Origin of the sequence: Luteolibacter arcticus, assembly GCF_025950235.1 — a bacterium.
GTDB lineage: Bacteria > Verrucomicrobiota > Verrucomicrobiia > Verrucomicrobiales > Akkermansiaceae > Haloferula > Haloferula arctica.
The window spans coordinates 1-57,671 of record NZ_JAPDDT010000003.1 but is presented as its reverse complement, the minus strand read 5'-3'; the positions used below and the strand labels follow the sequence as shown (position 1 = coordinate 57,671).

Genomic DNA, 57,671 nt, shown 5'->3' with positions numbered 1-57,671 from the left:
TTCACTCATGATCCATTTTGAAAACTTCCATCCTCACGGTTGCCGGTATCGGCGGCTCGCTCGTTTCCCTTCTTCACGCCCAATCCCAGTCGCCTGATCAACTCGATGCCATGGTCGTCGAGGCCACGGTGGCGAATAAGCCCTCGCTCACCGTCCCGACGCCCGAGATCAGCCGAGCTGACCTTGAGAAAACTCCCGGCGGCGTCGAGGTCGTCGATGCCGAGCGCTATCTCACCGGCCGCGCCAGCACGGTGGCCGATACGTTCGCCCTGTCTGCCGGGGTGTTCGCCCAGCCGCGTTTCGGCTCGGATGAGGCGCGGCTTTCGATCCGTGGCTCTGGTCTACAACGGACCTTTCACGGTCGCGGCATCCGCGTCTTGCAAGACGGCGTGCCGCTGAATCTGGCCGACGGCGGCTTCGACTTCCAGGCGCTCGATCCACTATCCGCATCGTACATCAATGTCTGGCGCGGCGGGAATGCGCTGGCCTACGGCTCATCGACGCTGGGTGGCGCGATCGACTACGTTTCCCACACCGGCCTGACCTCGCCGGGTTATTCCGCGCGCTTGGAGGCGGGCTCCTTCGGCTACCTGCGGGCACGCTTTGCGAGCGGCTTCAGCGAGGGCTCGAAGGATCTGTACTTCAGCCTTTCGCAGCAGTCGCAGGAGGGCTTCCGCCATCATGCCGACCAGGACAACCAGCGGCTCTTCGCCAACTTCGGCTGGCAGATCGCCGATCATGTGGAAACCCGCGTCTATCTCACCTCCGTGGTCACCGATTCAGAGCTGCCGGGCAATCTGACGAAAGCCGAGCTGGAACTCGATCCGCGAAAGGCCGCACCGGCGAACATTACCCAGGATCAGAAGCGCGACTTCGAGCTGTTCCGGCTCGCGAGCAAGACCACGGTGGAGAATGGCAACAGCGCCGTCGATTTCATCGCGGCGTGGACCTACAAGGATCTCGATCATCCGATTTTCCAGGTGATCGACCAGAAGTCGAACGACGGGCTGTTAGGCGTCGTCTTCACCAACACCGACGATCTGTTCGAGCGCGAGCAACGATTCCGTGCGGGCCTGCTTTTCCTGCGCGGCGAGACGAACGCAGCGAACTACACGAACGTAGGCGGTCATCGCACGGCGCTGCTCCAAAAGGACGAACAGACCGCGACCAACCTCGAGGCGTTTTTCGAAAGCCAGCTCGAGCTCGGTGCCGGCTTCACCGGTGTGCTGGGTGCCGCCGCCTCGCGCAATGAGCGCGAAACCCGTCGCGTCTTCGGCCCCACGCTTGCCAACAGCAGCCATGATCGTACCTACGACAACCTCTCGCCGAAGATCGGCGTGCGCTGGGATGCCGACGAAGAGAAGACGACGCAGGTCTATGCCAATGTGAGCGGCAGCTACGAGCCGCCGTCTTTCAGCGAATCCGGCACCGCCGTGGTCGCGAACGAAGCGCAGGGAGCGACCACCTTCGAACTCGGCACGCGTGGTGCCGTGGGCTTCGCGCGTTGGGACCTCTCCGTCTATCGCGCCGAGATCGATGACGAGTTGCTGACCGTCCAGCTCCCGCCGCCCGCCGCCATCGGCGCGACCGGCACGATCAATGCCGACCAGACCATCCACCAGGGAGTGGAGCTGGCGGGCGAGGTCGATCTGTTAGGTTGCGCGTGGGAGGACAACCCGGCGCAGCGCCTGGTCTTCCGCACTGCGTGGACCTACGGCGACTACCATTTCGACAAGGACCCGACCTACGGTGACAACCAGATCGCCGGTCTGCCGGAGCACCTGATCCGCGGCGAGTTGATGTGGGAGAACGAGTCGGGCTGGTACGCCGGCCCGACCTTCGAGTGGGTGCCGGTGGAGTCATGGATCGACCACCGCAACACCTTCTCCGCCGACCCCTATGCCCTCCTCGGCTTCAAATTCGGCCGCCGCGTGGAAGAGGGGATCTCATGGTTCATCGAGGGCAAGAACCTCACCGACGAAGGCTACGCCGCCACCACCGGCGTGATCGAAAACGCGAATGGCACCGACCAACGCCAGTTCCTGCCCGGCGACGGCCGCGGAGTCTTTGCAGGTATCGAGTGCCGCTGGTGAGCCGATCCGGCCAAAGAAAAAGGACCGTGGCATGTGCCGCGGTCCTTTCTTTCTGTAGGGGAAGTGGCTCAGGACGGAATCGAACCGCCGACACGCGGATTTTCAATCCGCTGCTCTACCGACTGAGCTACTGAGCCTTGTTTCCCCTGCGAGGTGGGGCGGGATTAAGGGTGGCCGACCGGGTTTTGACAACCGGAAAATTACAGGAAAATCACGCCGCCCGCCATCAGTCCTCCGCCCGGGAAAGACGGGGCAGACCGCGTTGGAGGAGTTGCTTGTCCACCGTGTCGGAAACGCTCTCGTCGAGGTAAACGTGGAACTTTTCCTCGTCGAATTCGATCGAGTGCAAGCCATCGGCGGCCGGGGTCTTGAAGGCCTCGACGAGGGTCTTCATGTCCTTGATGTCCTTGCCGTTGACCTTGGTTACGATCATGCTCTGGAGAGGCTCGTAGCCGACTGTGGCGGGGGTGGGGATCACATTGGAGAGGAAGACAATGCGACGGCCGCGGGATTCGTATTTCTCGGGATTTTCGAAGACGTCCAGCAGGTTGAGCGGGGCGCGGGACTGCCATTCGTTGCCGAAGGACTCGAGCAGCGGGCGGGTGAGCTCCTGGAAGATGAGGCCGCCCTTGACGAGGAAGGACGGGGCCTTGCCAAAGGAATACCCGGGCACGAGTTGGTCGGCTTCGTCGCGGCGGTCGAGCACGGCGGCGATTTCGAGCGGCTTGCCATCGCGTTGGACTGTGAGGCCGACCTTGTCGCCACTGGCCTTCGCCCCGCGGACGAGGTGGCTCCAGTAGAGGCGACCATAATGCGGGTCCTTGAAGTAGCCGAGGCGATCGATGTCGTGGCCGTCGATGGTAAGGATCACGTCGCCCTTCTTGAGGCCGGCTTTATCGGCGGCACCACCGGCGCGGACCTTCGAAACGTAGAGTCCGCCGCCGTCATCGGGGAGCTTCAGGAAGAGGCGGAAGTTCGGGTCCTCCGTGCGGCTGATGGAAATGCCGAGCGAGGGGAAGCCGGCGTAGTCGCCGTCCGCTCCTTCTTTCACGAAGCGGGCGACGAGATCGGTGGCGGTGACGTCGCTGATCTGGTCCTTGGCGTCGTAGCTGCTCAGGATGCCGGCGAGCTTGCCGTCGCGCAGCACGGGCAGCGAGAAGCTGCTGGCGGCGCTTTGCATCGAGGCCTTCACCTCGTAGGTGAGGAAGAATTGGCCGGGCAGGAAATTCGAGACGACGTCGATGCTCTGGATGCCGCCGCTGGTGATGAGCGGGGTGCCATTCTCCTCGACCTGCAGGATATCGACCAGGTCGCCGGGCTTCGGCGGTGCGGCAATTTCGAGGGGCTTGGTGCCTTCGAAGAACTTGGCGTCGCTTTCCGAGGCGAGACCTAACAGAGCGAGGTTCGCTTCGTAGTCGACAGCCATGGTCTTCGCGGTGGCCAGCCGTTTGCCATCGGGGGACTCGAGTTCGATCAACGTGGCATCGACCGCCATTTCCGCGGTGGTGAGCACGAGACTGTTGCCGACGATGGCCCCGAGCGCGCGGCGCTTGCCCGGGGTGTTCTTTTGCCACGGCTCGGCTTGGTCCCACGACTGTTGGGTCGTGTTGATGCGGATGACCGAGGACAAAATCTCGTCGGGGTTCGGAGCCGGGACCGGACCGGGAAGCACCGGGGCGGGCGCAGGAGCAGCGGATGCGACCGGAGCCTGCGGGCGATCGCAGGCGGAAAGGAGCAAGAGCGGGAGCAACAGGTGAGGACGCATGGCGGGATTCACTCTTCGAGATTGGAAAGTTGATCGATGGCGTAGGTTTCGCTCACCCGCTTGTTGGCGGCGGCGATGGCATTGCCGGGGAGAACGACGGGCCGCGGCGAGCCGAACAGCTCGATGACGAAGAACTCAGGCGGCGTGGCGGGATTGAGGAGCTCGTGGGCGTGCTTGAGGCTCTTGACCACGGTGCCGTTGATCTTGTCCACAGCCTTGCCGGTGAAGCCGCCGAGCTGGCTATTCACGGGATCGCTCTCGATGCGCGTGAGAAGCACGACGTCCTGGCGCTCGGTGAAGATGCCCTTTGGCACGTAGTCGCTGTAGAGGCGGCGGACGTTGACGTCGTCGAGCTTGGTGGTGGCGAAGAGATTGGTGTCGAGCGGTTGGAAAACGAGTCCGGCGAAGACGGTGTAGCGCGGCTTCTTTTCATACTGGATGGCATACATGCGCGCCGGTGGCAGCGGCTTGAGCTCGACGTCCTTGTCATTCCAGGTGCCTTCGCTGAGCCAGCGCAGGGCGACCTTGTCACCGGCGAACTTGCGCTCGACGACTTCGTTGAGGTCGACCTTCTCGCCATCGAGCAGGATCTGGCCGGCGCTGTCGACTTCGTGGCCGTCGATGGAGACGAGCACGTCGCCGGGTTTGAGCACGCCGTCGCAGGAGCCGGTGGGGGTGACGTCGGTGACTAGCACGCCATTGCCATCGTCCTTCAGCTTCAGCGCCTGGCGCATGGCGGGATTGTAGAGCGGGAAGGTGGAGACGCCGAGGTCCACGTAGTGGTCGTAGTGGCCGTCCTCGATGTCCTTGAGGAAGCGGCGGATGACGGGCGTGGGAATGATGTAGCCGGTATTGTCCGCCTGGCGCAGGCCTTGGAAGGCGACGCCGACGACTTTGCCCTCCTGCACCACCGGGCCGCCGGAGTTGCCGGGATTGATGGCGGCATCGATCTGCACGATGAGGTGCTGGTCGGCGCGCGAGTGGGAGTAGGAGGAGAAGTCGATGCGCGAGACGACGCCGCGGGTGACCGACAGGCGCTCGCCGCCGATGGGGTAGCCGATCACGCGGACCTGGCTTTCGAGCTGGGGCACCTCGCCGAGGGAGAATACCGGAAACTTCGCGAAATCGGAGAAGTCCTCCACTTCAAGAAGGGCGAGGTCGCAGTCATGGGCGATGTGCTTCACCTTCGCCGGGTATTTCCGCGGGCTGCCGTGGATGGTGATCAGCAGGCGGCGGGCATTGGAAACGACGTGGGCATTGGTGAGGAACTGGTTCTTCCCGATGACGAAGCCGGTGCCGATGCCGCCGCCGAAGCGGCCGCTATTCCACGGCGTCTGGTAGTCCGGGACCTGGGCCGCGGCCTCGATCCGGACGACCGAGCGGTAGATGTCCGAGGGAGCCCCGGGCGGGGTCATCGGGATCGGGGCTGCCGTTTGGGCGAGGACTGGACCTGCCACAAGCAAGGCGAGCGGGAAAACGAGACGCGCGAGCATGGTGCCGCGAGGCTACGGGGCACACGCCGCGGCGCAAGGGGAATGGGACGGCACCGAAAGGGAAATGCGGGAGGGGGGTAAATGCTTGTGATGGGGCAAATGAAGGAATAGGGTACTTCATATGAGACGGAAGGTCAGCTATCGTGATGCGCTGAAAAAGGGCAAGGGGGCGCCAGCACCGCCGCCCCCGCCGGAGCAAATCGCCTACGCGGAGGAGATAGATGAGCGCTCCAAGGGCTCCGTGCTCCGCGAACCGGAAGCCGCCTACATGATCGACAAGGTGCGGGACGGGCTGCCCATGACCGAGTTCCACACGCTGCGCGAAATGCTCGGGCTCACCGAGGAACGGCTGGCCGGACTGCTCGGGATGTCGCGGGCCACGCTGCACCGGCGCAAGACGGGTGGCACGCTGGATCGCGCGGCCTCGGACCGGCTGGTGCGCTATGCGCGGCTGCTGAACCGGGCGGAGGCGGTTTTCGATAGTGCGGACTCGGCGCGGAGGTGGCTGTCTGCCCCGGCGATTGCTTTCCACGGGGAGAGCCCGCTGGATTTTGCGGACACCGAGGTCGGGGCCCGGGAAGTGGAGGCGCTACTTGGACGCATTGAACACGGCGTGTTTTCTTAACTGAGATGGCGCTCTGGTTCCGGATCGTGCAGGAGCGTTGGGCGGCCACGGCGATGGACGGCGAAGGCGCGCGTCTTTACGGGGGGCGGTGGAATCCACCCGGTATCGCGGCGATCTATCTGGCGGAGTCGCGGGCCTTGGCGGCACTGGAGATCCTCGTGCATGCCCCAAGGGAGGCGCTTGCCTTGGAGTGGCGGGTCATTCCGGTGGACGTGCCGGACGAGTGGGTCGAGCCGGCACGTGCCTTGCCGGATGGCTGGCGTGACCAACCTTCGTCCGTGACGGCGAGGCGCTATGGGGCCGCGTGGCTGGCCAAGGAGCGTGCGGTCGGGCTTGTGCTGCCAAGCGTGGTTGTTCCGCGGGAGAGGAATCTGTTGTTCAATCCTCGTCATCCGCAGGCTACGAAGCTGAAGGTGAGCAAGGCGGAGCGCTTTGTCTTCGATCCGCGGTTGTGAGCCGGTGGGCTACTTGCCGTAGAGCTTGGCCATCCGGCGCATCAGCGGTTCCAACTCGGCGTAGTAGTCATCTTCCGCCACGTCCTTCTTCCGCTGGCGCAGCGCTTCGATCTCGGATTCCAGCTTGGTTCGTTCTTCGCGGGCCTCGGGCGTGAGCGGGTCGGCGCTGTCGCCGAGGAAATAAATCTCGCGGGACAGGGCTCCATCGGGCGCGGCTCCATCGGCGCGCAGACCCTTGAACTTGTCGGTGCCGGTGCCGCGGCCATCGCCATTGTCATCGATCACGGCGTGCTCGGCGACGACGCGCTGGGCATCGTCGTAGAAGGCCTTGGCCGCGGCGGAGGCGTGGAGGATGGCTTCTAACAGGGAGAGCGAGCCATCGAGATCGAGGTCGGCATCCGCGGAGCCGAGGGAGTTCGCGAGCTTTTCGCCGAGGCGGGAGTAGTTCTTTTCGCCGCCGCGGCTGGCGCTGACGACCACTCGGTTCTTGCCGGAGAGCGGGGCGACGAAGGGGCCACTGGCGGAGAAGAGATTCAGGACGATGAGCCGCTGCTGGAAGGGTTTGAGAAGCTCGGCGACTGCCGTGGCTTCGATGTCCGGGCCGCGCAGGTTGAACTTCGCGGCGCGGCCGTCGAAGGTGCCGTGGCCGATCCACACGAGCCACAGGTCACCGTCGTTTTTCGGCATGTCGGCGATGGCTTTCTCAAGGCCGGGCCGGTCGCCGTCGGAGGGCTCGTCACCGAGGCCGATGGTATCGGCATCCATCTTCGCCTTCGCCGCGAGATCCTGCCAGACCTTGGCCTGCCGCTGGAATTCTTCCTGATAGAGTGCATTGCCAGGCTCGCCGATCACGATGAGCAGGGCGCGTTTCTCCTCCGCCCGCAGCAGCGGGGCCGTGGCGATCAGCAGGTACAGCAGCAACAAGGTCTTCATGGGAGTTTCTTCCAGCGGCGCAGCGACCACTCGCCGATGAAGCAGGCGAGCGCGGCTGCGAGCCACCATGGCGAATGCCACAGCGGCTCGGAGCGGGTCTCGGTGATTGGCACCGGCAGGTCGGCGAGCGATCTAACAAATTCATCCAAGCCGCCCGTCGAAAGCACGCGTCCGCCGGTGGTAGTGGCGAGGCGATTCATCGCTTCCATATCCGGCTTGAGGGCGAGGTATTCGTCCTGCAGGGCATTCACCACCCAGCCGGTGCGGGCGGTCTGGGCGGGCTTGGTCGCGGTGGCGCGGGTGGTGGCTTCGGCAAGGTAGGGGCCGGGCGCGGTGTCGGTGTGAAGCACTTCGAGGAGGCCGGTCGTCTCGGCATTCGGTCGTGGGGAAAGACTGGTCCAGGTGTCGTCAGGCCGACGCACGCGCAGCGAGACGCCGCCGGACTCCACCGGCAGGAAGTCCTCGCCTAACAGACGGGTCGTGACGAGCTGGCCATTGGCCGCGGCTTCCACTTTCACGGCGAGCGGGCGGGGCACATCGGACAGCAGCCAGCGGGTCAGCTGCCGCCATGTCTTGTCCATGTCGGCATGCGAGGCGGGATCGCGAAGGCCCCAGCGCCAGAGATCGGTGGCGGCGATCATCGCGGTATGCCCGCGCCCATAGCGGCGCACGACCAGCGCGGCACTGCTCGCATCGGCGGAGTCGAACTTGCCGACCTCCATCGCGCCGGGACGGATCGCGGGCAGGCGGTGGATGTTCTGGAACTCCGGCATGTCGCGCAGGCGGCGCTCTTCCTCGGCCTCGGTCTTCCGCAGGCGCGCCCATGGCTCTAACAGACCCTCGCGGGTCAGCCCGAAGCGCCCGGAAATCGGCTCTTCGCCGGGCGTCGCGGGATCGAGGTAAACCGGCAGCATCTCGCCGATCGCGGTGTCGTGGTAGCCGCCGGCATCGAGCGACTCCATGCCGCCGAGCATGAGCACGCTGCCGCCGCGCTCGGAGACATAGCGCTGGAGCAGGCGCTGCTGGTCGCGGGTGAAGAACTCCGCTTCGACGTCATCGAGGATCACCGCATCGAAGGGAAACAAACCGCCGGTCGTCTTCGGGAAGCCGCCGTCGAGCTCGTCGCCTTCCTTCGTGTTGAGGCGGATGAAGACGACCTCGTCGAAACGCTCGGCTTCTTCCTGATCCTCGAAGCCACGATAGAGCGGATTGCTGGTCTCGCCCTCACGGCTCTTCATCTGGAACTTCGGCTCGCGCCGCGCGATGCGGATGAGGCTGGTCAGGCTGACATCCGGGTCTTCCTCTAGCGCGCGCTGCAGAAACTTGTGCTCGAAATTCGGACGGCCGCCGAGATAGAGCACGCGATACGGGCCGCTGTCGCGGTTGGCGGCGACCATGCGGCGGTTATTCTCAAGCGTGGCTTCCTGGAGTGGATCAACGGGCTTCACCTCGACCTCGAGGAATGCGGTGCCGGTGGCCTCCGGGCGAACCTGGAAGCGTGGATTCCATGTGCCCTGGTCTTCGGCGAAATCGTGGCGCATTTCTTCCAGCACCTCGCCGCCATGTTCCTTCACGGTGGCGATCACGGTCTTGCCCGCGAGGCCGAGCGCGGAGATCGAGGCATCGACGATGACCGGTGCGTCTTCGAACAAGGTGGCGCGGGCGGTGGCGCTGGCGACGGACAGATCTAACAGCGGCTTATCCGGTGCGATGACGAGCGGGAAGACCGGCGGCAGGCCTGCATGCATCCCCTCGAGTGCGGCGGTATCGGTGGGGCTGCCATCGGTGACGACGAGGATGCCGGCGAGCGGCCGGCCCTGATATCGGTCGCGCACTTCGCCAAGCGAGCGTGCGAGGGCCGAGGCATTGCCCCCGAAGTCCAGCGGTGCACGGTGGTGAAGGCGTTGGTCGAAGGAGAAGCGGTCGAGGATAAAATCCTTGCCGAGCTTTTCCTGCCAGCCTTCCGGCTCGGGCTCTAACAGGGCCTTCACCCGGTCGGCGCGGGACTTGCCATCATCCTGATCCTGCAACGTCATGCTGCGGCTGTTGTCTAACAGAACCGCCCAATGGTTGGTGCCGGGACGATTGTGGGTGCGGACGATCTCCGGGCGCAGCAGGAAGAACAGCAGCAGCGCGAAGCCGAGCCACTTCAGGCTGCCGGCCAGCCAGCGAATGCGCACGGGAATCCACGGCTTGCCGCGATAGCTGATGAACAACGCGGCGGCGATGACGGCGAGCGCGATGATGCCGGGCAAGATCCACCCGCTCTCGGGCCAGACGATCCTGGTGTCTGCGATGATGGGGATGCCGGTCATTTCCCCAGTTCTTCAAAATAGCGGCGGACGAGGTCGTCGTAGCGCTCCGGCACGGGATCGCGGCCGACCGGAGCAAGCGGGTCCTTGCGATCGAGTTCGCGCAAGCGGGCATCAATCTTGCGGGCTGCCTCGGCGAGCGGGCGGACGACTTCCTTGTCGAGCTTGTCCTGTCCGGGCTCGACCGAGTGGCGGGTGAAATCGCGCCTCATCTCGCGGCTCGCCTGGCGGGCTCGGGCGACGGCTGCCTGAGCCTCGGGATCCTCGACCAGCGTTTCTAGATCGGCGAGGCGCTCGCTCCACTCCTGGAATTCTTCGCCGGTGATCGGGGAATTGCGGGAACCGCCGCGGCCATTGCCGCCGCCGGAGGTGTTAGAGCCGCGGCCCGGGCGATTGCCTTGGGCTTGTCGCGGATCGTCGGGCTGGTTTCCTTGCCCCGGTTGGTTGCCCGCTTGTTCGCCGGGTTGTTCTCCGGCTTGTTCACCGGGCTGGCCTTGTCCGGGTCGTTGTCCGGGCTGGTTGCCCTGTCCCGGTTGGTTGCCGGCTTGTTCACCAGGCTGGTTTCCTTGTCCCGGTTGGTTACCAGTCTGTTCGCCGGGCTGACCTTCGCCCGGTTGCTGTCCGGGTTGGTTACCTTGACCCGGTTGGTTGCCAGCTTGCTCGCCGGGCTGACCTTCACCGGGTTGTTGTCCGGGCTGATTGCCTTGTCCCGGTTGGTTGCCTGCTCGCTCACCGGGCTGGCCTTCACCGGGTTGTTGTCCGGGCTGATTGCCTTGTCCCGGTTGGTTGCCTTCTTGCTCGCCGGGCTGGCCTTCGCCGGGTTGTTGTCCGGGCTGATTGCCTTGTCCCGGTTGGTTGCCTGCTTGCTCACCGGGCTGGCCTTCACCGGGTGGTTGTCCGGGCTGGTTTCCTTGGCCCGGTTGGTTACCTGCTTGTTCACTGGGCTGGTCTTCACCGGGTTGTTGCCCGGGTTGTTGCCCGGGTTGGTTTTCTTGTCCCGGTTGGGTGCCCGCTTGTTCACCGGGTTGACCTTCGCCCGCGGCTTGTTCGGCAAGCTGCTGAAGCTGATCACGCGCATAGCGGAGTGCCTGCGCCTCGTCGCCAAGGACGCGCTCGGCGGCTCCCTCGATCTCTCGTGTTAGATCGGCGATTCCTTCGGCCGCGCGTTCGGCGGCGGGGCTGTTGCCACCGGCTTGCTCCATCTGTTCAAGCGAGCGGGCGATCTGGTTTTGCTCGGCGCCGCGGAGCGCTTCGGAAAGATCCTTTGAAACCAACGGCTCGGCACGCTCGGCGGATTCCGCGGTCTCGCGGACGGAATCCATCAGCTTCTGTAGATCCTCGCGCTGCTGGGCGATCTCGGGCGTGGCGGCGTCCGACTCGCGCAAACGAGGCGCACGCGGCGCCTCCTCCTGAGTGCCGGACTCGGCGAGCTGTTGCTGCCGCTCTTCCAAGGCGCGGGCATCCTGCCGGAGATCCCGGAGTTCTTCAGCCAACTGCGCGGAGCTGTTCTCGCGGAAATCATCGTGGACTTCCTCCAAGGATTCCTGCGTCCGACGACCCGCGGCCAAGGCCTCGCCTAGCTTGTTCTCCGAAAGCTGCTCGTTCGCCTGTTGCGCGCGTTCGCGGGCTTCGTCGAGCATCTCGCTCCGCGGCTGTTGAGCCGCATCGCGGGCAGGGTCGTTGGTCTCCTCGCGAAGCTGGTCCACATCGGCTAACAGCTCGCGCTGTTGTTCGCGTAGCTGCTTGAGCTGGCGCTCGACCTCGGCGCGTTCCTCGGGCGTGTTCGCTTCGGCGAGCGCGTTTTGAAGCGCCTGGATTTCCTCGTTGAGATCGCGCTGGCGCTTCGCGAGTTCCTCGAGCTTGCGCAGCGTGTCCATCGCCTGCGCCGCTTCGCCCGCAGGCGTTTCGGGACGGGCCTGCCGCTCGGCCTGATAGGGTGTCTCCTTTTGCTCGATTTCGAGTTCATCCCGCGGCATCTCCTCGGAGGACGATGACGATTGCTGGCCGGCGTTCTGGCCGGTCATGATCATTGTCTCGGAACTCATGAGCTGATAGAGATGCCGCAGCGCGACTTGCTCGTGGCGGATGGCATCCTCCAGAGGAGCGGCGGAAGTTTTCTCCCGCGCTGTGGTGAGTTCGCCGAGCGCCTCCTTCATCGCGAGGCGCGCGTCGGTGAGATGCTGGCGGACGGAGGGATTGGTCTGCTCCGCCTCCATCGCGGTGGCGGTCTCGATGGCGATCTCCTGCGAACGCCGCAGGGTTTCAAGTTCATCCGACTCCGGCGGCGTGTCGCTGATCTCGGCGTGATCGCGACGAATGGCCCACGTCGCATTGAGGATCTGGGTCTGGGTCTTGATCAGGTCGGCGGCACCACCGCCTTGCGCGCCTTCCGCTCCGGCTGGTTGCTGCTGCTCCTGCTCGCCTCCCGGTGGCGCGGCTTGCTGGCGGTAGATCTCGTCGAAATCGCGGACGCGGACGATGTGGATGTCTCCATTCACGCGGCGCTTCTCGCCATGCGAGCCCATGTCCTCGGCCCATGCATTCCACATCAGGATGTCCTTGGGCTTTGCCCCCGCGGCTTCGAGGTCGATCAGTTGGGAAAGCGGCGGCAGCTTTTCGCCGGTAGCGAGAGGGGTCTCGATCTCGTGCCACTTCTCGCCATCGAGCGTGTAGCGCAGCCCTTGCGCGAGCAGCCCGGTATCATCGGTGATCTTTGCTTCGAGGCGGACCTCCTGGATGGGCGTCGCCTTGTCGTTCCGCTGGGGCAGCACCACCTTCACGATGGGTGCCTTGTTAGGCAGCACCTTGATGTCGAGCAGGTCCTTGCGTGAGTTCCGGCGGCCGGCGCTGTCGGTGAGGACGAGCTCGTAGCGCACGCTTTCCTTCGGTGTTAGATCGATGAGATAGCGCGCGGGATTGGCGGAGTCGGCGGTAAGTTTCAACGGCTCCTTGTCCTTCGCGGCCAGGGTGGCGGTGAGGCCGGGCAGATTTGCAGTGAAGGAGAGCGCGATGCCGGTGCGCTCGGGCACCCGGATGGAACGCGGGTCCTTGATCGTCTCCGGCGGCTTTTCAAGATGCGCGGGGAAGGTCAGCACCGCCTGCGAGCTCACCAGCGCGGGCAGGTCAAACACGCGGACCTTGAAGCTCTGGCTGCTTCCGCCGGTGGTCACGATGCGGTAGTCCATTGGGCCGGGAACGGCGGAGAGGCGGGCCTGGAATACCGGCTCGGTGAAGGGCCGGGTCATCGGGATGGTGCGGACCTGGCCGGCCTCATCGGTCGTTTCGAGCGAGGCCTCGGCGGGGATATTCGCGCCGAAGCGGGCTTGGACGGTGAGAGGACTGCCGCGCTCGATCTCGACATCGCCCGGTTCGACGGCGATCTCCAGTGGCGAGACGGTCGCGGCCGATTCCTCCGCGGGCGGGGTGCTGGCGACATGACTCCCGACGGGGATCAGGAGCGACACGAAGGTCAACGCAAGCAGCGCGACGCCGGCGAGATTCAGCGCGCGCAGTCCTGTTAGGCGCGGCTGCGGCACCAGCTCGAGCCATTGGTCGCGCTCCGCTGCGGCGAGCGACTCGACGATGAGGCGAAGCTGGAGGTAGTTGAGCGGACCGTTCTCGGGATTCTGGTCGAGCGCGGCGAGGAGCGCGGTTTTCAACTCCGGGTGCTTCGTCTCGACGAGCTTCGCGACGCGGCGGGGATCACCCATGCCGCTGCGGCTCCACCACCAGATGGCGGCGGACGCGACGCCTAACAGCGGCAGCAAGGTCTTGGCCAAAGTGGTCACCGGGACCCCGGAGCGCCACAGGAGAATACCGGCGAAAAGGCCCAGCCACCAGGTGACGGCGAGGCCGCCGTGGAGGCGTTGCTGCTGTCGTCGCCGTGCGATCTCGGCTAGGATGGCGTGCAGTCGACGGATCATGTGGTGGCGGGGTTGGCGCGGCTGCCGGCGATGGCAGCCCAGGCGGTTTCAGCGAGGAAGAAGAGCGCGGCGGCGGCAAGCAGCCACCAGCCGACGCGTTGGCGGCTTTCCTGTTCGGCACTTGAAAGGGTGGCGGTCACGGTCTTGTCCGCCGCGATCACCGGCTCATCGAGCGGCAGGCCGAGCGCGCGGAGATCGGCCTCGGGCAGCGGCGTGAGTTCGGATTCGGAAGGGTCGATCTGGATCGCGACGCGGCGGTCACCCGCGGCATGGATGCCGGGAGTTTCGATGCCATCGTGACCGACGAAATACACGCCGCGTCCCTGGCCCGCGTTCGCGATCAGCGAATGAAGCAGCGGCGCGAATTTCGTTGTGAGAGCGAGCTGGCTATCGGAGGGACGCCAGGTGGTGGTCAGGACATGGAGCGTTCCCTCGCCGAGTTGGTAGCTCAGCCATGCCGGATCGCCGCTGTCGTAGCGGGCGAGCACCTTGCCCGGCGAAACGAGGGCTTCTGGAAGCGCGCGGTATTTCCAAATGCGAATGCCGCTGAAGTCCGAGTAGCGCGGATCGGCGAAGGGCGCGAAAACCGGGGACTTGAAATCGATCTCACCAAAGCGCGCATGATCCTTTATCACGGCCTCGGTGGCCTTGGCATCGGGCACGTTGAAAAGCTCCGAGAGCACTTTCGAGGATTCGGCATCGCGCAGGGTGAGCAGCGCGGTGCCACCGGCTTCGATCACCTTGCGCAAGACGGTGATGTCTCCCGGCTTGCCGTCGGTGATTGTTAGAGCGGGGGAATCGGCAGGCGGCGCAGTGACGATCTCGACCGTGTAGTCCGCGGTCGGCTGCATGGCGCGGTGGAGGAAGTAGGTGGTCTCCGTGGTGTCGGTGACCTCGCTTGGATTCGGGTGCCAGATCTTCACGACAGGCATTGTCGCCGTGGTCCACGCGGCTTCGTTGTCGAAGGCGAAGTCATCGCCGGTGAGGGTGACCTTGCCCTCGGCGGGTACTCCCTCGGGCGCATCGAAGATCGCGCTCTCGCCCGCCGGGACGGAGATGGTGGTCTTCGCCGTGCTGCCGCTCCATTCGAGCGTGAAGTCCGCCTTCGACGAGCCTTCGGCATTGCTGACGCGGGCGCGGCGGACTTGCTTTTCCGGGGGCAACATCTGCACGCCGGCATTGGTCCAGGCATCCGGCGGGGCGAGGGGATGAAGGATGAATCGCAGGGCATCCGGCCAAGATTCGCCGCGCAGGCGATCCAGCGTGGAGCCCTTTTGAAGATCGCCGAAGACGTGGACCTGGAGCGGTGCCTCGCTGGCGGCTGCGGCGACGGCGGACAGCAGCGCGGAGTCGAGGCGGGTCGCCTGCCAGCCGGCCTTCACTTCGCCGAGCAGGGAGAGCGCCGTGGACTTGCGCTCGCCGGGCACGAGGCCGCGGGCGCGCTCGGGATCTAACAAAATGTGGAGCTGGTGGGAAAAGGTGGCGAGCGCGATGGCGTCGTCTTCCGGCAGTTCCTTGATGGCCTCGCGGGCGGCGGTGACGGCCTTCTCCAAGGGCTCGCCGCGCATGCTCGCGCTGGTGTCGATGAGGATGAAGTGCGTCGTCGATCCGCCGGGCACGGCAGGGGTGTCTTCCTTCGCCGGGAAGAAGGGCCGCGCAAAGGCGAGGATCATGAGCGCGATCGCGAGGCAGCGCAGGATGAGCAAAAGAATGTCCTGCAAGCGCGAGCGGCGCTTGGTGATCGGGGGCTGGTCCTCGAAGAACATCAGCGAGGAAAACGCGACCGTTTCCTTCGGCCGGTTCTTTCGCAAATGCAGCAGGACCGGCAGCGCGAGGGCTGCCAGTCCGGCGAGGAACAATGGTGCGAGGAAGGCCACGATGCGATTTCAGGTGCTGCGACTGCGCGAGATGCGTTGGCCGAGCGACTGGCGGTCGGAGAGGAAGGAGTGGAGGGCGGTTTCCAGCGGCTGGTCGGTCGGCAGTTGGTGGTGCAGGATGCCGAGCGTATCGCAGAGCGACTTGAGACCCTGCTGGTGGGCTTCGAATTTCTTCAGGTATCCGGCGCGCAGGCGCTCGGGATCGGCAGGCAGGACGCGGCCGGATTCCATGTCCTCGAAGTTCACCGCGGAGTCGAAGGTGAAATGGATCTCCGCCGGATCGAGCGTCTGCATCAGGCTGATGTCGTGCCCGCACGCGGCGAGCGCGGACAGCGGGGCCTTCAGTTCTGTTAGAGGGGTGAGGAAATCGGAAATCACGAACACCAGCCCGCGCATCCGGCCGCGCGACAAGATCGCATCGACCGGGGAATGCAGCGCGGCACCCAGGCCGAGCGCGGGGCGGTCGAGCGCGGCGAGAATGGCGTGGAGGTGTCCGGTACGATGGCGCGGTGGCAGGTAATCGCGCGCCACTTCATCGAAGGTAAGCAGCCCGATTTCATCGCCCTGCTGGTGCAGGAACATCGCCAGAGTCGCGGCGAGCGTGCGGGCGTATTCGAGCTTGGTGTAGGTCTTCGAGCCGTAGCCCATTGACTTGCTCAGATCTAACAGAATGTGACAGCGCAGGTTCGTCTCCTCGCGGAATTTCCGGATGAAGCACTTGTCCCGCCGCGCGAGCACCTTCCAGTCGAGGTAGCGGATGTCATCGCCCGGCACATACTGCCGGTACTCCGCGAACTCCGCGGAGAAGCCGTGGCGAGGGCTGCGGTGGAGGCCCTTCCAGAACCCCTCCACCACCGTGCGTGCGCGCAACTCAAGGCTGCGGACACGCATCAACGCCACCGGATCGGCGAAGTTGGAAGGGCGGGGGGGTGAGGGGTTGGGGTTCATCAGGGAAGTGGCACATGCTTCAGCAGCCGGTCCACGATGCCCTCCGGCGTCACACCTTCGGCCTCGGCGCGGAAATTTGGCAGGATGCGGTGGCGCAGGACGGGGTGGGCGAGGGCTCGGATGTCGTCCGGCGTGACGTGCGAGCGGCCGGCGAGCAGGGCGCGCGCCTTGCCGCCGATGACCAGGCATTGCGCGGCGCGGAGGCCGGCACCCCAGTTCACCCATTCACTGATGAAGTCCGGCGAGCCCGGGCGGTGCGGCCGCGAGGCACCCACTAGGCGCACGGCGTAGCGGGCGGTCTCCTCGGCGATCGGCACTTTTCTAACAATTTCGTGGAAGGCCATCAGGTCCTCGCCGGTGAAGAGCGCCTGGATCGGCTCCGGCCGCTTCGAGGTGGTGCTGGTGACCACCGCCACCTCGTCATCCTCGCTTAGGTAGTCGATGCGGATGTCGAACATGAAGCGGTCGAGCTGCGCCTCAGGCAGCGGATAGGTGCCTTCCATTTCCACCGGGTTCTTGGTGGCCAGCACGAAGAAGGGCTCTTCCAAAGGGTAGCGGACGCCGGCCGCGGTGACCTGGTGCTCTTGCATCGCTTCTAACAACGCGGATTGGGTCTTCGGCGGCGTGCGGTTGATCTCGTCCGCGAGGATGAGGTTGGCGAACAGCGGCCCCTTCACGAATTCCAAGCGGCGTCCGCCATCCGGCGACTCGCCGAGGATCTCGGTGCCGGTGATGTCCGCGGGCATCAGGTCCGGCGTGAATTGGATGCGGTTGAAGGACAGGTGAAACAACCGCGCGGTCGATTGAATGAGCAGCGTCTTCGCCAAGCCGGGCGCGCCGGTGATCAGCGCATGTCCGCCGGAAAGCAGCGCGATGAGCAGCAGCTCGATGACGTCTTCCTGCCCGCGGATGACCTTCGCGAGTTCCTTGCGGATGCGGTCCCGTCCTTCCGCGATGCGGCGGACCAACTGTTCTTCCGTAGCTTGTGAATCGATGGCGGTGATCATGGAGTAAAGTCAGTGGGTCATCGAATAGACAACGATGTTGATGCCCATCGGGTAGGCCAGCTTCTCGCTGAATTCGGTGAAGTAGAAGGGGTCCTCACCCTCGCGTTCCCAGCCATCGCCGAGGTCGGTATTCTGGCAAATGATGACCATCAGGCGGCCCTTTGCGTCGGAGATGCCGTGGTAGTGCGCGCCCTCCGCGCCCTTTTCCCAAAAGACCCCGGTGCTGCGACCGCGGAGCGCTACCTCGATCGCCGGGACCTGCGGCTTCACCTTCAGTGGGAAGACCGTGCTGAAGATCGGGTGATCGAGCTCAAGCTCCTTGATCGGCAGGTCAGGGAAGACCTTCATCATCTGCTGGCGGGTATTCTCCCACTCGTATTCGCCCCAGAAGTCATCGATCATGAGGAAGCCGCCATTGAGCAAGTGCTCGCGCAGCACCTTGGCCTCCTCTTCCGTTAGCTCCAGCGAGCCGGTCTCGATGCTGTAGAGGAAGGGATACTTCTTCAGCTCCGGATCCAGGATCGGCAGGACGATCGGATCCGGATGCACGCGGATCGCCGTCATCTGTTGGAGGCGGAAGGAGAAATTCAGGTCGCTGTCCGGATAGTCGGTCGCCCACTGCGGATGATACTCCGGGCGCAGGCGGACGAAGCGGAAGGTATCGTCCGGGAAGCGCGGGTCATTCTGCCAGCGCTCCACGCCATTGCGGTCGCCGAGGCCCGCTTCGCCGCGGCGGTTGCGACCTCGCCAGCCCTGGCCGGAAGAATCCGCGACGAAGGCGAAGAGCAACATGCTGGCGATGGCGAGTGCGGGCTTCATTGAGTCGGGGCAGGGGGGAAAGTGTTGAGAAGCTCGAGGGCAGCCTGGAAGCGCGGGTTCTCCTCCAGCGCTTTCAAGAGCTGCCGACGCGATTCCTTCGGGTCGGATTTCTGCAACAGCGTTGCGAGATCGTAATGAAGCCGCCCGGCATCGCGCGGCCCTAGCGCCAGCAGCGACTCCAGCGCCCCCCGGGTCCGCCGCGAGTCGCCGGACTCCTTCGCCGCAGCGGCCAGCGTGCGGTAGGCTTTTTCCTGGAAGGGATTGGTCTGGAGCATTTGATCGCCGTGGGCGGCTCGTTCCGCGGCAGAAAGCGTGCCGACGAGCTCAAGCAAACGCGCCGCGGCATCGGAGACATTCGAGTCGATGGACAGGAGCTTCACCAAGGCGGCGCGTTCGCCCGCTTCGTCATCGAGTCCGCGGCAGGCGAGCGCGAGCGACCAGTAGGGATTGAAGGCCTCGCGATTGGCGGGTTCGGCGGCGATGACTTTTTCCAATAGCTCCTTGGATGCCTTCCACTCGCGCTCCTCGGTGAGCGCGGAGACGCGCATCATGATGGCGGCGTAGCGCTTCGGATTCGCGGTGACCCATGCGGCGGGGTCATCGCGATAGGCGACGTATTCCTCATCGCTGAGCGGCGACCAATCGAGATCCGGGCCATAGGCGGAGGCGATCTTCTTCGCGTAGTCGAGAAAGGCCTTTTCCAGCTCCTCGATCGGCTTGGTGTGCTTGGCGATGGCCTCGCTCACCGGCTTGCCGGTGGAGAGATCGGTTAGGATCGATCGCATCGCCCCGATACCATGTTCGCGGACGAGGAACTCCACGACGAGCGAGGCGTGGTAGTAGCCGAGCATGATGTCCTCGCCGGCGAAGGACTCGTCGAGCCGGGTGATCGGTGGGACCTCGCCCTTGAGAAAGCGCTCGCGGTAGGTCGAGTTCATGCCCTGGCCCCAGCCGGCGTGGACCTCTCGTTCCTCGAAGACACTGATGCCTTCCGAAAGCCAACGGGGGATGCGGTGGCGGCTGGCATCGAGCGTAATCGTGTGGGCCATCTCATGCCACAGGACGGCTTCCCAATTTGCGCGGCCCAGGCGACCGCGCGGGCTGGTCATAGTGATGAGCGGGCCGAAGCAAACGCCGAGGAAGGATTCGCCGCCGGGCAGGCCGAAGGTGCGGATCGCGAAATCCTCCTGGCGCGGCAGCATCTCCACCATCACCGGCTCGGAAAGCGTGATGCCATACTTGTCCGCGAGCGTCGTTTTCGCGCGGGCCGCGAGGTCGAGCGCACGGGTGCCTAAGACCGCCATGTCCTCGGGCGACATGCGGAGCCGCACGCCATCCTTCTCCCGCACTGGATAGTCGCGGAGCTTGTCGCGCAGGGTCATCAGGTTGAAGGCTGCGACATTGTAAGGATCCAACTCGTGTGCTTGGGCGACATTCTCCCAGCCTTCTTCAAGCTTGCCGAAGCGCAGTTGATTCGAGCCGAGCTCGAAGAGGATCGAGGGCGACAGGGAATCTAACTGTCGCGCCTCTTCTAGATGCTTGATGCCTTCCTCGAAGCGATATTGCCCCGCGAGGGTCACGCCGATGATCTCGGGGACGTGTGGATTCTCTTTGTAGAACTTCCGGGCGTGCTCGATGGCATCCTCCGCGGTCTTTTCATCATCCTGCACCAGCGCGATCGCGGCCAGGCCGGCCCATGCCTCGGGGTGATCCGGGTTGATGGCGAGCACTTGTTGGAAGGTGTCCTGCGCTTCCTTGAAGGCCTTGCGGCCGGTGAGTGCGGTCGCCTTGTGAAGGAGAGCGGCGGTGTGCTTCGGGTTCGCCTTCAGCGCGAGGTCTAGATAGCGCTCGATGCCGGGCTCGCGATTGGCGGCGGGGAGTTCGAGGCCGGATTGTTCGAGGCCGAAATTGAAGTCGGGATCGTTGGGGAAGCGCTTGAGGCCCTCGCGGAAATACTCGGCGGCGAGCTGTCGGTCGTGGTTCGCCAATGCGAGCCGGCCGAGCGCGAGGTAAGGCGCCCGGCCCTCGGGATCGGCTTTCTTCGCCGGCTCTAACAGACGCTCCAACACCATCTTCGCATCCACGCGATGCTCCAGCAGCAGCTCGGCGAAAGCGACGGTGGCGCGCGAGTTATCCTTGGTGGGGCGGTCCGGTTGGAAGCGGGCGGAGCGCTCCATCATTTCGGCCGCTTCGTCCTCGGCACCGGTGGCACGCAAGGCTCTCGCGGCTTCCAAGGCGAGCTCGGGATCGAAGGTGGCCCGTCTACCGAGATCATTTGCGCGCTCGGCGGCTTCCTCATACTTGCCCGTCTCCAGCAGCGTGCGGATTTCGAGCGCGGCAAACTCGGGATACTTCTCGTCCGCCGTGGTCGCATTCCGGGCGGCGGCGAGGCTGGCGGGGTAGTCGCCTTTGAGGAAGGCACTTCGCCCGGCCTCGATGGAGGTGGGCTCCTGACCCAGGGCCGCGGAATGCATCGCCGCCGTCGCAATCGCGACTCCCAAGCAGCAGTGAAAGCCTCTTTCCCACGTCATAAGCTGGAGCGTAGCACTCGCTGTGCAGCGGGCACGGAAAAGCCGGAACAATGTGAAAATTCCGCCCCGCACGGGATGAGGATCATCCGGAACGGGAGGGCGGGATGCGGCCGGTATTCCGGGAAAGTGGTGTTGGCTTGCATGGGGCGTGTCGCGGAAGCCCATACCTTCGTGAAAGCAGGGCGATTCGCGCGATCGTGTAGCTGGAGCGTCTCGCTCCAGTCGGTTGGCGGGGCTCCCTGCCCTGGCACTTGCACTGCGGGATGAGCGAGGGCGAGACGCCCCCGCAACGGACTGGGGCGAGACGCCCCAGCTACGTTGAAGAGGGGCACCCGCGCCGCATCACCGGTTTTGAGGCCGGTTCATCGGTCATTCCGCAAGCAAGCCTGCCGCAGCTTCCGGGATGTCAAAGGTGGTCGAGTCAACCCCGGTGAAGGAGACCTTGGTGGTGCGATTCACATCGCGGTCCTCGCCATTGAAATTCATGCGCCCGGTCAGCGTCATCTCATAGCCGGTCAGCACGCCATCGGTGACCGTGAAGGTGACGGAACCGCTGGCCCCGGTGACTTCCGGCGGCGTGCCTCCGCCGCCACCCCCACCGCCGCCCCCACCACCGCCGCGACGTCCCATTCCACGGAAGGACATCAGCTCTTTTGCGGCAGCTTCATCGAGTGATCCGCGGAAGCTGCCGTTCTCGAGCTTCACGTCCTTGGCCTTGGCGGCGAGATCCTTCGCATCGGTGATCGGTTCGCGGAGGTTTTGCACCATCCGAGCGACCCAGCGGCCGGCGCCTTGTTCCTCGCCATCGGGATTGGGGACGATCCATGCGCCATCGCGCTGCATCGCGGCCTTGCCCTTGCGGGAAAGCACTTGGAACTCCTGGTCGCGGCCCGGCATCGTGACGAGCAGGTAGCCGCCGCTGCCTTTTTTGCCGGAGGTCGTGCGGTCGCCGAAATTGCCACCGAAGGAGGTCGTTTGGCTCCACGCGTAACTGGTGGCCGCTGCCAACTTCTCCGCGGCAGCGGTCAGGTCCGCCGCGGGATTCACGGCGGGCGGCTGCTCCGGCGTCGCGGGTGGCTCGGCCGGCGTTACCGGAGTAGTTTCCTGAGCCGTGACGGTGGCGAGCAGGACCAGAGAGAAGGGGATGAATCGCAAGGATTTTGGTTTCATGGCTGGTTTGAAGATCCAACGGGATGAAACCTTCGCACCCGGAAAGAAGTTGCAGGGCGTTTTGTCATCGCGGCGGTAGCCGCGGTGGTGACACCGCGGAGTGCTCCCTGAAGGCGGAGTGCTCCGGCGCTTCCGCATTGTTACCAATGCGCCTACGATCCTGAGGCCTGCCTACGATCCGTGAGCCTACTTGCTCACGTTGAAGCGGAACTCGATCACGTCGCCATCCTTCACGACGTATTCCTTGCCTTCGATCCGCAGCTTGCCGGCTTCCTTGGCGCCGTGCTTGGTGCCGGCGGCGACGAGGTCGTCGTAGTGGACCACCTCGGCGGCGATGAAGCCGCGCTCGAAGTCGGTATGGATGACGCCGGCGGCGGCGGGGGCCTTGTCGCCTTCGTGGATGGTCCAGGCGCGGGTTTCCTGCACGCCGGTGGTGAGGTAGGTGCGCAGGCCGAGCAGGTGATAGACGGCGCGGATGAGAGAGGACACGCCGGAGTCGGAGATGCCCATGTCGGCGAGTAGCTCGGTGGCTTCCTCAGGGGTGAGATCCACGAGTTCCTCCTCGATCTTCGCGGAGATGACGACCGCCTCGGCACCGTGCGCTTCGGCGGCGAACTTGCGGACCTTGGCAACCATCGGGTGGGAGTCGGGGTCGGCCTGGGCGGCGGCGAGTTCGTCCTCGGCGACGTTGCAGGCGAAGATGGTGCGCTTGTCGGAGAGCAGGAAGAAATCCTTCATCACCTCGCGCTCGGCATCGCTGAGCTGGAGGGTGAGCGCGGGCTTCTCGTCGTTCAGGTGCGGCAGCAGCTTGTCGATGAGCTCGACCTCGACCTTGGATTCCTTGTCGCCGCTCTTGGCCTTTTTCTCGCGGGAGACGCGGCGCTTCTCCATGGCGGCGATGTCGGCGAGGATCAGCTCGGCATTGATGATCTCGATGTCGCGGATCGGATCGACGGTGCCGAGCTCGTGGATGATATCGTCATTCTCGAAGCAGCGGACTACCTGCACGATGGCATCGGTCTCGCGGATGTTGGCGAGGAACTGGTTGCCGAGGCCGGCGCCTTCTGAGGCACCTTTGACGAGGCCGGCGATATCGACGAACTCGATCGCGGTGGGCACCAGCTTCTGCGAGCCGGAGATCTTCGAAAGCACGGCGAGCCGGGAATCGGGCACGACCACCATGCCGACATTCGGATCGATCGTGCAGAAGGGATAGTTCGCAGCCTCCGCCTTGCGGGAGCGGGTGACGGCGTTGAAGAGGGTGGATTTTCCGACGTTCGGGAGTCCGACGATTCCGGCTTTGAGCATGGCGGGGCGAGGGGTAGGGCATGCCCGGCGGCTTGCCAACGTCCGAATGAAGGCGCGCCGGTGAAAATGAAAAAGCCCGGCGGAGGAATCGGCCGGGCTTTTTCCAAGGAGGTTGCGAGGAGGGTTACTTGCGGCGGCGAAGCAATGCCAGAAGGCCGAAGGAACCCAGCAGCGCCGTGGCGGGCTCGGGAACCACGGTGAAATTGAACGAATAGTTGGCGGTGCCGTTGTTGATGGTGTGGGTGCCCGAACCGCCGGTGAAAGTGAATGGCGCGGTGTAAAACACCTGCAGCGTGTGATTCCCATTGCTGAGACCAGTGAGCAAATTGACGTTGGCTCCTTCTCCGTACCAACGCTGGTCGCTCCCATTCAGGTTTTCATTGAACGAGAGGTTGAATGTCTGGAACGAACCGCCGTCGATGCGGTAGTGGATCGTGGCACCCGTGATGTCGTCGGTGCCGTTTTTGAAGGTCAGCATTTCGCCTCCGCGCAGCACCAAGGTATCACCGACAGTGGGGTTGAAGGTGCCGACCGACGACGGGATGCCATCCAGATCCAAAGTCGGGGGAGTGACATTGATCGGGGCGTGACGGCTGTCATTCAGTAACGTCGTCGCGTAGAGCGTCTTGGTTCCGTTGACGCCGAGCACGGTGCCAGTTCCGAAAATGCCGGACGCTGCGGAAGCAACGGAGAGCGTGCCGAGCACGATGAGTGCTATGCAGGGGAGGGTTTTGGGTTTCATGGACACTTTCTGAATGTGGCCGTCCCTCCTTGGGTTTAGAAAAACGACCGAAAATTTCGCGGAGTCCGCGAAAATCACTCCACCGGAGGAGGCGGAAGCAATTCACCATCCATGCTGCCGGCATCGGAAGGCAGCGCTGGCTCTTGGAAATCGACGGGACCGCTGAACATGCCCCAGAACCGGTTGCGGCGGGTCTTTTCAAATGCCAGAGCCTGTTGCTCGCCGGTCTTCAATTCCTTGAGGTCCTTCTCACGCACTTCGACGACCGGGATGCGGGCCGGCATGAGCTTCGCAAAGGAGTCCTTGGTCGCATCGCCGGCCTTGGCGAGACCGCCGGAAACCTTCGAAAAACCGCCGACCGTGGCGGTCTTCAAGTGACTGACTTGAGCGCAGGACGCAAACGACAGGGCGGCAATGGCGCAAAAGAGGGGTTTCATAGGCTTCGGGGGATGGCGACCTTGGCTAGCGGCAGACGACTAGCACTCCCCCGCCGGACTGTCCAAGGGCAATCCTGACACACGGAAATGTGCCTGATTTCAACGGATCGCGACGATGATCTCGCGGTCTGGTGAAATTTCATATATGCGAACCAATTTTCCAATCCGCTCAGTTGCGGGGCACGAGCACGAGGAAATTCCGCACCGGCTTGTTCCAGAACGGGCGTTGGGAAATGGGTCCGCCAGGGACTGAGGATGACACCCAAAGATCGGACGAGCGGCCGCCGTCGAGATTGAGGACCGTGCGGGCTTTCACCCCTCCCAATTCCGCCGCGGCCAGCGCCTGTCCGAGACCAGCCAGCGAACAAGCACCCGTCCGGGCGATGAACCAGCCCTGCCCGCCATCCCAGCCGACGATCGTGCGGGCGGTCGAGCTGTCTTGGCTGAGGCCGGAGATCAGGCGGCCGTTTTCAACGAGGAAGGGGCCGCTTTGCAGGACCTCCGAAGCGCCGTTCCCCTGCTCCCGCCGCTGCAGGGCGGGGGAGTTGCCGCCGACGAACATCCCCGCGCCGAGCGAGGAGGCGCGGTTGATCGAGCCAACACGCTTCCCGCCAGTTACGACCAGTCCGAGCGGCTTGCCCTCCGGTGTGAAGAAGCCGGCATTCACCGCGGCGATCCCGCCGAGTTCCCGTCCCGCCGCGGCGGCGTCCGCCCAACGCGATCCGGGACCACCGTCCTGATCGGCGATGGTGAGGCGATGCGTGCGGCTGTCGAAGGCGACGGCGATGAATTGAATACCGGCAACCATTGTTTGAAGCGCAACCGGTGCGAAGGATGGTCGGCTTGTGGATGGTGTTAGTAGATTGTGAGTAACTCCCGGAGAGGATGCCTCAATCGAACGTTTGCGATCTGGCTCTAATTCGTTTCCATCAAGTGCTTCAAGCGACTGATTCGGGTCAGCTGTCGGTAACTCGGCTGTTACTGGGGAGTCAGCCGGTTGCCAGCTTTTACACGACAGCGTAGTGAGCGAGACGGAGAGGACGAAGAGTCGAAACACGCGCCGAACCAACACCCGTTTCAGCCGATCGTCACGCGGGCTTTTTCGCCACGGCAAGCAGCGTTTGAAAATGAGGGGGCTCCGGCTCGCGGTCGACCACGGCGGTCTCGATGTCCGCGAAGCCCGCCTTCTCCAGCATGGCCGCCAGCTCGCCCTCGCTGAAGCCGAGCCACACGTCAGCATACAGCTCGCGTGCTTGTTCAAACGTATGTTGGAGTAGATCCAGGACCACCAGCCGGCCGCCGGGCTTCACGATCCGGAATGCCTGCTGGAGCGCCTTCTCCGGCGTGCCGGCGTGGTGGAGGGCTTGGCTGAGAAAGGCGAGATCCACCGAGGCATCGTCCAGCGGTGGGTCCTCGATGTCGCCGAGCCGGTATTCCAAATTCGGGAGTTCGTGGCGTCGGGCCAGCTCGCTGCCGAACTCGACCATCTTCGGCGACAAGTCCACTGCGATCACTCGCTCGGCCTGGCGCGCGAGCATCTGGGCGAGCGTGCCCTCGCCTGCGCCGAGGTCGGCGACCACGCCCTGGTTGGTCACTTTCAGGAGCGCCTCCGCCAGTCCCTTCCAAGAGCGGCCGGGCACGTAGTCCTTCCCGAATCGCCCGGCCAGCTCGTCGAAATAGGCCCGGGTCTTGTCCCGGCGCTTGCGCTGCAGGTGGCGGAGGGCTGACAGGTCCTTTTCGACCTCCGGCAGCTCCTTGGCCGCCTCTTTCGCAAGCTTCAGCAGGTCCGGCCCCATTTCGGAGCGGTAGAAATTGTGCTTCCCGCTGCGCTCGTCGGTCACCAAGCCGCCTCCTTTGAGCTGTGAGAGCTGCGTCGAAATCCGGCTCTGGCCCATTCCGAGCAGCTCCTGCAAGTCTGCCACGCTCAGCGCTTCCGCGTCCAAAAGCAGCAGGATCCGCAGCCGCGTGGGGTCGGTGAGCAGCTTCAGGGATTTCAGCATTGACGGCATGGACAGACGGATACATCAACCCATCGCGATTTGACGATACGAAATTTGACCCGCTCATGAGCACCTACATTTTCTCTTCCGAGTCCGTCGGCGAAGGCCATCCGGACAAAGTGGCTGACACCATCTCCGACGCCATCCTCGACGCCCTGCTCGCTCAGGACCCGAAGAGCCGCGTCGCCTGCGAAACCTTCGTGAAGTCGAACATCGTGGTCGTCGGTGGCGAGATCACCTCCAAGGCCAAGATCGACTACGAACTGGTCATCCGCGACGCCGTCCGCGGCATCGGCTACACCAATGGCGACGACATCTTCCATGCCGACACGCTGTTCATTAACAACTACCTCACCGGCCAGTCGCCCGACATCGCGCAGGGTGTGGATGCCAAGAAGGCGAAAGGCAAGAAGCACGCCGAGCAAGGCGCCGGTGACCAAGGCATCATGTTTGGCTATGCCTGCGACGAAACGCCGGAGCTGATGCCCGCCCCGGTCATGTATGCGCACCGCCTCGGCCGCGAGCTGACCCGCATCCGCAAGAGCGGCAAGGTCAAGTGGCTCCGCCCCGACGCCAAGTCGCAGGTCTCCGTCGAGTACGTGGATGGCAAGCCGACCCGCATCGTGAACGTCGTCATTTCCACCCAGCACGCTGCCGGTGTGGAGCACGCCACGATTGAGAAGTTCTGCATCGACCAGGTCATCAAAAAGGTCCTGCCGAAGAACATGCTCACCAAGGACACCGAGTATCTCATCAACCCGACCGGGAACTTCGTGATCGGTGGCCCTCAGGGCGACTCCGGCCTGACCGGCCGCAAGATCATCGTCGATACCTACGGTGGCATGGGCCGCCACGGTGGTGGTGCCTTCTCCGGCAAGGACCCGTCGAAGGTCGACCGCTCGGCTGCCTACATGGGCCGCTGGGTTGCCAAGAACGTCGTCGCCGCCGGCCTCGCGAAGAAGGTTGAGATCCAGTTCGCTTACGCGATCGGTCACCCTCTGCCCGTCAGTGTCCACGTCGATACTTTCGGCACCGGCATCGTTTCCGATGATAAGATCCTCGCCGCGGTGCTGAAGGTCTTCTCCTTCAAGCCCGCTGACATCGTGAAGCAGCTCAACCTGCTCCGTCCGATCTACAGCAAGTCCACCAACTACGGTCACTTCGGCAAGGACGATGCGGACCTCACCTGGGAGCGCACCGACAAGGTCGCCGCCCTTCAAAAAGCCATCAAGTAACTGAATGAACCGCGGATCACACGGATTTCGCGGATGAAGATATTGGATTCTTCATCCGTGCCATCCGCGACATCCGCGGTCAAAAATTCGAAAATACAATACCATGTCCACTACCTTCACTGACTATAAGGTCGCCGATATTTCGCTTGCGGAATTCGGCCGGAAAGAAATCGAAATCGCCGAGCATGAAATGCCCGGTCTGATGGCGACGCGTGCAAAGTACGGTCCTGAGAAGCCGCTGCAGGGCGTCCGCATCATGGGCTCGCTGCACATGACGATCCAGACGGCTGTCTTGATCGAAACTCTGGTCGCCCTTGGTGCCGAGGTCCGCTGGGTCTCTTGCAACATCTTCTCGACGCAAGACCACGCTGCTGCCGCAATTGCTGCTTCTGGTATCCCGGTGTTCGCTTGGAAGGGCGAGACGCTTGAGGAATATTGGTGGTGCACTTGGGAGGCGCTGGTCAACCCGGCCGGCCTCGGCCCGGAACTCATCGTCGATGACGGCGGTGACGCCACCCTGCTCATCCACAAGGGCTACGAACTGGAGAATGGCTCCGATTGGGTCAACACCCCGTCCGGCTCGCTTGAGGAAAAGGTCATCAAGGACCTCCTCAAGAAGATCCATGCCGAGCAGCCCGGCATCTTCGCGAAGATGGTGAAGGACTGGAAGGGTGTCTCCGAAGAGACCACCACCGGCGTCCACCGCCTCTATCAGATGGCGAAGGCCGGCACCCTGCTCGTGCCTGCGATCAACGTGAACGACTCCGTTACCAAGTCGAAGTTCGACAACCTCTACGGCTGCCGCGAGTCGCTGGTGGATGGCATCAAGCGCGCCACCGACGTGATGATCTCCGGCAAGGTCGGTGTCGTCTGCGGCTACGGCGATGTCGGTAAGGGTTGTGCCCAAGCGCTCCGCGGCCAAGGCGCCCAGGTCGTCGTCACCGAAGTCGACCCCATCTGCGCGCTGCAGGCCGCGATGGAAGGCTTCCGCGTGCTGACCGTCGAGGACACCCTTGGCTGGGGCGACATCTACGTCACCACCACCGGCAACTTCGACATCATCCGCCTCGAGCACATGGAGAAGATGAAGGATCAGGCGATCGTTTGTAACATCGGCCACTTCGACAACGAGATCCAGATCGACAAGCTCAACGCCGCTCCCGGCGTGACGCGCACGAACATCAAGCCACAGGTGGATAAGTACACCTTCCCGAGTGGCGACAGCATCTACATGCTCGCCGAAGGCCGCCTGGTGAACCTCGGCTGCGCCACCGGCCACCCGAGCTTCGTGATGTCCAACAGCTTCACCAACCAGACGCTCGCCCAGATCGACCTCTGGAAGAACAAGGACACCTACAAGCCCGGCGAAGTGAAGGTGCTCGACAAGAAGCTCGACGAGGAAGTGGCCCGCCTCCACCTCGCGAAGGTGGGTGCGAAGCTGACCAAGCTCACCCAGGAGCAGGCTGACTACATCACTGTGCCGGTGGAAGGTCCGTACAAGGCGGATCACTACCGCTATTGAGAAGCGCTGAAGTGCGGCCTCACGCCGCACTGAAGATTCAAGGAAGCCCCGCTGGTTCATCCGGCGGGGCTTTACTATTTTCCATGGTAGGGGCGGTGGTGACACCGCGGAGTAGTTCCCGAAAGCGGACTCCTCCGGTGCTTCCGCATTGTCACCAATGCGCTTACGATGCGGAGTAGTGCCTGCGTTTTTGCGATCCGTAGGGACGGTGTCACCAGACTGTTGCAAAACCTCGGATCGGATATCCGGCCTCAACTTTCCCGGAGGGAAAGCAGCTAGTAGCCGGGGGTAAGCGCAGCGCCACCCCCGGATGGATGCCAGCAGGAAGGGAACCCCGGATGGGGGTTCAAGCCGGGTATGAATGGCGGACGCGGATGGCATCCTCGTGCTCACTCCGGCGTGGTGAAAATTGTTAGACGCCGCGAGGTGCTTCCGGCCCGGCTGGAATCCCCTCCGGGATTCTTTTCGCGCGCGCCTTGGATCCGGTGGTCTTCGCCGCTGCGCGGCTGCGACCACCGGCTACTCGCTGTGATCCCTCCGGGATCGGGGGAACCATGGAGTGGGGCACCTCCTCGCATTTTCTAGTTTCTGGCCTGTGGTTTCTGGGTTCTCTTACCCTCGTGCCGCCGAAAGACCACGAGACCAAGCTGGGAACCGTCCTTGTCCGCAATCCGACCGTTGCCGACATCCCGGCGATCCTGGCGCTGCATCGCCGTTGCTTCCCGCAGCCGAATGATGCCGGCGGGCCGTGGAACGAAAAGCACCTGCGCTCCCACCTCCACGTGTTTCCCGAGGGCCAGCTCATCGCGGAGAAGGATGGCAAGATCCTTGGCGCGGCTTCCTCGCTGATCGTCTCACTGGGCCGCAATCCGCTGCGGAAGCACACCTACGACGGCATCACCGACGCCGGCTATTTCTACAATCACGACCCCCAGGGCGACACGCTCTACGGGGCCGACGTATATGTCGATCCGGACGCCCGCAAGTTCGGCATCGGGGCCGCGCTCTATGCCGCGCGGCGCGACCTGTGCCGCCGCCTCAATCTGCGCCGCATCCTCGCCGGGGCGCGGCTGTGGCACTATGACGAACACGCCGGACGACTCACCCCGGAGGAATACGTCTGGCAGGTGCAGGATGGGAAGATCGCCGATCCGGTGCTCGGCTTCCAGATCAAGCAGGGCTTCGCGGTGCGCGGCATTATGCCGAACTACCTCCACGACCATCGCTCGCGAGACCACGCCGCGCTGATCGAATGGATCAACCAGGACTACCAGGCACCCGCCGAGCAATCGACCAAGGTGCGCGTCGCCTGCGTGCAGTATCAGATGCGGAAGATCGCGGACTTTGACGAGTTCGCCAAGCAGATCCGTTACTTCGTCGAGACCGCCGGTGAGGACTACGGCGCGGAGTTCGTCCTGTTCCCCGAGTTTCTAACAGTGCAGTTGCTGAGTGCGCTTCAACCGCTCGGCTCGCGCGAAGGCATCCGCAAGCTCTCGGAATACACGGGGCAATTCATCGAGCTGATGAGCGGCCTCGCGCGCCAGCAGGGGCTGTATCTCATCGCGGGCTCGCACCCGGTGCCGCAGCCAGACGGGCGCTTGGAAAACACCTCGATGATCTTCAAGCCGGATGGCACCTATGCGTCGCAGCCGAAGCTGCACATCACGCCGTCGGAGAAAACCTGGTGGGGCATTTCCGGTGGTGATTCGCTGATCGTGCTGCAGACGCCGAAGGCGAAGATCGGCGTGCTGATCTGCTACGATGTGGAGTTCCCGGAAGCGGCGCGCTATCTGGCCGATCGTGGTGTGGAGATCCTCTTCATCCCGTACTGCACGGACAATCGCCAAGGCTACCTGCGCGTCAGCCTGTGTGCCGCGGCGCGGGCGATCGAGAACCAGATTTTCGTCGCCACCGCCGGCGTGGTGGGAAACCTGCCGGACGTGCCGGCGATGGACATTCACTACGGCCGCGCGGCGGTGTTCACCCCGAGCGATTTCGAATTCGCCCGCGATGGCATCCAGGCGGAGGCCGATGCGAACGTGGAGACGATGCTCGTCACCGACCTCGACATCACGGACCTCTATCGTTCACGCCTGAATGGCAGCGTCACGCCCGTGACCGACCGGCGGACGGACTTGTTCGAGTTCCACAACAAGCTCTCGAACGAGATCATCGCACCCGGCGTGCAGGAAGGGCATCTGTGATGGGAAGGCTGTCTTCGTAGCGGAATGACTGCGTCGTTCCGCTACGAAGAGCAAGAGTGCCTTCTGGCACTTAAGGGCTCTCCAGCCACGCCATCAGCGGTCGCAACCGGAACAAGCAGGTGTCCCCATGCATCAGATTCTTCAGGAACGGCGTCGCGGAGCGTTCGGCCCGGAAAGCGGCAGCCACGGCGGCTCGCTCGTTCTTGTCTAACAGCCGGAGCGAAACCTCCGAGAATTGCAGCCCCGCATTCATACGCAGTTCCGGGTGCGCCGGATCGGCCAGCACTTCGGCGAGACACTTCACGGCCACCGGATAGTCGCGCGATTGCGCGGCGATCGCCGCCCGCAGCACACGGAGGTCGGCCCGATAGCGCCCGCTGGGGAAGCTCGATTCATGCTCGTCGAGTGCCTTGCTCAGTGCGCGCAGCTTGGCCTCATCGACCGCGGAGGGGCGGGTCAGCCGCTTGTAGCCGTTGAGGATCGGCGACTCGGGGAAGTGGAAGGCTTGCACCTGCGGGATGGGGCAGGCGGCGCGGACCTTCATGCGGAGCAGGCGCAGCGAGGCTGCTTCCGTCTTCGAGCCATTCGGAAAGTCGCGCAGGTAGCGCTCCCATGATTCCACCGTGTCGTCGTTCGCCCGGGTGTAGCCGTCGGGCATGGTTACCGGGCGGATACGATCGAGGAAGGCGAGCCACGGGGCAAGCGGTGCCCACTCGCCGGCAGCCGGTGGTGGCGGGGCCTTCGCCCGGCGGACGGAGGCATAGCGGCTGAAAAGGTCCGGCGTGATCCCGGGCGCTTCTGCAGCGGAAGCCAGGTCGTCGAGGTCATCCACCAGGGCGAGGACGTCGTTCTCAGCCAGGAGGTGGCGGGTGCGGTCGAAGTCTGCGCGGAAGTCGGCGAGCCGCTTGCGGAGGGCGGGCATGTCGGCGTCCGGCACGATGAAGAGGCCGCCAAAGGCTTGGCTCAGCCGCTCGCCCTCGGCATCGCCGGGCTTCGGCTCCCATTCACGCCAGCGGCCCGACTTTGGATCGATAACGGCGGACTCGATCGCATCGGCGGAATTTCCGGGCGTGTAGTCGCCCGGCATCCATGTGCCTAACAAGGCGGGCGGCGCGAAGGTCCACCTCACCGCGCGGGCGGTCTCGGGGCTATCCGGGAAATCATTCCGCAGCCGTTCGACCAGCTTGCGCGACAAGCCGGCGGCATCCGTTTCCACCGCGCGCGAGCAGCGGTAGTGGGAAAATTCCGCGAGCCGGAACACGGCCTCATTCGCCTCCTCCAAGGCAGGCGCGGCGACGTCGGGGTCGGTGCTCTCCGCGGCGATGAGGAAGTGGCGCAGCGCGTGGTGGAGTTCATCGCGCGAGTCGAGTTCCGCCGTGATGGCGTCCGTTGCGAAACCGAGGAAGGCGGCGTTTTTGCGGCGGAGTTGTTCCAGCTTTTCGCCCTCGCTCTGCGAGTAGTCGAAGAGGCTGTGAAGCGGCAGCGTCAGGCGACCGCGCAACTCTTTCCAACGGCGGCCGATCTGGAGGTGCTTGCGGGCCCTCTGATCTGCCGGCGCGGGTTCTAACAACTCGGTGGCTCCGGCCAGCGACTCGACTTCCTGCTGCCAGGTCGCGGCGGTGAGGCCTATGCCGCGCGGGAGTTCCGCGAAGCCGTAGTCGGTGTCCGGCACGACCTCCCCCGCCGGATTGAGGTAGCGGCGGGCGAGTGCAAAATTCTCCGCGCACAAGGCACGGCTACGGACAATCGTGCGCAGCAGCCTCGTCTGCGGATCGTTCTCGGCCAATCGCGACAGCGGTGCGGCGAGTTGGTCGAGCGGTGCGAATTGGGCGATGCCGTCGATCCATTGCACCGGCTCGTGTTCCGGATGCAGGGGTGCTGCGGGCAGCCAGGAGCCATCGGGGCGTGTGCCGCAGAGCATGAGCAGCGCTTCGCCCGCCTCGCCCGCGTGGAAGCGGGATATGGCATGGTCGAAAATGGAGTTCTTTGCGATGGAGCTTTCCGGGAAGTTCTTCGTGAGCTCCGCGTAAGCACCGGCCGCCTCGCGGTGACGTCCCAGAGCCGTGAGCGCGAGCGCCCGGCCCTGAACGAGTTCATCGCTCGGCTGGAGCGCCTGCGCTTGGTCGAACAAGGCCAATGCCTGCGGCACCTCGCCTTCGCGGTAGGAGGCCCACCCGAGGATGAGCAGGGTAAGCGCGTCCGGCTTTGAAACCCCGGCTTCCTTCACGACCGCAGTTCCCAGTGCGGTGAGTGAGCGTCTGGTCAACGATTGGGGACGGATGATCCGGCGATGTAGGAAATCGAGCGTGCCGCGGTCGCTTCCGAAGTTCTCGTGGGCGGATGGTAGTTCCTCCCGTGCGGCGGGATCGAGGGCATGGCCGACGAAGAGGCGCATGACCGCAGGGTGCTTCGCCATTTCGTCAAAAGGTAGATACTGATCGGTTCCTCCGTCGTCGAAGTGGTCGTCCTGACCGACGTCTCTTTCCAGCAAGGAGGTAAAGATCCGGTCGCACTCGCGCAGCACGGAGCGGGTGACTTCGCGGGTCGGCTGAAGATCGAGCCGATGGAGTTGACGGCGGATCGCCTCGCTGAAATCGCGGCGCTCCAGAGCGACGGCGGCGAGCCAGCCGGAAGCATCCGCGGCGAAGCGGCCGCGGGAATCGAGGCAGAGCCCGAACTCGTGGATCGCCTCCGTGAGTAACTCATCGATGCGCTTCCGGTCATCGCGTGTGACGTCCGCTTCCCGCGATTGGGTCCGGGCCAATTCAAGCAAGCAGCGCCCCAGCATCAGCCGGGCAGGCTCGACCCGCGGATGATCCGGGAACAGGCCGATCATGCCGGTGAAGGTGTCTCGGGCCTCGGCAAAGTCGCCGTATTCCATCGTGATCGCGCCCTTCTGCACCATCAGGTTCGCGCGTAGTATCGCGGGCCCCGACGCCACCTCGCGGTCCAGCCACTCGAAGGCCCCGGCTTGGCTCGCCGCGTACGCGCGAGTGGCAACGATGAACTCATCTTCGCTCATTTCCCAGGTTTTGACCGGCGGGCGCAGGACGAACCCTGCGGGTTTTTCGAGGCGATCGAGCCGCCATTTCAAATAGTCCCCGGCAACTGCGAGGGCGGTATCGTCGGCCGCAAGTTCGCGCAGTTCGTGGAGGAGATTCGCAGTGCGCAGCCGGAAGTCTCCCTCGCGGTTGCGGGCGAGCAGCGCATCGATCTTCGATAACCGTTCCGCTTGCGGGAGCTTCGGCAGTTCATCGACGAGCACTTCGCAGGCATCGATCAATTCGGGCGAGCTTGCCGCATCCGCCGGTGCGGGCTTCGTTTCGGCAAAGAGATCGCGCCAGCCCTTGCCGGGGATGCGCTGGGGATAGCTTTCGAGCGGCGGCGGAGCCTGGTAGAAGAACGGACCGCAGGCGAGGAGCAGGGGCGTCAAAACGAGGACGCGACGTTTCATGGGAGTGGAGCGGGAGTGGAGTCGTCAAGGGACCACTGGAGTTCACGGACACCCCGCACGGGGATCAGGCCGGATTCGCTCGCGATTTCCTCACCTACGAGCAAGCGCGGAAAAGATAACACTATTTCGTGGGAAAATTTCGGCGGCAGGGGAGTGGCGACTTCGGCGAACTCGCCCGGCCCAGCGGTGGTGAACGTGCCGGCTTCATGCGACCGCAACATAAGCCGGTGAAGCGGCGCGCCAAGGGCCAGTGAAAGGTCGCCGGGGCCGGCGTTTCGCAGCACGATGCTGCCGTTGCTTTCGAGCTTCGCCGTCACGCCATGCGCGGGTACTTCGCCGCGGGCGAGGGCGGCGAGATGGGAGGGCGAATGCGCCGCTCGCAGGCCGGGGCCGGGCAAAGCGAACCAGACGATGCCGCGCGCACCGGCATCGAAGGCAGCGGCGATCAGGCCGCGGAGGCTTTCGGCATCCGGCGCGCGCCAGATGAGGAGCTGTGATGCCTGGAGCTGCGTGCCGTGGAGGCTGGCGGCGCTCGTGATGCGATATCCGGTTCCGCCGGTGAATTGCGGGAGCGCTTCGAGGAAGTCGGCGCGGGCGATGCTTTCGGGCGTCCATTGCTTGAGGTGGCCGACCAGCTTGCCGTCCGCTTCGAAGAGCGAGAGCCGCTCGAAATTCGCAAGCCCGGCGCACCATGGGGTGCGGCAGGATTTCCAGCGGGCGATCCATGCTGCTGCTTCGGGGCCGGCCATCGGCTTGGCCTTTCCGGCGGCGATGTCCTGCGGCGGATCGGCGGTCAGGTCGTAGAACATCGGCAGCAGTTCATCGGCGGCTTCGCCGAGTTGCTTGAAAGCGGGCGAATCGATCCAGCCGGCGAGAGCGGTGATGGAGATTTCCTTCAAGGCGAGCTCGCCTCGCAGCTCGCGAAGAAAGGCTGCGTAGCGTGGCAGCAGGCGCACCGGGCAATCGTGATCGAGCTGGAGCGATGCCGGGACTTTGTCTTGGAAGTGGTGGCGCAGCCACTTTGCGAGCATGGCGGCGGCATCGGGGCGTTCGAGGAAGGCGGGGCCGGGGTCGAGGCGGACGACGGGGATCTCGTTTTCTAACAAAACGTCTGCCTTCGCCACCGCTCGCGGCGACCAGGCTCCATCGCGCCAGCCGAACTCGGCGATCTGGCGGTAGAGGCGGCTACCTGCGGGGAGCGATTCCTTCTCCGCGGGGGCCAAGGCGGAACTGCGGTGCCAGACCCAGAAGGCGGGCGTGCGGTCGGGTGCCGCCTTGGCGACGGGCGCTGTGCGTTCGCAGCCTGCGGTGAGCCAGCAGGCGATTGCGAGGAGGGGAAGCGCCCGGCGTGGAGTCACGGCCACTCCTCCACGTAGCGTATCTGTTGCGGGGTTTGCGGGGAGCGGGGATGGTGGATCGCCTTTGGCATGCCGGCAGCGTAGCGGCGCTGCACTTCATCGAGCGCGGCGGCGGCGTCCATGCCGGATTCCTTCAGCCAGCAGCCGATCACGGTGCCGGTGCGGCCGATCCCGCCCCAGCAGTGGACGTAACAGACCCGGCCGGCGTCGAGCTCGGCCCGCAGGAGGTCAAGGATCCCGCGCATCACCTCGGGCGAGGTCGGAACGCCTAGGTCCGGGATTTCGTGGGAGTGGCGGGTCAGGCCCTCGCCGAGTTCGCGCAGCACCGGTTCGTAGGGATCGAGCCGGTCGTGGGAGGTGGTGAGGTCGATGAATGTTTGGACGCCTTTGCCGATGAGGAATTTCAAACGGTCCTCGGTGACCTCCGGTGCGAGGCTTCCCGGATACTCGCCCGCGAACAAGCCGTCATGGACTTGGTAGTGCTGCACGTTCATCGCCGCTACTCTGGCGATGGAATCCGGCCATGGAAATTCCATTTGCACCGGCGGGCGCGCGGAGGCATGGTCGGGCCGTCAGCAAAGGGGGCGTACTGGTTTCGACGGGATGTTCGCAGTGCTGGCTGCACGTGGAGGTTGATCGGCTGGCCTCCTAAAAAAGCCGTTCAAAACAAATAAATGCAGACTCTAACGAGCTCGCACTGGCTGCTTAATTGACAGCCACGCCTGAACCCCGACGCCTACTGAGGGGGACGGCGAACACTTAGCAGGCTGGCCAGGAAGCCGGGGAACCGGGCATCTTGGCGAGATTAAACAGGATCCTAGGAGAGAAGACGCCGCCGACGGGCCGAAACTCTCCGAAATACCAGACCGTAGGATAAACGTGTAGATGCCCGCATGAAAGATGTTTCGGACAGGGGTTCAACTCCCCTCGCCTCCACTCTTTTTAATCCCGGACCGGCCTCCAAGCCGGCCCGGGATTTTGCTTTTTGGGAAAAGATCTCCCGCTAGATTGCGCGTTGCCATGTCCGAGTCGTCGCCGCCTCCCGTTCCTCGCAAGAAGTCCTGCCTCGTGCCGGTGCTGGTCGGCATCATTGCCGTGCTGGTCGTGGCCATCGGCGTGATCTGGTGGACGAACCGGCCGATCAAACCGGTCGAGCTCACCGCTGATGAGAAGGTGGTGGTGCAGCAGAAGGTGGAAGCGATCCAGCAAGTCGAGAAACCCACGGAGCCTATCTACGAGAAGGGCAAGAAGGAGATCGTGCTGACCGAGCGCGAACTGAATGGCCTGCTCAATGAGCACACGACGCTCGGCGAGAAGCTGAAGCTGGAACTCGCCACCGACGCGGTGCACGCGCGCTACGAGACCGATCTCGATCCTGACGTTCCGGTGGTCGGCGGCAAGAAGCTCAAGGCCCGCGCCCGCTTCATCGTGAAGACCACGGAAGGCATCCCGAGCTTGGTGCTCGACGACTTCACCCTGTGGGGTGTTTCCTTGCCGAATGACTGGCTCGGCCAGCTCAAGGGCAAGGATGTCCTCGGCGAGATCCTCGGCGGCGGAAAAGGCGGCAAGATCGCCGGGATCGAGGAGATGAAGGTTTCCTCGGGTGAGCTGAAGATTCGGTTGAAGGAGTGAGCGGCTTGGCAGGGTCCGGAAGTGGACGACTCTTCCGTCCCAACGGGACGACTCATAAAAGCCCGGCACGAAGTGCCGGGGATTGCCGACAAAGGCTTGGTCTCCCAACGGGAGACTTTATGCGGGGTGCGGAAGTTTGATCCTCAATCTGCCGCGCATTCATTTCGGACCCGCATTTCTTCTTCGAAGAGCATCATTGAATGGAGTCTTCGGAGCGGGCCGAGGACTCAGCCGTTCACCGCATGAGGCGTCACGTTGTGACGCGATGGTCAGCGGAGTTTTACCCGGCACTGCGTGCCGGGCTATTATAAGTCGTCCCGTTGGGACGAAGAGCCGCCTTGCGATGACAAAGGCTCCCCGGAAGGATGCCGAGGCCACGAATCCTTACCGCTCCTCGATCGGCGTGATCGGCAGCGGTCCTTGCGGGCCGGTGTAGAGCGTCAGCGGACGATACAGGCGGTTGTCGCGGAGCTGCTCGAGCACCTGCGCTGTCCAACCGGAGGCGCGGGCGATGGCGAAGATCGGGGTGAAGAGATCGGTCGGGATGCCGAGCGAGTAGTAAACGGTGGCCGAGTAGAAATCGACGTTCGCGTTGAGGCCCTTGCGGTCGCGCATGATCTCGGCGATGCGCTCGGACATCTGGATCCACTTGGGTTCGCCGAGTTCCTCGGTAAGCTGGATGGCCAGCTTGCGCAGGTGCGGGGCGCGGGGATCGAGCACCTTGTAGACGCGGTGGCCGATGCCCATGATCTTTTCCTTGCGGGTCAACCGTTCCTCGACCCAAACGTCCACCTTGTCGAGTTCGCCGATGCCTTGGAGCATGTGAATCACGCCCTCGTTGGCACCGCCGTGGAGCGGGCCCTTGAGTGTGCCGATCGCCGAGGTGATGGCCGAATACATGTCCGACAGCGTGGCGACGGTGACGCGAGCCGAGAAGGTGGACGCGTTCATTCCGTGATCGGCGTGCAGGGTCAGGGCGACATCGAGCGTGCGGGTGGCCACGTCGGTCGGCACCTCGCCGGTGATCAGGTAGAGGAAATGACCGGCCTCGGAAAGGTCGGTGCGGATCGGCGGCAGCTCAAGGCCTTGGCGGAAGCGGTGGAAGGCAGCGACGATGATCGGGATTTTGGCACAAATGGAGAGTGCGATCGCGGCGTCCTTCTCCAGGTCCGGCGTGCCGATGGAGGCGCGCTTGTCGTAGAGGCCGAGCATGGAGACCGCGGTGCGGGCCACGTCCATCGGGTTCGCGTCTTTCGGCGCGGCCTTGAGGAAATCGATCACGCCGTCCGGCAGGTTGCGCTCGGCGCGCAGGCGGGATTCGCCATCGGCGAGTTCCGCGGGATTCGGCAGCCGACCGCGGTGGAGGAGGTAGACGACTTCCTCGTAGGTGCAGTTTTCGACGAGGTCTTCGATGCTGTAACCGAGGTAGCTGAGGCGGCCTTCGGCACCCTCCACGTTGCTGAGGGCGGATTCATTGGCGATGACTCCTTCGAGGCCTTTGGCGTAGTCGGTCATGGAAAAACAGGGGTTACGGGTGCGGAATTTGCACGGAAGAAAGCGGGTTGGCTGGGGGGCTGGCAAGGGGAGAAATCCGCAGTGTGGTAGAATGGCCTGCGGGAGCGGGGTTTGCGGGGGATTGCGGGTTGCGGAGCGGGCAGATTTCCGGATGCTCGGCGGCGTGCCGGACGCCGCCCGATTGTTCATAGAAAGCAGCACTCCCCGTGCCTCGCTGGCCCTGCTGCGCGGCAGCGAGGTGGTCTTTGAGGAGACTTTCACCGGCGACCGCAGCCACAACGCCTTGCTATTTGCCCCCTTGGAACGGGCGCTCGCGGGGCTGGAACCCGGCCAGTCGCTGGCCGAGGTGGTGATCGGCACCGGTCCCGGCAGCTACAGCGGCACTCGCGTGGGGATCGCCGCCGGCCAAGGCGTCGCGCTGGTTCATCGCTGCCCGGCGGTCGGGCTCAGTTCGCTGCTGGCGGTGCCATCGGCGAAACCCGGGGCGCTGGCCGTGGGCGACGCCCGCCGCGGCAGCGCATGGCGGGCGGGCTTTGGCGGGGAACCGGAATTGTGCGGGGTGGAGGAGCTGACTGAGGAAATCCGCGGCGTATTGAAGGGTGGGGCGGCAGTGTTTTCCCTTGAGCCGGTGGGAAAGGTCGGCTTGCCGGAGGAGTTGGCGGCGGAGGTCCTATTGGAGCAACCCACTGCGGCGCTCCTGGCCAAGGCGTGGCTGGCGCGTTCCAGTGAGGAGCGATTGAAACTGGCGGCGCTGCCGGTGCAGCCGGCTTACCTGCGGCCGCCGCATGTCACGGTGGCCAAGGGCGGGCACCCGTTGCTGCGGAAGTAGCGGGAGGCTCGCCTGCAGTTGTTCGTGGTCCCGCCTTCACGCGGACTCGAAGGACCACTCGGGTCCGCCTGAGGCGGGACTACGTACCACTTGAGTCGCAGCTCCTTAAGGGAGGCGCTTCCACGCCGTGACCATCGAGGCCGTCCACTGGAACTTCCGGGCGGTCTCGCGGATCAGGAATGGCTCATCCTTCATGGAGACCAGCTCGAAATCTCCGCCGAGCTTCAACTTCAGCCAGTCCAGCGTGCTACCTTGAGGCCAGTTCGCTGGCGGCGTGTATTCGCCGAGCCACGTGCAGGGCGTCGCGATTACCAATTCGCCACCGGGGCGAACCAGCGAGGGGAAACGCTCCAACAGGCGATCCGGCTGCGTGAGCCGGCACAGCAGGTTGGCGGCGTGCACCCGGTCGAAATCCCCGAGGTCGCGCCGCAGGCTCATCGCATCGCCGGTCTCGAAGCGCACCTCATTCACCGGCAAGCCTTCCGGCAAGCGCGCGAGCAAGGGTGTCCGCCGGTGTCCTTCATCAAGCCGGCCGTAGGGCAGGGGGCTGCCCGTCATGGCGGCAGCGGCGCGGATGAAATTCTGTGAGAAATCGATACCCAGCGTTTCGGTCGAACTACGGGACAGCTCGTAGGCCGAGCGGCCGACCGCGCAGCCTAGGTCGAGCGTGCGCTCCACCGTGCCGGGCGAGAAATGCCGCGTGGTCCGCACCGCGAAGTCGAGTGCCTCGCGCATGCCGGCGGGCGCGGACTCGGGCAGGATTTCCTCTGCGCTGCCATAGTGGAAGAGCAGGTATTCCCCGAGCAGGCGCTCGGTTTCGTAGGGATTTGGGTTCGCGCTCACTTAGTGGACGGGAGTTTCACCGGGTTTCGCCGCGCTCTCGTCGTAGTAAAAATCGGCGTCGTCGTGCTTCGGCACGGGGATGTTGAGGATCTTCATCTTCCCGATCGCCCGGTGCCGGCAGCCCGGCCGGATCATCACCGCGCTCAGCGGCTTCACCGGCACCTGGTCGCCATCGAGCTCGAGGAAGCCTTCACCCTCCAGCACCACGTAGATCTCGGTGGTCTTCAGGTGATAGTGGCTGGTCGGCTCGTCCTTCACCTCCAGATAGTGCGCCGAGGCCGGCGCGTCCGGCAGATCGACAAAGGCCCGCCGTGTGGTGCCGCAGCAGCAGGCGATCGGAGGCAGATCCGCGAGGTGGACGGGATGGTAGCGCTTCATGGGAAGGGATCGGAAATGGATGCGGGCCGCACGAGCGGGCACCATGGGAATGGGCGCGGAAGCTCCCCGGCACAAGGGGCATTTTGCGAACATTTTGCACAAGCTTGATCGCCGTTTGGCGCAAGCTTTCCCAAGATCGGCTTCGATCGACTCCGGAGCATGAATCCGCTCCAGACCATCCATGAAAACCGCTCTCACTCTCGCCTTGTTCCTCGCCGCCGTCTGTCCGGGGCAGGAGGCAAATCCCTTTGTGAAAAAGGGCGAATCCAAAAAAGAGGCACCGCCTGCCGGTCCTTCCTACGTCGGCATCCTCGAGCAGATCCTGGTGCCGCCGGACCTGATCGAGACATGGCTGCTCAAGAACGGCATCCCGGAGGATGCGACCGCGCTGCGGGCCACGGTCCAGCAGTGGATCCGTGAGGGAAAGGCGACGTGCGACCATACCTCCGTCGGGGTGGGCGTCGCGGGCAGGAAGGCGACCAACGAGTCCATCCTCGAGCAAACTTACCCCACCGAGTATGCACCCAATGGCTCCGGCGTCTGGCCCCTGCCGTCGAGTTTCGAGACGCGCAATCTCGGCTACACCGTGGAGTTCGATCCAGCGGGCGAAGGTGAGGAGCGGCACCTTTTCGCGACCGGGGAATTTGTGGAGATGTTGGAAAGCACGCCGCACCATCCTCTCATCGAAAAAACCCGGCACCCGGGAGACGTTTTCCTGCCGGTCATCCGCAGCGTGCGGCTCTCGGAGGGCGAGCTGACCGGCGAGCAGGACGATCCTTTCGCGGAAGCGACACCTTCCGCCGGCCCGCGGCGCGTGGTCATGTCCGCCAGCGAACCCGGAACGGTTGCCCTGATTTCAAGGATCGATCCCTTGCCGACAGAGCGGGAGGCGGGGGTCTCCACCCGCCTCGTATTCCTGCGTGGAGCGCTGGAAGAGAAGGTTCACCCGACGCCGCCGCTGCCGCCGAGGATCCATATCTCCTACAAGTCCGTGAAGGTGACGCACGTCGTGTTTTCCGAATGGCTGCAAAGCCGCCCACCGCTGGAAGTCCCTGAATCGGCATGGAAGTTCGTTTCATCGCTGAAGGGGGAACAGGCGCCGACCCTGCTGGAAGCGGCAGATGGGATCTTCCAATCCGACGGCAGGTGGGTCTTGGAGAATATCCGGGAGGTCATCTATCCGACCGAGTGGGAGCCGTCCAACGTGCGGACCCTGGTGGAAAAGTGGGAAGCCCCGGAGCAACAGAATCAAGACGGCAAGAAAGTGAACGGCATCGGAACTTTCGCCCGCTACAAGATCGAGGCGGCGCCCGGGCTCGCAGGGGCGAGCCTGCCGGTGAGCTTCGAGACGAGGAATACCGGTGTCACGCTGGAGATGGAAGTGCCGCGAATGGGCGATGATCCGGTAATTCGTCTCGCCTTTGATCGCGTGGACGTGGTCGGTGAGTCGGTCTATCGGCGCATCGAGGACAATGGGCAATGGATCCCCGACATGAAGCTTCCGCTGTTCGCCACCAACCGCTGCACGACCAGTTGCCGGCTCGAACGCGGGCGTTGGACCTTGATTTCTTCCGGCACCGAATTCAATGGCCCGGGCAAGGCGGACCGGGATCAATGCCTGCTGATGTTCGTCAAAGTGGAGTGACAGCAGCAGCGGCACCAACTAGTTCAAAGCAATGCGCGGAGAGGAGGCACGAACCCTCACGACGAAGGGGAGAGCCGTGCCTCCCTGGGTGTGGACGCTGCTGGTATGCTCGACGCTTGCCGTGCTGGTGGCGGTCGCCGGCACGCTGCTTTCGCGGCAAACCGAGCGTATCTCCGAGCGCCCGCCCGGCAATCGTGTGGACGATGCCTTCCGCGAAACGGCACGGCGGATCGATGACCTCGAAGTGCTGTGGGAAAAGGCACTCGACGATGAAGCCGCACGTCTCTTGAAGGATGGCCTGTCGCTTCCTCCCGATGACACTGTGATCGCCGGGATCACGCAGCGCTCGCTCTTGAATGCGGGCTTCTCCGATCCCGGCCGGCAGCACCTTCCGGTCGATGGATCCACCTCACGCTGGCTTCCCGTGCTAGCGCACTATGCTCGCGAGCAACCGGGCGAGTGGGTGCTGGCGGAAAGCGATGTGCTGCAGGGCTCGGGTTGGATCACCATGCCCGGCAAGCCGCTGGCATGGTGGCGGGGGAATGGTCGCTTGGCCGCGGTGCTCGTGCTGGATCCCCTTGCGGCCGCGAAGGTCGTCGAGCAGGACCTTGCTTTGCGCATGCCGGACTTCAGTGGGGAACCGGGCTCGTTCTCTTGGGCCGGTCCGTCCGGGAACGCGTGGCTTGGCGATGCGCCGGATCAAGCCAAGTCCGATGAGATTGTTCGCCATGTCTCGCGCTTTGGCGACTGGACGCTTTATCGCCACTATCCGTTGCGGGTGGTGACCCGCTACCGGGTGCCGGTGTTGGCCGGATCGTTCGCGGTCGCCGCGCTGTTGCTAGGCGGTGGGATCGCCATCGTTTCGTGGCAGCGGAAGGCCATCCGGCTTGCGGAAGAACGGGTCAGCTTCGTCAACCGCGTGTCCCATGAACTGCGCACGCCGCTCACCAACCTGCTGCTCAATACCGACCTCGCGCTCGACGGTCTGCCGGTCGAGGATGGGAAGGTGCGTCGCCGGCTCGGACTCATTCGCGAGGAAACCTCGCGGCTTTCGCGAATCGTGGATAACGTTCTCGCCTTCGCTCGCATCGAGCGCGGGACGAGCGAAGCGCATGCAGTCTCTTGCAGCGCTACCGAGGTGCTTGGCGAAGTCAGGGAGAGCTTCGCGCCCTTGTTCGAGCGGAAGTCGATCGTCTGCGACTACCACGAGGACGTGCAAGGCGACGTGATGTTAGACCGCGATGCCCTTTCCCAAATTCTCTCCAACCTGCTTTCCAACGTGGAGAAGTATGCCGGCGAGGGTGCGAAGGCTTCGGTCCGCCTTTCGATCGAGGGTTCGCAGCTTGTCGCCGAGGTGGAAGACGATGGGCCCGGGGTACCGGCCAACTCGCGCAAACGCATCTTCCTGCCCTTCGAACGGGCCGGTTCCCGGATCGATGAGGGCGCGAGCGGGACCGGCCTCGGCCTCGCGATCAGCCGCGACTTGGCGGAACGGATGGGCGGACAGCTCGAACTCATGCCCTCGGCGGGCGGCTCGAAGTTCCGGCTGGCGGTCCCTCTGATGGAAAGGAACCGCGCGTGACGATTTTGCTCGCTGAGGACGATGCGGTGACCCGCGAGGCGCTGACCGAGCTGTTGCAAGGCGAAGGTCACGAGGTGCTCGCAGCCCGTGATGGCCGCGAGGCGCTGGCGCTCTGGGAAAGCCATCGCCCCGGGCTGGTGCTGCTGGACATCATGATGCCGCACTCGAGCGGCTACGAGGTTTGTCGTAGTATCCGCCGCGACGATCGCCGGACGCCGGTGGTATTCCTCTCCGCCAAGTCGGAGGAGGTGGACGTCGTGCTCGGCCTCGAACTCGGCGCGGATGATTTCCTGAGAAAGCCCTTTGGGAAACACGAGTTGCTGGCCCGTGTGCGTGCCGTCTTGAGACGCCACGAAGAACCGCGGGAAGGCGATGCTCTTTTGTTCGGAGCGTGGAGCGTGTTTCCGAAGCGTCTCGTCGCTAGACAGGGTGAAAGGGAAGTCGAGCTCACCGTGCGGGAAGTGAAGCTGATCGCCCTGCTAGCCAAGCGCCGCGGTGAAGTCGTCACCCGCGACGAACTCCTCAACGAATGCTGGGGCCTCGAGTATTTCCCCGAGTCGCGCACGCTTGACCAGCACGTGCTGAACCTGCGGAAGAAGATCGAAGCCGATCCCTCGAAGCCGCTTTTGATCGAGACCGTGCGTGGGGCGGGCTACCGGTTTCCCTGATGAGCTGCCCGGTGTTCCCGGGTGAACACCCAAACACGCGTCGCTGCGAAGGTTCCGGCGGCGACAGTGAGGAGCACCAGGCCCAGCGCGACCCGGTAGTCGAGGCGCGTCCACTTTAAGAGACCCGCGTAGAGTAGTTCATTGAGCGCGAATGCCAGCAACGACACCGCCAGCATCCTCTTGTATTCCCGCGGTCCTCCGGGACGGCGGAAGGTCCAGCTACGATGCCCGTGGTAGCTGACATGGAAGGCGATCGCAAAGCCGGCTACGTTCGCAGCCAGCGGTGTCAGTTCGAAGGGGACGAGCGCGGCGACCACGCAGAGATGCACGGCGGATGCTGCCGCACCGGTACAACCGAACCGGGTGAGTTGGGAGAGTGAGCTCATGGCTGATGGCCGGTCTCGCTGAAGCCGTGACGCTCCGCGACGACGTAGTTCGGCCGCCCTTTCACCTCGGTGAAAATGCGCGCGACGTATTCGCCGAGGATGCCTATCGAGAGAAGCTGCACGCCGCCTAGGAACGACACGGCCACTGCAAGCGTGGCCCAGCCGGGGACATCGGTACCGCGCAACAGCGTGCGGATGATGATGAAGGCGGCATAGAGAAGGGAACATCCGGAGATCAGCGCACCCATGGCCACCCACAGCCGCAGGGGGAAGGCTGAGAACGAGGTGAGCCCCGTCATCGCGAGGTCGAAGAGGCGGTTGAAGTTGAACTTCGACCTACCCGCGTGCCTCTCGCCGTAGGTGAAAGGCACTGATGTGGAGCGAAAGCCGACCCAGTGGTAAAGTCCCTTCATGAAGCGGCTTCGCTCCGGCAACTCCTTCAGCGCGGTGACCACGCGACGGTCGAGCAGCCGGAAGTCACCCGCGTCCGCGGGGATTTCAACGGACGACCAGCGGCTGAGCAGTTTGTAGAATGAGCGGCTGAGGAAGCGCCGCACCGGCGGATCGGTGTCGCGGTTCGTTCGCAGCCCGTAGACCATGTCGTAGCCTTGCTGCCATTGGCGGATGAATTCATCGATGACGTGGAAGGGCTGTTGGAAGTCGGCATCGATGATCACGACGACCTCGCCCGAGGCTTCCTCCAGCCCGGCGCTGATTGCGGCTTCCTTGCCGAAGTTCCGCGACAGCGCCAGCAGCCGCACCGGCAGGCCCCCGGAAGCGGCGATGACTTCCAGGCCGGTGCCGTCGCGGCTGCCATCGTCCACCACGATCACATCGTAGTGCGAGGTGAGCCCGGCGAGATGGGCGCAGAGGCCATTGATAAAAGCAGCGATGCCACTGGCTTCATTGAACGCGGGGACGATGCAGGTGATCGATGGACGCACGGTGCCAGTGGTCGTGGGAGCCGGGGAAGCGAGCGTTTTCATAGGTATCGAGTCAGTTGCCAATGGGTGAAGTTCTGGAGGGATCGATGCCGGACATGTCTGGCATGTCCGTGCGTTCGACGTAGAGCGATGGACCGGGACCCCAGGAGGCCACCGGCAAGAGGCGCCGGCGGACCGGCGGCGGGATCAGTGGCAGCCAGTACGAGGGCAGCGCCACGAAGGTTCGGCCTGGCGAGTCCAGTCGCTCGGCGATGGTCCCTGCGGAGACGGTGTGGTCGATGCCGCCCTCGGTGTAGAATTCGGATGAGTACTTACGGGGTCCGTAGTAGATCAGCCGGTCGCCGGGCGAGCGTTCGCGTTCGAAGCGCCGGATCAACGCGCGTTCGGATTGCTTTGGCGCGAGTTCCGGCAGGAACAGCGATACCACTATCGCCCACGCTGCAAAGGCCAGCGTGATCCCGGCAAGCATCGGGGAAAGCGGCCGGGGAACGGGCTTCGGGAGGCTGGCAGGTGTTGTGGTCCCATGAAACTCCGCAAGTAGGATCGCCAGCGCGGGCAAGGCCGGCAGGGGATAGGTGGCGATGATGTTTCTCGCCGGGGTGAAGAACGCGACCGGCCAGAGCGCCCATAGGATCCAGTAGAGGCCGCGACCATGGTGCGCCATCGCCCAAATCCGGAAGCCTCGCCAGCTAGCCGGCCTTGCCCGCAACAGGCCCAGGCACCAAGGAAACGAGCCGAGCAGCAGATAGACCCAGATCATGCCGGGGGCCACCGGGTGGGCATTCCCGTAGAGGTCGCCCTGCCAGCCGCGCACGGTGAAGCGATTCCAGTGCTCGCCCATCAGGAAGTAGTCGAGGAAGCCGGGCGTCTTGCGCTCGGCGGCGAGATACCATGGCAGCGCGAGCAGGAGCATCACCACCGTTCCCGTGAACCACGGCAAGGATCTCCACGCCGTCCGCCAGCGACCGGTAATCAATAGCCAGGCGGCGATCGGTGGCAGCGAGATGACCAAGGCCAGCGGACCTTTGGCCAGAAGCCCGATTGCTAGTCCGGCGAATACCCCGTAACCGCTCCACCTCGGCCCGCCGCGCATCGCACCGCGGAAGCAGACCATTGTCAGCGTGGTGCCGAGCAGCAGTGCGAGGTCGGTCATGACGGCCGCGGAGCAGTAGAAGAACAAGGGCATGCCGGTGAGCACGGCGGCGGCGGTCCATCCTGCCTCCTTCCCGAGTTCGCGCCGGGCCGCATCCGCCACCAGCGCCAGCACGCCAAGCGCCCCGACGAAGATGAAGATCCGCGAGCCGAATTCGTTCACGCCGAAGAGCTCGATGCCCAGTGCCGACATCCACATCGAAAGCGGCGGCTTCGCCCAGAAGGGCACGCCGTAGTCGAATTGCGGCGTGATCCAATCGCCTGTCTCCACCATCTTGCGAGCGATCTCCGCGTAGCGCGATTCGGAGGGATCGGTGTGAGGCGCAAGAATAAGTAGTGCCAGCCGGCATACGAGCAGGATCCCCAATAGGACCGGAGGATTACACAAGCGTCGGACAATCGTGCGCATCTGCCGGCGGTGATAGCGCGCCGATCATGAGAATCCGGTGAGTGTCGCGGCGAAGAGCGCCGAAAGCAGGGACCAGTGGATCCAGTTTATTCCGTGAAGCTACGAGGCAGGCGAGGGGAGCACGAGGGTGAAACAGATCGAGTCCGTGCCGGCCGTGGCTGTCAGCGTGCCATCCATGGCATGCGCGGCATCCCGGCTAAGGGTAAGTCCGATCCCGAGATGCGAGGCGGCATCGTGCCGGGACGACTCCCGCCGGAAAAGAGGCTCGAACAAGCGCTCGGGGTTGTCGGCGAGTTCATCAAGCGGATTGGCAATGGAGATCTCCACGCCGCGGGCAGTGATCGCTCCGGATAGCTGGATCTCGCCGCTGGTGGCGTAGGACACCGCATTGTCGAGCAGGTTGTTGAAGATGATCTTCACCAGTGCGGGATCTGCCATGGCCAGCAGCTCTCTTTCGCCAAGGTCGTCCGTCACCTGCAGCCCTCGCTCCGCGGCCCTACTCATGAAAGTCTCTGCGTGTTCACGAAGCAATTGACCGAGGTCCATTCGTTCGCGGGAAGAGGAAGCTGCGGGTTGGCCTATCCTTGCCAGGGCGGACAGGCGTTTCACCAGCTCTCCGAGTTCGATCGCCGTCTTCTGGCAGGTCGCCAGATGGGCCGCGTAAGCGGCAGCGTCGCGGGGCTGGGAAAGCGCCAGATCGGTGGTGGTGCGCAAGCCGGCGATGGGGGTGCGGAGTTCGTGCGCCGCGTGGCGAATGAAGTCGCGCTCGCGCAGCCGGATCGCCGCCACCCGCTCTAACAGAAAATTGAAGTGCGTGGCAAGTCCCGTGAGCTCGGAGGGAAGTTCTTCCGGCAGGGCGAGCGCTTCATCAAGCTGGTGTTCGGCCCGGTCTTGCACTTGCGACGCGAGCTGGTGGATCGGCCGCAGGGACGAGCGGATCGCCCGCTCGATCAGCACGAAGCCGAGTCCCAGCGTGAGTAGCCAGCCGCCCGCGAGAATCCAGCGGAGGCGGTCCAGCGAGCGATGCACCGGTTCCGCATCGCGCGCTACCACCAGGAGATGGGGAATCGATTGCGGGTCGATTATGCGGCCTCGTTCGACCATCGCCTGCGCCTCCTCTGGCAGCACGAAGGGATAGATCCGGAGGCCCACGGCACGGGCGTGATGACCATCCGGAAGCTGGATGCTTCTCAGCAAGGGGGCTCCGCCGACGCCGCTGAACTTCGGCAGATCCTGCCGGTGAAGTGCGGGTGATCGCGTGGTGGTGCCGTGTGCTTCGTCCCAGAATTGGAAGAGCGCGCCTTCGAGCAGGGTTCGGTTAGTGCCAATGCCCTCTTGCCACTCGTAGGTGATAGCTTCGTTTTCCAGTTCGACCTGGTTGGAGAGGATCGATGCGGTTTCCCGAATCGAGGCATCGAGTTCCTGATAGAGGCTCTGCCTTACCAGCAGGTAAATGCCGGCCGAAAGGAGGGCCGATAGGAGACCAATGCCAAGGCCACAGCGGACCAGAAGCGAGCGCCGGATCGAGGGAGCGCTCATGGTTCCTGCACTTCGAGGGTGTAACCTTGGCCGCGCCGGGTCTGGATCAAGTCCGGGGCGCCGGTGACATTGAGCTTCTTCCGCAAGTATCCCACATAAACGTCCACCGCGTTGCTGCTCCCGCCGGTGCCGTCTTCGAACACGTGTTCCCAGATGTCCGCCCGCGTGACCACTTCACCCGCCCGGTAGGCCAGGTATTCTAACAGGCGGTACTCGAGCGCGGTGAACTCGATGCCTATGCCACCCCGCTTCGCGCTGCGCCGAGCCGGATCGATCTCCAAATCACCGATTGAGATGAGCGGGGATTTCTTGCCAAAGCTCCGGCGGAGCAGCGCCCGGGTGCGTGCCAACGCTTCGGCAAGCGGGAAGGGCTTCACGAGGAAATCGTCCGCTCCCGCATCCAGCGCCTCAAGCCTGTCTTCCAAGCCATCGCGCGCACTGATGACCAGGATGTGGATGGGGTTTCCTTGCGCCCGCAGCCGGCGCAGGATGGACATCCCGTCCACACCGGGAAGCATCAGGTCGAGGATCACGGCGTCATACTCGCTGCCTTGGGCCGCCCAGAGGCCCTCCTCGCCTCCGGCTTCACTGTCGACCAGATAGCCGGCTTCCCGGAAGAACTGGCAAAGTCCTTCGCGCAGGGCGGTGTGATCTTCGACGACGAGCAGGCGCATGCAATCCCAGCGAAGCAGGTTTGGCCCTTGTCACGCAACGGCGGAATTTCTCATGAAACTCTCATGCTCGGCGTGATAGGCTAAAGGCGAGATGTGATGTCGGGAGCGGGGCCGCCTAGCCTGAGCTGGAAGATGAGAAGCGAGGTCGCCGCATTGCAACTCAACTCGAGCGAGCTTCCGATCCGTTGCGAGATTTCCTTCGCCAGTGCCAAGCCGAGGCCGGCTCCACCCGTGTTGACGGAGGTGTTTCGTCCCCGCTGGAAGGGGCGGAAGATCCGTTCGGCATCTTCCGGATCGAAGCCACGGGCATCGTTCGCCACGGTTAGAACAAGGCCGTCCAATTCCGGTGCCGCCTTGACCTTGATTCTTCCTCCGTCGGGACTGTGGTGAAAGGCATTGTCGATCAATATCGAGACCAGAACCTGGAACAGCCGCTGGTCGCCTACCACAACCAGTGGATCTTGCGGGAGGGTCATCTCCAGGTGGCGGAGGCCATGGTATCTCTCCGCTTCTTGTTGCGCCAGGTTGCGGATGATGGGGATCGAGTCAAAGGCTTGCCGCTCGACAACGTCGATGCCTCCTCGCAGCCGCGCCAGGCTCATCAGGCTGTCCACGGTGCTGCTCATGTCGCGGGCGACATTCAACGCCCGGCCGATCCGCTCGCGGAGGCTTTCCTCGCTGCGTGGACGGGCGATCGCCTGTTCCAGAATGGCGTGCATGCCGGCAATCGGGGTCCGCAACTGATGGGCGGCGCTGAAGGCGAAGTCCTTTTCGTGGGTGCGGGCGACCTCGATTTTCCCCAAGGTCGCTTGGAATGCCGATGCCAGGGGGACAAGCTCCCGCGGGAGGTCCGCAGGGATCTCGGGCAAGGGCGTACCTACCTCGGCGGATCGCTTTAGAAGGGTGGAGGCCAATCGATCCAGCGGACGAAGCGTCCAATAAGTGATCAACAGGATCGCCAGCCATACGGCGAGCAGGGTGACGACTCCGCTCCAAAACAGATCGAGTTTCGTTTCGGTCAGGCGCAGGTCGAGCGCCGACGTTTCGCTGGCGCACACGATCACCTGCGGGTAGTCCTCGGGCGAGAGGATCTTTCCCCTCCGCCGCATTTCCTCGCGTCCATACTCGTTCGTGAAAGGCAGATGGAGAAAGCCGATGGCGCGGGCCGGCTTTCCGTCCGCCAGTTGGATATTCTCGTAACGAGGCTCGTTGAGTTCCCCGTGAAAGAACTTCAGGTCCCGGGTCCCGAGATCGGGCGAACGGGTGGAGGTGCCGGCTTCCAGATTCCAGAATTGGAAAAGACCCTCGATGTTCAGGCCGGCAGTGGATTGAAGTGCTTCCTGCCATTCATAGATCACACCGCCGGCCTCGAGTTCCGCCGACTTCGAGAGCAGGTTGGCGGAGTGGAGGAGCCGGTCGTCCAGCTCCTGGCGCAGCGAGCGCTCGATCTCGCGGTAAATGGCGACCTTCGAGAAAAGCAGCACTCCGGCAACCAGCAGGGTGCTCCCGAAGATCAGCCGTATCCTGATCGATGGATTCCTCATGAGGGATTGGCGGAGATGACGTAGCCGAGTCCCCGGATCGTGCGGATCAAGTCGGGCTCGCCGTTCGCGTTGAGCTTCCGGCGCAGGTAGCTGATGCAAACGTCCACCTTGTTGCTGTTGCCGTTGTCGTGATCCTGATAGACATGCTCGCCGATCTCGGCGCGGGAAGCCACCTGGCCCTCCCGATGAGCAAGGTAGGACAAGATACGGTATTCAAGACGCGTCAGAGAGATCTCGCGCTCACCACGAAACACCCGCTTCCTCAACGAATCGACCACCAGATCGCCGATCTGGATCGATGGCGAGTGCCGGTCGTAGCGCCGGCGCGTCAGGACCCTCACCCGGGCGAGAAGCTCGATCAGTTCAAAGGGCTTCACCAGATAGTCGTCCGCACCGGCATCGAGCCCGTCCACCCGTTGTGCCACGGCATCGCGGGCGCTGATGAGGATGACCGGCGTCTTGTCGTGAAGCTTCCGGAGGCTTCGCAGGATGGACAGCCCGTCGATCTGGGGAAGCATGATGTCCAGGATGATGACCTCGTAGGCGTGATTTTCCGCTGCCCACAATCCTTCGTCGCCCGATCCGCAGTCATCTACCACGTAGCCGGCTTCCCTGAGGCATTCCCGGATGCTTTCCCGAAGTGGAAGGTAATCTTCTACAAGCAGACACCGCATGGATCGTCGCTAGCTCCGCACGAAGGGAGAGGCAACAATAAGAATCCCCGGACGCTTCGAGGCGGCGATTTCCTCGTGATTCTAACGATTTTCTAATGTTTGGGCGATCGTGCTCCCCTCCATTCCCGAGGCATCATGCGGCTCGGAAGAGGTTCGATTCGCCGGTGGGGACAAATCCAGAAAGCTTCGGCGATCTCATCGTTCTCTAATTGCCCGGATGCTACCTTGAGATCGGAACAGTGAAACGTCGTCTGAGTCTGCGGATCTGAAAGAGCCGCAGAAATCTTAGCGACAGGCATCCTCCCCGGGGGGGGAGGATGCCAATCTTCCCCCAAGACAAAGTTGGTTCAGGTAGTCCTGTCTCCCGACGCTCGCTCGCCACCCCGGTCCACCAGTTGCCGCAGCAGCTCCGTCTGGATGTTCTGGATTTCTAACAGGCGCTCGCCGTGGTGGTGGAGCAGGTGGTCGAGCTTCTCATGGAGGTGGCGGATTTCCAGCTCGGCCTTGAGGTTGATCTGGTAGTCCTGCTCGGCACGCCGGCGGTCGCGCGCTTCGCCGCGGTTCTGGCTCATCATGATGACCGGCGCTTGGAAGGCGGCGAGGCAGGAGAGCAGCAGGTTCAGGAGGATGAAGGGGTAGGGATCCGGCGGCCGGGTGGTCAGGACGAGGATGTTCAGGAGGATCCAGGCGAAGATGAAGACCCCGAAGGAAATGATGAATCTCCAACTGCCGCCGAAGCTGGCGATCCGGTCGGCGACGCGGTCGCCAAGGGTGCGCTTTGCGAGTTCCTCCGCATCGTCGGGATGCTCGGCGATGATCTCGTGCTCGCGGATGCTTTCGATGACATTGCGCTCGAGGTCGGTGATCTCACCGATTTCCTCGCTCAGCGCTTCCTCCACGAACTCGGCCTGGACTCCGGGAAGCACATCCCGCGCGATGCAATCGCCATCGGTGAGGTCTGGATGCTTCTTCTTCACGAATGCCATCAGCGAAGGCCGGAGGGATAGCAGGGGGATGCAATCCCCCGCGGCGACCGTTTTCCCGGAGATGGCACAGGTGCGCGTGGCGGTGGCTTCGCTCATGGTTTTGTTAGACTCAGCTTTTGGACAAGGTTTTGCGGAGGCCGCCGCCGATCAGCGCGGTGGCATCGAGCAAGGCCGGCGGCAGCGACCAGGCGCTCGGCACCGCGATATAGCGCGGTTGCCACTCCGGGTCGAACTTGTCTTTGAAGGCACGCAGTCCCTGGAAGTTGTGGAAGCTCCCGCCGCGCTGTACCTGCACGCGGCATCCACAGCACGCGTCGCCGGATCCGACTTTGGCTTTCCGCTCATGGGAAAAGATGAGGGCTCAGAGAATGGTCCACACGAACATAGCGCAGGCGACGGCCAGGATGGTCAGCCCTAGCAGGAAGACCCCGTCCGCCAGCGACTCGACCCGGTGCATGCGCCGCAGATGCCGCGAGCGCAGCACCGCGTAGCTGAGGAAACAGGCCAGCAGGAAGACCATCGCGCCGATGGCAATGAGATCGTCCACTGCGGTCTGGATCTGGCCGGGCTTCGGCAGCGAGCGCACCACGCTGATGATGGTGAGACACAGCCCCACCATCACCGACGAGGTGGTGAAGATGTGCGCGGCGATGTCCCGCTCCTGGCACCGGTCGGTTTCCTGGGGACGGTCTTCGGTCATGGTCTTTCAGGCGGGAACCAAGGTGTTAGCGATGCCATGGGCCGGATTTTTCCGGCGATGACAGGGTCTAGCCGTCTTTGATCCGGTTGACAATTCGCATGACAGACCCGCGCGCCGCGCTCACAGCTAGGCCGTGTCCTCGCTCCTTCGCCGCACCGGGCCCTTCGCCCATCGGAATGCGCGGCTCTACGTGCTCTTCACGGTGCTCTACAATGCGCGGGCCTACTACCCCGTGCTGGCGGTGTTCTTCACCGATCTGGGGCTGACCCTGGAGCGCTTCGTCTTCCTGAACCTGATGTGGGCGCTGGCGATCTTCACGCTGGAGGTGCCGTCCGGCGCGCTGGCCGACACGCTGGGGCGCAAGAAGCTGCTGGTGTTCGCCGCGGTGCTGATGGTGATCGAGATGTCGATCCTGTTGCTTGCGCCGAAGAATGGCGGGACGCTGCTGTTCGCGATGTGCATCCTGAATCGCCTGCTTTCCGGTGCCTCCGAAGCGGCAGCGAGTGGTGCCGACGAGGCGATCGCCTACGATGCTCTGCCGGAGGAGGGACGGGAAAGCGCGTGGGACGAGGTGATGAGCGCGGCGATGCGTTGGCGGGCCGCCGGCTTTCTGGTCGCCATGACCCTCGGCGGCCTGCTCTACGATCCCTCGTGGCTGGCGATGGTCGGGATTGTGATCCCGGTGGAAGTCGCGCACCGGCTACCAGTGGCGGTGGTCTTTTGCCAGGGGCTTGCCTGCGTGGCGATCACCTTGCGACTGGAGGAAACACCGCACCACGCGATCGGCACCGCGCGGGAGCGATGTGCGTCGGCGTTCCGCCTGACGATGCGCACGGCGAAGATGGCCTTCACCACGCGCTCGATCGCGGTGATCATCCTCGGTGGCCTGTTGATCGATTCGGTGGCGCGGAACTTCGCCACGGTGAATAGCCAGTATTTCCGCCTGATCGGCATTCCGGAGTGGGCGTTCGGCTTCATCGGCGCGCTGACGGGGGTGCTGAGTTTCTTCGTCCCGGAGATTGCGCGACGACTCAATGCGCGCTTCTCGCCGCTGGGCGTGCTCGGCATCGCGGGGACCCTGGCGGTGGTGGCGCTTGGGCTGTTAGCCCCGGCGTGGCCGTGGATCGGCGTGCTGCCGTCCATGCTGCTGATGACCTTGTTAGGCTTGGTCGGCTTCACCGTGAGTCGTCACCTGCACGGCTGTGCGGAGTCGTCGCAGCGGGCGACCCTGCTGAGTGTCCGCGGGCTGGCATTCAATGTGGGCTACGGCTCGGTCTCGCTCGGCTTCTCGCTGCTGCTGGCGCGGATGCGGGAACTCCACGGCGATGACGCTTTTCGCGCGGCGCTGCTGTGGCAGCTCCCCGCGGTCGCCGTGATGATCGCCTTGTTCTTCGTCTGGGCCTGGCGTGGCCGGCGCGCGGAACGTGGTGCGTAGTCCCGCCTTGAGGCGAACTTGAAGGACCATTCGAGTCCGCCTGAAGGTGGGACTACGAACATCCGAGGCGGACTTGCTTGGTTGGCTCAGCGTTTTGAGGTCGGCATCATGCGAATCAGCAGCCCGGCGATGATCCCCGCGGCGACCACCAGCCAGAAGCCGGGCATCCGGATGACCTCATTGGGCGGGCTCATGCCGAAGACCGCCACCAGCGTGGCGAGCGGGAAGAAGAAGGCGGCCAGCCGGTTCAGCTTGCGGGCCTCCATGGCCGCGTCGTAGGCGAAGCGGGATTGCTCCTCGGTGTTCTCCGCGAGGGCGAATTCCATGCCGTTCTTGGCATCGGTCGCGACGAGGTCGATGGCACGTTCCAGATCCACCGCGCGGTCGCGGAAGTTGATCAGGCGGCGTTCGTCGGGGCGGGCATCGCGGGCTTCCTGCATTACCGCGAGCATGTTGCGGGTGGCGCGCAGCAGCGGGTTCACGTGCTTCATGATATCGAAGTACTGGCGCGGCGTCTTGGCGCCCTCCACCGCCTCATCGAGCGCGTGGATATTCTTCCGGTAGCTTTCCATGTGGGCGTCGAGTGCGGCGAGGCCGCCGCCTTCTGGCGAGCTCTTCCAATCGCCATTCGGCTGGCCCCAGATCAGCACGGCCTTGCGCACCTCATCGTCCTCCGGTTCCGGTGACTGGTGGAGGATGAAGAGAAGGTGGCCATCCTCGTCCATCAGGCGCTGGCGGCCGGCGGCGTCACCGAGACGCTTGCGGATCGATTCGGGGAGGTCCCAGGACTTCGGGATGAATGCGGGCTTCTTTGTTTCCACGTGCTCCGGTCTAACCGGTCCCGCGTCGTCGGGCAAGTGCGCGACCATTGGGAGAATCGAGGGTTTTTCCCATGGTGAAGATCCTCCTCGTCTGTTTGTCTCTCATGCTCGCGGCTCATTTTCCCGCGTCGGCAAAGGTCGTGCGCGACCTGCCCTATGCGGGGAAGGGGAGCGGTCCGCTGCGGACGCTGGATCTTCATACGCCCGACGAGAAGCGCGAGAAGCCGCGGCCGATCTTCATCCTCATCCACGGCGGTGGCTGGCGAACGGGCGACAAGTCGAACTCGACCTTCGCCGAACCGAAGACCTCGTGGCTGCTGGATGGCGGCTACATCGTGGCCTCCATCAATTACCGGTTGTCGCCGAAGGTGGAGCATCCCGCCCATGTCGAGGATGCTTGCAAGGCGATTGCCTGGGTACAGGAGCACGCCGCGGACTTCGGCGGCGATCCCAAGAGGATCTACCTGCTTGGCCACAGTGCGGGCGCGCACCTCGCGGCCTTGGCGGCGGTCGATGTCCCGCGCCTGAAAGCCGCCGGGGTCGATCTCGCGGGCATTCAGGGCGTGGTGCTGCTCGATGGTGCCGGCTATGACATCCCCCAGCAGTATTCCTCCCTGCGCGAGGGCTCGGTGATGCAGAAGATGTATCGTGACGCCTTCACAAGTGACCCCGCCAAGCAGCGCGATGCGTCACCGGTCCACCGCGTGACCACCAAGCCGCCGCCGTTCCTCATCCTGCACATCACCCGCCGCCTTGACTCGCCCCGGCAGTCGCGCCTGCTCGCCGATGCCCTGCGCGCGAAAGGCGGCACCGCGGAAGTCGTGCCCATCCCCGGCAAGAGCCACGGCACCATCAATGCCGACTGCGGTAAGCCCGGCGACCCGGTGACGCTGGCGATCACGAAGTTCCTCACGCCGAAGTGAGACGGGTTCACGGCCAGGGAATTGTTGCTGGGCATCCGCTGGGGCATCCTGCCCCAGTCCGTTGTGGGGGCGGCTCGCCCCCAATGATGCGCACAGGGCGGGACGCCAATAGTGTTCGGCACGCTTTCTGAGTTCGCTGGATTGCCCGGGCTTGTTCGCCACCGCGTGCCGGGATCGTCGA

General features: G+C 64.1%; 45 protein-coding genes, 1 tRNA gene, 1 other RNA gene and 1 pseudogene. 14 read left to right on the top strand and 34 right to left on the bottom strand.

The annotated features are described in order from the left end of the window. The first annotated feature begins 17 nt into the window (after positions 1–17). A complete protein-coding gene (locus OKA05_RS08570; protein ID WP_264486714.1) occupies positions 18–2,093 on the top strand; it encodes a TonB-dependent receptor family protein in 2,076 nt (691 codons plus the stop codon). Between the two features lie 64 nt (positions 2,094–2,157). Here OKA05_RS08570 and OKA05_RS08565 read toward each other — a convergent pair. From OKA05_RS08565 to OKA05_RS08555, 3 genes are all read right to left on the bottom strand, one after another. Then, positions 2,158–2,230: transfer RNA gene (locus OKA05_RS08565), tRNA-Phe, on the bottom strand. Between the two features lie 89 nt (positions 2,231–2,319). After that, complete coding sequence (locus OKA05_RS08560) at positions 2,320–3,858, bottom strand: PDZ domain-containing protein (protein ID WP_264486713.1); 1,539 nt, start codon at positions 3,856–3,858, stop codon at positions 2,320–2,322. Between the two features lie 8 nt (positions 3,859–3,866). After that, a complete protein-coding gene (locus OKA05_RS08555) occupies positions 3,867–5,351 on the bottom strand; it encodes a S1C family serine protease (protein WP_264486712.1) in 1,485 nt (494 codons plus the stop codon). A 121-nt stretch (positions 5,352–5,472) separates the two neighbouring features. Between OKA05_RS08555 and OKA05_RS08550 the strand changes: the two genes are divergently transcribed. Both OKA05_RS08550 and OKA05_RS08545 read left to right on the top strand, forming a co-directional pair. Then, a complete protein-coding gene (locus OKA05_RS08550) occupies positions 5,473–5,976 on the top strand; it encodes an Xre family toxin-antitoxin system antitoxin (RefSeq protein WP_264486711.1) in 504 nt (167 codons plus the stop codon). A 5-nt stretch (positions 5,977–5,981) separates the two neighbouring features. After that, positions 5,982–6,431, top strand: a complete 450-nt coding sequence (locus OKA05_RS08545) for an RES family NAD+ phosphorylase (RefSeq protein WP_264486710.1) — start codon at positions 5,982–5,984, stop codon at positions 6,429–6,431. A 9-nt stretch (positions 6,432–6,440) separates the two neighbouring features. Here the strand turns inward: OKA05_RS08545 and OKA05_RS08540 are convergent, their stop codons facing one another. The 14 genes from OKA05_RS08540 to OKA05_RS08475 form a co-directional block, all read right to left on the bottom strand. Beyond that, on the bottom strand, positions 6,441–7,364 hold the full coding sequence (locus OKA05_RS08540) for a hypothetical protein (RefSeq protein WP_264486709.1): 924 nt from the start codon (positions 7,362–7,364) through the stop codon (positions 6,441–6,443). Continuing rightward, on the bottom strand, positions 7,361–9,679 hold the full coding sequence (locus OKA05_RS08535) for a hypothetical protein (protein ID WP_264486708.1): 2,319 nt from the start codon (positions 9,677–9,679) through the stop codon (positions 7,361–7,363). Before OKA05_RS08535 ends, OKA05_RS08540 begins: the two co-directional genes overlap by 4 nt. Further along, positions 9,676–13,599, bottom strand: a complete 3,924-nt coding sequence (locus OKA05_RS08530; RefSeq protein ID WP_264486707.1) for a hypothetical protein — start codon at positions 13,597–13,599, stop codon at positions 9,676–9,678. Before OKA05_RS08530 ends, OKA05_RS08535 begins: the two co-directional genes overlap by 4 nt. After that, positions 13,596–15,476: a vWA domain-containing protein gene (locus OKA05_RS08525; protein ID WP_264486706.1), complete on the bottom strand. Its 1,881-nt coding sequence runs from the start codon at positions 15,474–15,476 to the stop codon at positions 13,596–13,598. Before OKA05_RS08525 ends, OKA05_RS08530 begins: the two co-directional genes overlap by 4 nt. Before the next feature lie 9 nt (positions 15,477–15,485). Continuing rightward, positions 15,486–16,424, bottom strand: a complete 939-nt coding sequence (locus OKA05_RS08520; RefSeq protein ID WP_264486705.1) for a DUF58 domain-containing protein — start codon at positions 16,422–16,424, stop codon at positions 15,486–15,488. Then, a complete protein-coding gene (locus OKA05_RS08515; RefSeq protein ID WP_264486704.1) occupies positions 16,424–17,431 on the bottom strand; it encodes an AAA family ATPase in 1,008 nt (335 codons plus the stop codon). Before OKA05_RS08515 ends, OKA05_RS08520 begins: the two co-directional genes overlap by 1 nt. Before the next feature lie 9 nt (positions 17,432–17,440). Next, on the bottom strand, positions 17,441–18,250 hold the full coding sequence (locus OKA05_RS08510) for a DUF4159 domain-containing protein (RefSeq protein ID WP_264486703.1): 810 nt from the start codon (positions 18,248–18,250) through the stop codon (positions 17,441–17,443). Beyond that, positions 18,247–20,781: a tetratricopeptide repeat protein gene (locus OKA05_RS08505; RefSeq protein WP_264486702.1), complete on the bottom strand. Its 2,535-nt coding sequence runs from the start codon at positions 20,779–20,781 to the stop codon at positions 18,247–18,249. The genes OKA05_RS08510 and OKA05_RS08505 overlap by 4 nt, the downstream gene beginning before the upstream one ends. A 369-nt stretch (positions 20,782–21,150) precedes the next feature. After that, entirely contained in the window at positions 21,151–21,951 is an 801-nt protein-coding gene (locus OKA05_RS08500; protein ID WP_264486701.1) for a hypothetical protein, read from the bottom strand. Positions 21,952–22,137: 186 nt separating this feature from the next. Further along, positions 22,138–23,259, bottom strand: a complete 1,122-nt coding sequence (gene ychF / locus OKA05_RS08495) for a redox-regulated ATPase YchF (RefSeq protein WP_264486700.1) — start codon at positions 23,257–23,259, stop codon at positions 22,138–22,140. A gap of 124 nt (positions 23,260–23,383) precedes the next feature. Then, positions 23,384–24,001 (bottom strand): PEP-CTERM sorting domain-containing protein, encoded by a 618-nt coding sequence (locus OKA05_RS08490; RefSeq protein ID WP_264486699.1) that lies wholly within the window; start codon positions 23,999–24,001, stop codon positions 23,384–23,386. A gap of 74 nt (positions 24,002–24,075) precedes the next feature. Further along, entirely contained in the window at positions 24,076–24,438 is a 363-nt protein-coding gene (locus OKA05_RS08485; protein WP_264486698.1) for a hypothetical protein, read from the bottom strand. A 169-nt stretch (positions 24,439–24,607) separates the two neighbouring features. Continuing rightward, positions 24,608–25,246, bottom strand: a complete 639-nt coding sequence (locus OKA05_RS08480) for a phosphodiester glycosidase family protein (protein WP_264486697.1) — start codon at positions 25,244–25,246, stop codon at positions 24,608–24,610. A gap of 280 nt (positions 25,247–25,526) precedes the next feature. After that, positions 25,527–26,447, bottom strand: coding sequence for an ArsR/SmtB family transcription factor (locus OKA05_RS08475; protein ID WP_343226957.1), 921 nt, complete (start codon positions 26,445–26,447; stop codon positions 25,527–25,529). 56 nt (positions 26,448–26,503) lie between these two features. Between OKA05_RS08475 and metK the strand changes: the two genes are divergently transcribed. From metK to OKA05_RS08460, 3 genes are all read left to right on the top strand, one after another. Then, positions 26,504–27,673 carry a methionine adenosyltransferase gene (gene metK, locus OKA05_RS08470; protein WP_264486695.1) on the top strand — a complete coding sequence of 390 codons (1,170 nt, stop codon included), beginning with the start codon at positions 26,504–26,506 and terminating at the stop codon, positions 27,671–27,673. A gap of 103 nt (positions 27,674–27,776) precedes the next feature. Beyond that, entirely contained in the window at positions 27,777–29,195 is a 1,419-nt protein-coding gene (ahcY, locus tag OKA05_RS08465) for an adenosylhomocysteinase (protein ID WP_264486694.1), read from the top strand. 620 nt (positions 29,196–29,815) lie between these two features. Next, the gene (locus OKA05_RS08460; protein WP_264486693.1) at positions 29,816–31,399 is read left to right on the top strand and encodes a bifunctional GNAT family N-acetyltransferase/carbon-nitrogen hydrolase family protein; all 1,584 of its coding nucleotides are present in this window, start codon (positions 29,816–29,818) and stop codon (positions 31,397–31,399) included. 70 nt (positions 31,400–31,469) lie between these two features. Here OKA05_RS08460 and OKA05_RS08455 read toward each other — a convergent pair whose 3' ends face one another. From OKA05_RS08455 to OKA05_RS08445, 3 genes are read right to left on the bottom strand one after another with little or no spacing between them, the layout of a single operon-like run. Further along, positions 31,470–34,853, bottom strand: coding sequence for a tetratricopeptide repeat protein (locus tag OKA05_RS08455; protein WP_264486692.1), 3,384 nt, complete (start codon positions 34,851–34,853; stop codon positions 31,470–31,472). Further along, positions 34,850–36,211 (bottom strand): DUF3142 domain-containing protein, encoded by a 1,362-nt coding sequence (locus OKA05_RS08450; RefSeq protein WP_264486691.1) that lies wholly within the window; start codon positions 36,209–36,211, stop codon positions 34,850–34,852. Before OKA05_RS08450 ends, OKA05_RS08455 begins: the two co-directional genes overlap by 4 nt. Then, positions 36,208–36,705 (bottom strand): protein-tyrosine phosphatase family protein, encoded by a 498-nt coding sequence (locus OKA05_RS08445; protein WP_264486690.1) that lies wholly within the window; start codon positions 36,703–36,705, stop codon positions 36,208–36,210. The genes OKA05_RS08450 and OKA05_RS08445 overlap by 4 nt, the downstream gene beginning before the upstream one ends. An 86-nt stretch (positions 36,706–36,791) precedes the next feature. On the opposite strand from OKA05_RS08445, the gene ssrA reads away from it, so the two are divergent. Then, positions 36,792–37,150: a transfer-messenger RNA gene (gene ssrA / locus OKA05_RS08440) on the top strand. An 81-nt stretch (positions 37,151–37,231) separates the two neighbouring features. Beyond that, entirely contained in the window at positions 37,232–37,843 is a 612-nt protein-coding gene (locus tag OKA05_RS08435) for a hypothetical protein (protein WP_264486689.1), read from the top strand. A gap of 384 nt (positions 37,844–38,227) precedes the next feature. On the opposite strand, the gene OKA05_RS08430 is transcribed toward OKA05_RS08435, so the two are convergent. Continuing rightward, the gene (locus OKA05_RS08430; protein WP_264486688.1) at positions 38,228–39,358 is read right to left on the bottom strand and encodes a citrate synthase; all 1,131 of its coding nucleotides are present in this window, start codon (positions 39,356–39,358) and stop codon (positions 38,228–38,230) included. A gap of 163 nt (positions 39,359–39,521) precedes the next feature. On the opposite strand from OKA05_RS08430, the gene tsaB reads away from it, so the two are divergent. Beyond that, the gene (gene tsaB / locus OKA05_RS08425; RefSeq protein ID WP_264486687.1) at positions 39,522–40,187 is read left to right on the top strand and encodes a tRNA (adenosine(37)-N6)-threonylcarbamoyltransferase complex dimerization subunit type 1 TsaB; all 666 of its coding nucleotides are present in this window, start codon (positions 39,522–39,524) and stop codon (positions 40,185–40,187) included. Positions 40,188–40,292: 105 nt separating this feature from the next. Here the strand turns inward: tsaB and OKA05_RS08420 are convergent, their stop codons facing one another. Continuing rightward, positions 40,293–41,030, bottom strand: a complete 738-nt coding sequence (locus OKA05_RS08420) for a methyltransferase (RefSeq protein WP_264486686.1) — start codon at positions 41,028–41,030, stop codon at positions 40,293–40,295. Further along, on the bottom strand, positions 41,031–41,408 hold the full coding sequence (locus tag OKA05_RS08415; RefSeq protein ID WP_264486685.1) for a cupin domain-containing protein: 378 nt from the start codon (positions 41,406–41,408) through the stop codon (positions 41,031–41,033). A gap of 181 nt (positions 41,409–41,589) precedes the next feature. Between OKA05_RS08415 and OKA05_RS08410 the strand changes: the two genes are divergently transcribed. From OKA05_RS08410 to OKA05_RS08400, 3 genes are all read left to right on the top strand, one after another. Further along, positions 41,590–43,053: a hypothetical protein gene (locus OKA05_RS08410; RefSeq protein ID WP_264486684.1), complete on the top strand. Its 1,464-nt coding sequence runs from the start codon at positions 41,590–41,592 to the stop codon at positions 43,051–43,053. A 76-nt stretch (positions 43,054–43,129) separates the two neighbouring features. After that, positions 43,130–44,635: a sensor histidine kinase gene (locus OKA05_RS08405; protein WP_264486683.1), complete on the top strand. Its 1,506-nt coding sequence runs from the start codon at positions 43,130–43,132 to the stop codon at positions 44,633–44,635. Then, positions 44,632–45,303, top strand: coding sequence for a response regulator transcription factor (locus OKA05_RS08400; RefSeq protein ID WP_264486682.1), 672 nt, complete (start codon positions 44,632–44,634; stop codon positions 45,301–45,303). Before OKA05_RS08405 ends, OKA05_RS08400 begins: the two co-directional genes overlap by 4 nt. On the opposite strand, the gene OKA05_RS08395 is transcribed toward OKA05_RS08400, so the two are convergent. The 10 genes and pseudogenes from OKA05_RS08395 to OKA05_RS08350 all read right to left on the bottom strand — a co-directional run bounded on the left by OKA05_RS08395 (position 45,288) and on the right by OKA05_RS08350 (position 54,311). Then, positions 45,288–45,689 (bottom strand): GtrA family protein, encoded by a 402-nt coding sequence (locus OKA05_RS08395; protein WP_264486681.1) that lies wholly within the window; start codon positions 45,687–45,689, stop codon positions 45,288–45,290. The genes OKA05_RS08400 and OKA05_RS08395 overlap by 16 nt on opposite strands. Beyond that, positions 45,686–46,675, bottom strand: coding sequence for a glycosyltransferase family 2 protein (locus OKA05_RS08390; RefSeq protein ID WP_264486680.1), 990 nt, complete (start codon positions 46,673–46,675; stop codon positions 45,686–45,688). Before OKA05_RS08390 ends, OKA05_RS08395 begins: the two co-directional genes overlap by 4 nt. Before the next feature lie 10 nt (positions 46,676–46,685). Further along, positions 46,686–48,194 carry an ArnT family glycosyltransferase gene (locus OKA05_RS08385; RefSeq protein ID WP_264486679.1) on the bottom strand — a complete coding sequence of 503 codons (1,509 nt, stop codon included), beginning with the start codon at positions 48,192–48,194 and terminating at the stop codon, positions 46,686–46,688. A 99-nt stretch (positions 48,195–48,293) separates the two neighbouring features. Continuing rightward, positions 48,294–49,733, bottom strand: a complete 1,440-nt coding sequence (locus tag OKA05_RS08380) for a sensor histidine kinase (protein WP_264486678.1) — start codon at positions 49,731–49,733, stop codon at positions 48,294–48,296. Next, positions 49,730–50,407, bottom strand: a complete 678-nt coding sequence (locus OKA05_RS08375; RefSeq protein WP_264486677.1) for a response regulator transcription factor — start codon at positions 50,405–50,407, stop codon at positions 49,730–49,732. Before OKA05_RS08375 ends, OKA05_RS08380 begins: the two co-directional genes overlap by 4 nt. An 80-nt stretch (positions 50,408–50,487) precedes the next feature. Beyond that, complete coding sequence (locus OKA05_RS08370) at positions 50,488–51,951, bottom strand: sensor histidine kinase (RefSeq protein ID WP_264486676.1); 1,464 nt, start codon at positions 51,949–51,951, stop codon at positions 50,488–50,490. Further along, positions 51,948–52,625 carry a response regulator transcription factor gene (locus tag OKA05_RS08365; RefSeq protein WP_264486675.1) on the bottom strand — a complete coding sequence of 226 codons (678 nt, stop codon included), beginning with the start codon at positions 52,623–52,625 and terminating at the stop codon, positions 51,948–51,950. Before OKA05_RS08365 ends, OKA05_RS08370 begins: the two co-directional genes overlap by 4 nt. Positions 52,626–52,972: 347 nt before the next feature. Further along, positions 52,973–53,707, bottom strand: coding sequence for a DUF1003 domain-containing protein (locus OKA05_RS08360; RefSeq protein ID WP_264486674.1), 735 nt, complete (start codon positions 53,705–53,707; stop codon positions 52,973–52,975). 13 nt (positions 53,708–53,720) lie between these two features. Further along, a pseudogene (locus tag OKA05_RS08355) lies at positions 53,721–53,897 on the bottom strand (phosphatidylglycerol lysyltransferase domain-containing protein); the annotation flags it as partial. 75 nt (positions 53,898–53,972) lie between these two features. Beyond that, a complete protein-coding gene (locus OKA05_RS08350; RefSeq protein ID WP_264486672.1) occupies positions 53,973–54,311 on the bottom strand; it encodes a hypothetical protein in 339 nt (112 codons plus the stop codon). Between the two features lie 133 nt (positions 54,312–54,444). On the opposite strand from OKA05_RS08350, the gene OKA05_RS08345 reads away from it, so the two are divergent. After that, positions 54,445–55,746, top strand: coding sequence for an MFS transporter (locus tag OKA05_RS08345; RefSeq protein ID WP_264486671.1), 1,302 nt, complete (start codon positions 54,445–54,447; stop codon positions 55,744–55,746). A gap of 86 nt (positions 55,747–55,832) precedes the next feature. Here OKA05_RS08345 and OKA05_RS08340 read toward each other — a convergent pair whose 3' ends face one another. Then, positions 55,833–56,603, bottom strand: coding sequence for a magnesium transporter CorA family protein (locus OKA05_RS08340; RefSeq protein ID WP_264486670.1), 771 nt, complete (start codon positions 56,601–56,603; stop codon positions 55,833–55,835). Between the two features lie 35 nt (positions 56,604–56,638). On the opposite strand from OKA05_RS08340, the gene OKA05_RS08335 reads away from it, so the two are divergent. Beyond that, positions 56,639–57,490, top strand: coding sequence for an alpha/beta hydrolase (locus OKA05_RS08335; RefSeq protein ID WP_264486669.1), 852 nt, complete (start codon positions 56,639–56,641; stop codon positions 57,488–57,490). The last annotated feature ends 181 nt before the right edge of the window (positions 57,491–57,671 follow it).

Coding starts and splice junctions, on each gene's coding strand:
- OKA05_RS08560 (WP_264486713.1), bottom strand. CDS start 3,858: ATGCGTCCTCACCTGTTGCTCCCGCTCTTGCTCCTTTCCGCCTGCGAT.
- OKA05_RS08555 (WP_264486712.1), bottom strand. CDS start 5,351: ATGCTCGCGCGTCTCGTTTTCCCGCTCGCCTTGCTTGTGGCAGGTCCA.
- OKA05_RS08550 (WP_264486711.1), top strand. CDS start 5,473: ATGAGACGGAAGGTCAGCTATCGTGATGCGCTGAAAAAGGGCAAGGGG.
- OKA05_RS08545 (WP_264486710.1), top strand. CDS start 5,982: ATGGCGCTCTGGTTCCGGATCGTGCAGGAGCGTTGGGCGGCCACGGCG.
- OKA05_RS08540 (WP_264486709.1), bottom strand. CDS start 7,364: ATGAAGACCTTGTTGCTGCTGTACCTGCTGATCGCCACGGCCCCGCTG.
- OKA05_RS08535 (WP_264486708.1), bottom strand. CDS start 9,679: ATGACCGGCATCCCCATCATCGCAGACACCAGGATCGTCTGGCCCGAG.
- OKA05_RS08530 (WP_264486707.1), bottom strand. CDS start 13,599: ATGATCCGTCGACTGCACGCCATCCTAGCCGAGATCGCACGGCGACGA.
- OKA05_RS08520 (WP_264486705.1), bottom strand. CDS start 16,424: ATGAACCCCAACCCCTCACCCCCCCGCCCTTCCAACTTCGCCGATCCG.
- OKA05_RS08515 (WP_264486704.1), bottom strand. CDS start 17,431: ATGATCACCGCCATCGATTCACAAGCTACGGAAGAACAGTTGGTCCGC.
- OKA05_RS08510 (WP_264486703.1), bottom strand. CDS start 18,250: ATGAAGCCCGCACTCGCCATCGCCAGCATGTTGCTCTTCGCCTTCGTC.
- OKA05_RS08505 (WP_264486702.1), bottom strand. CDS start 20,781: ATGACGTGGGAAAGAGGCTTTCACTGCTGCTTGGGAGTCGCGATTGCG.
- OKA05_RS08500 (WP_264486701.1), bottom strand. CDS start 21,951: ATGAAACCAAAATCCTTGCGATTCATCCCCTTCTCTCTGGTCCTGCTC.
- ychF (WP_264486700.1), bottom strand. CDS start 23,259: ATGCTCAAAGCCGGAATCGTCGGACTCCCGAACGTCGGAAAATCCACC.
- OKA05_RS08490 (WP_264486699.1), bottom strand. CDS start 24,001: ATGAAACCCAAAACCCTCCCCTGCATAGCACTCATCGTGCTCGGCACG.
- OKA05_RS08485 (WP_264486698.1), bottom strand. CDS start 24,438: ATGAAACCCCTCTTTTGCGCCATTGCCGCCCTGTCGTTTGCGTCCTGC.
- OKA05_RS08480 (WP_264486697.1), bottom strand. CDS start 25,246: ATGGTTGCCGGTATTCAATTCATCGCCGTCGCCTTCGACAGCCGCACG.
- OKA05_RS08475 (WP_343226957.1), bottom strand. CDS start 26,447: ATGCCGTCAATGCTGAAATCCCTGAAGCTGCTCACCGACCCCACGCGG.
- metK (WP_264486695.1), top strand. CDS start 26,504: ATGAGCACCTACATTTTCTCTTCCGAGTCCGTCGGCGAAGGCCATCCG.
- ahcY (WP_264486694.1), top strand. CDS start 27,777: ATGTCCACTACCTTCACTGACTATAAGGTCGCCGATATTTCGCTTGCG.
- OKA05_RS08455 (WP_264486692.1), bottom strand. CDS start 34,853: ATGAAACGTCGCGTCCTCGTTTTGACGCCCCTGCTCCTCGCCTGCGGT.
- OKA05_RS08445 (WP_264486690.1), bottom strand. CDS start 36,705: ATGAACGTGCAGCACTACCAAGTCCATGACGGCTTGTTCGCGGGCGAG.
- OKA05_RS08435 (WP_264486689.1), top strand. CDS start 37,232: ATGTCCGAGTCGTCGCCGCCTCCCGTTCCTCGCAAGAAGTCCTGCCTC.
- OKA05_RS08430 (WP_264486688.1), bottom strand. CDS start 39,358: ATGACCGACTACGCCAAAGGCCTCGAAGGAGTCATCGCCAATGAATCC.
- OKA05_RS08415 (WP_264486685.1), bottom strand. CDS start 41,408: ATGAAGCGCTACCATCCCGTCCACCTCGCGGATCTGCCTCCGATCGCC.
- OKA05_RS08410 (WP_264486684.1), top strand. CDS start 41,590: ATGAAAACCGCTCTCACTCTCGCCTTGTTCCTCGCCGCCGTCTGTCCG.
- OKA05_RS08395 (WP_264486681.1), bottom strand. CDS start 45,689: ATGAGCTCACTCTCCCAACTCACCCGGTTCGGTTGTACCGGTGCGGCA.
- OKA05_RS08390 (WP_264486680.1), bottom strand. CDS start 46,675: ATGAAAACGCTCGCTTCCCCGGCTCCCACGACCACTGGCACCGTGCGT.
- OKA05_RS08385 (WP_264486679.1), bottom strand. CDS start 48,194: ATGCGCACGATTGTCCGACGCTTGTGTAATCCTCCGGTCCTATTGGGG.
- OKA05_RS08380 (WP_264486678.1), bottom strand. CDS start 49,733: ATGAGCGCTCCCTCGATCCGGCGCTCGCTTCTGGTCCGCTGTGGCCTT.
- OKA05_RS08375 (WP_264486677.1), bottom strand. CDS start 50,407: ATGCGCCTGCTCGTCGTCGAAGATCACACCGCCCTGCGCGAAGGACTT.
- OKA05_RS08370 (WP_264486676.1), bottom strand. CDS start 51,951: ATGAGGAATCCATCGATCAGGATACGGCTGATCTTCGGGAGCACCCTG.
- OKA05_RS08365 (WP_264486675.1), bottom strand. CDS start 52,625: ATGCGGTGTCTGCTTGTAGAAGATTACCTTCCACTTCGGGAAAGCATC.
- OKA05_RS08360 (WP_264486674.1), bottom strand. CDS start 53,707: ATGAGCGAAGCCACCGCCACGCGCACCTGTGCCATCTCCGGGAAAACG.
- OKA05_RS08350 (WP_264486672.1), bottom strand. CDS start 54,311: ATGACCGAAGACCGTCCCCAGGAAACCGACCGGTGCCAGGAGCGGGAC.
- OKA05_RS08335 (WP_264486669.1), top strand. CDS start 56,639: ATGGTGAAGATCCTCCTCGTCTGTTTGTCTCTCATGCTCGCGGCTCAT.